This is a genomic window from Thiosulfatihalobacter marinus (assembly GCF_016019955.1).
Lineage (GTDB): Bacteria > Pseudomonadota > Alphaproteobacteria > Rhodobacterales > Rhodobacteraceae > Shimia > Shimia marinus_A.
Window position 1 is genome coordinate 1 of the sequence record NZ_JAECRZ010000005.1, and the last position, 55,610, is coordinate 55,610.

59 protein-coding genes and 2 tRNA genes (1 of these 61 running past the window's edge) are annotated in these 55,610 nt (G+C 61.6%); 35 read left to right on the forward strand and 26 right to left on the reverse strand.

All coding sequences use genetic code 11. The annotated features are described in order from the left end of the window. Positions 1-24: 24 nt before the first annotated feature. Positions 25-99: transfer RNA gene (locus I3253_RS08980), tRNA-Thr, on the reverse strand. 87 nt (positions 100-186) lie between these two features. Here I3253_RS08980 and I3253_RS08985 point away from each other — a divergent pair. From I3253_RS08985 to hisD, 4 genes are all read left to right on the forward strand, one after another. After that, on the forward strand, positions 187-363 hold the full coding sequence (locus tag I3253_RS08985; protein WP_197917331.1) for a hypothetical protein: 177 nt from the start codon (positions 187-189) through the stop codon (positions 361-363). Next, complete coding sequence (gene murA / locus I3253_RS08990; protein ID WP_197917332.1) at positions 363-1,631, forward strand: UDP-N-acetylglucosamine 1-carboxyvinyltransferase; 1,269 nt, start codon at positions 363-365, stop codon at positions 1,629-1,631. The genes I3253_RS08985 and murA overlap by 1 nt, the downstream gene beginning before the upstream one ends. Then, a complete protein-coding gene (locus I3253_RS08995; protein WP_197917333.1) occupies positions 1,631-2,107 on the forward strand; it encodes a DUF2948 family protein in 477 nt (158 codons plus the stop codon). The genes murA and I3253_RS08995 overlap by 1 nt, the downstream gene beginning before the upstream one ends. 99 nt (positions 2,108-2,206) lie before the next feature. Beyond that, entirely contained in the window at positions 2,207-3,508 is a 1,302-nt protein-coding gene (gene hisD, locus I3253_RS09000) for a histidinol dehydrogenase (protein WP_197917334.1), read from the forward strand. 84 nt (positions 3,509-3,592) lie between these two features. Here hisD and I3253_RS09005 read toward each other — a convergent pair whose 3' ends face one another. The 4 genes from I3253_RS09005 to dgcN form a co-directional block, all read right to left on the reverse strand. Then, positions 3,593-4,453 (reverse strand): D-amino-acid transaminase, encoded by an 861-nt coding sequence (locus I3253_RS09005; RefSeq protein WP_197917335.1) that lies wholly within the window; start codon positions 4,451-4,453, stop codon positions 3,593-3,595. A gap of 63 nt (positions 4,454-4,516) precedes the next feature. Beyond that, positions 4,517-5,353, reverse strand: coding sequence for a hypothetical protein (locus I3253_RS09010; protein ID WP_197917336.1), 837 nt, complete (start codon positions 5,351-5,353; stop codon positions 4,517-4,519). A 119-nt stretch (positions 5,354-5,472) separates the two neighbouring features. After that, on the reverse strand, positions 5,473-6,435 hold the full coding sequence (gene dgcA / locus I3253_RS09015) for an N-acetyl-D-Glu racemase DgcA (RefSeq protein WP_197917337.1): 963 nt from the start codon (positions 6,433-6,435) through the stop codon (positions 5,473-5,475). 93 nt (positions 6,436-6,528) lie between these two features. Beyond that, the gene (gene dgcN / locus I3253_RS09020) at positions 6,529-7,530 is read right to left on the reverse strand and encodes an N-acetyltransferase DgcN (protein WP_197917588.1); all 1,002 of its coding nucleotides are present in this window, start codon (positions 7,528-7,530) and stop codon (positions 6,529-6,531) included. 321 nt (positions 7,531-7,851) lie between these two features. Between dgcN and I3253_RS09025 the strand changes: the two genes are divergently transcribed. Then, positions 7,852-8,811: an L-malyl-CoA/beta-methylmalyl-CoA lyase gene (locus I3253_RS09025; RefSeq protein ID WP_197917338.1), complete on the forward strand. Its 960-nt coding sequence runs from the start codon at positions 7,852-7,854 to the stop codon at positions 8,809-8,811. Between the two features lie 295 nt (positions 8,812-9,106). After that, positions 9,107-9,703, forward strand: a complete 597-nt coding sequence (locus I3253_RS09030) for a LysE family translocator (RefSeq protein WP_197917339.1) — start codon at positions 9,107-9,109, stop codon at positions 9,701-9,703. On the opposite strand, the gene I3253_RS09035 is transcribed toward I3253_RS09030, so the two are convergent. Further along, the gene (locus tag I3253_RS09035) at positions 9,679-10,320 is read right to left on the reverse strand and encodes a GyrI-like domain-containing protein (RefSeq protein WP_197917340.1); all 642 of its coding nucleotides are present in this window, start codon (positions 10,318-10,320) and stop codon (positions 9,679-9,681) included. The two genes, I3253_RS09030 and I3253_RS09035, sit on opposite strands and share 25 nt — an antisense overlap. A gap of 1 nt (position 10,321) precedes the next feature. After that, positions 10,322-11,158, reverse strand: coding sequence for an AraC family transcriptional regulator (locus I3253_RS09040; protein WP_197917589.1), 837 nt, complete (start codon positions 11,156-11,158; stop codon positions 10,322-10,324). Between the two features lie 153 nt (positions 11,159-11,311). Here I3253_RS09040 and I3253_RS09045 point away from each other — a divergent pair, with 153 nt between their 5' ends. Together I3253_RS09045 and I3253_RS09050 are read left to right on the forward strand one after the other, a co-directional pair. Then, a complete protein-coding gene (locus I3253_RS09045; RefSeq protein ID WP_197917341.1) occupies positions 11,312-12,274 on the forward strand; it encodes an acetyl-CoA carboxylase carboxyltransferase subunit alpha in 963 nt (320 codons plus the stop codon). A gap of 37 nt (positions 12,275-12,311) precedes the next feature. Then, on the forward strand, positions 12,312-13,634 hold the full coding sequence (locus I3253_RS09050; RefSeq protein ID WP_197917342.1) for an MFS transporter: 1,323 nt from the start codon (positions 12,312-12,314) through the stop codon (positions 13,632-13,634). A gap of 135 nt (positions 13,635-13,769) precedes the next feature. Here the strand turns inward: I3253_RS09050 and I3253_RS09055 are convergent, their stop codons facing one another. After that, positions 13,770-14,423, reverse strand: a complete 654-nt coding sequence (locus I3253_RS09055) for a GntR family transcriptional regulator (RefSeq protein ID WP_197917343.1) — start codon at positions 14,421-14,423, stop codon at positions 13,770-13,772. A 44-nt stretch (positions 14,424-14,467) separates the two neighbouring features. Then, a complete protein-coding gene (locus I3253_RS09060; RefSeq protein WP_197917344.1) occupies positions 14,468-15,163 on the reverse strand; it encodes a M48 family metallopeptidase in 696 nt (231 codons plus the stop codon). A gap of 109 nt (positions 15,164-15,272) precedes the next feature. On the opposite strand from I3253_RS09060, the gene I3253_RS09065 reads away from it, so the two are divergent. Next, a complete protein-coding gene (locus tag I3253_RS09065; RefSeq protein WP_197917345.1) occupies positions 15,273-15,599 on the forward strand; it encodes a TIGR02300 family protein in 327 nt (108 codons plus the stop codon). Positions 15,600-15,681: 82 nt separating this feature from the next. After that, positions 15,682-15,757 (forward strand) — tRNA-Ala (locus I3253_RS09070). A 59-nt stretch (positions 15,758-15,816) separates the two neighbouring features. Here the strand turns inward: I3253_RS09070 and I3253_RS09075 are convergent. Continuing rightward, positions 15,817-16,887 (reverse strand): LacI family DNA-binding transcriptional regulator, encoded by a 1,071-nt coding sequence (locus I3253_RS09075; RefSeq protein WP_197922397.1) that lies wholly within the window; start codon positions 16,885-16,887, stop codon positions 15,817-15,819. Positions 16,888-16,914: 27 nt separating this feature from the next. Between I3253_RS09075 and I3253_RS09080 the strand changes: the two genes are divergently transcribed. The 4 genes from I3253_RS09080 to I3253_RS09095 are packed head-to-tail and all read left to right on the forward strand — an operon-like array spanning position 16,915 to position 20,888. Next, positions 16,915-17,925, forward strand: a complete 1,011-nt coding sequence (locus I3253_RS09080; RefSeq protein WP_197917346.1) for a phosphotransferase family protein — start codon at positions 16,915-16,917, stop codon at positions 17,923-17,925. Next, positions 17,922-19,232 (forward strand): phosphopyruvate hydratase, encoded by a 1,311-nt coding sequence (eno, locus tag I3253_RS09085; RefSeq protein WP_332255691.1) that lies wholly within the window; start codon positions 17,922-17,924, stop codon positions 19,230-19,232. The genes I3253_RS09080 and eno overlap by 4 nt, the downstream gene beginning before the upstream one ends. Further along, on the forward strand, positions 19,229-20,077 hold the full coding sequence (locus I3253_RS09090; protein ID WP_197917347.1) for a fumarylacetoacetate hydrolase family protein: 849 nt from the start codon (positions 19,229-19,231) through the stop codon (positions 20,075-20,077). The genes eno and I3253_RS09090 overlap by 4 nt, the downstream gene beginning before the upstream one ends. A 58-nt stretch (positions 20,078-20,135) precedes the next feature. Then, positions 20,136-20,888, forward strand: coding sequence for an SDR family NAD(P)-dependent oxidoreductase (locus I3253_RS09095; protein WP_197917348.1), 753 nt, complete (start codon positions 20,136-20,138; stop codon positions 20,886-20,888). 125 nt (positions 20,889-21,013) lie between these two features. On the opposite strand, the gene I3253_RS09100 is transcribed toward I3253_RS09095, so the two are convergent. The 5 genes from I3253_RS09100 to I3253_RS09120 form a co-directional block, all read right to left on the reverse strand. Continuing rightward, on the reverse strand, positions 21,014-21,742 hold the full coding sequence (locus tag I3253_RS09100; RefSeq protein ID WP_197917349.1) for a sulfite exporter TauE/SafE family protein: 729 nt from the start codon (positions 21,740-21,742) through the stop codon (positions 21,014-21,016). Positions 21,743-21,787: 45 nt separating this feature from the next. Next, the gene (locus I3253_RS09105; RefSeq protein WP_197917350.1) at positions 21,788-22,315 is read right to left on the reverse strand and encodes a cupin domain-containing protein; all 528 of its coding nucleotides are present in this window, start codon (positions 22,313-22,315) and stop codon (positions 21,788-21,790) included. A 1-nt stretch (position 22,316) separates the two neighbouring features. Next, entirely contained in the window at positions 22,317-24,218 is a 1,902-nt protein-coding gene (locus I3253_RS09110; protein WP_197917351.1) for a TRAP transporter permease, read from the reverse strand. Between the two features lie 66 nt (positions 24,219-24,284). Next, positions 24,285-25,217 carry a TAXI family TRAP transporter solute-binding subunit gene (locus I3253_RS09115; protein ID WP_197917352.1) on the reverse strand — a complete coding sequence of 311 codons (933 nt, stop codon included), beginning with the start codon at positions 25,215-25,217 and terminating at the stop codon, positions 24,285-24,287. A gap of 356 nt (positions 25,218-25,573) precedes the next feature. Further along, positions 25,574-26,782, reverse strand: coding sequence for a 2-isopropylmalate synthase (locus I3253_RS09120; protein WP_197917353.1), 1,209 nt, complete (start codon positions 26,780-26,782; stop codon positions 25,574-25,576). A gap of 362 nt (positions 26,783-27,144) precedes the next feature. Between I3253_RS09120 and I3253_RS09125 the strand changes: the two genes are divergently transcribed. The 3 genes from I3253_RS09125 to I3253_RS09135 all read left to right on the forward strand — a co-directional run bounded on the left by I3253_RS09125 (position 27,145) and on the right by I3253_RS09135 (position 29,457). After that, entirely contained in the window at positions 27,145-27,807 is a 663-nt protein-coding gene (locus I3253_RS09125; RefSeq protein WP_197917354.1) for a GntR family transcriptional regulator, read from the forward strand. A gap of 5 nt (positions 27,808-27,812) precedes the next feature. Continuing rightward, complete coding sequence (locus I3253_RS09130) at positions 27,813-28,649, forward strand: glutathione S-transferase family protein (protein WP_197917355.1); 837 nt, start codon at positions 27,813-27,815, stop codon at positions 28,647-28,649. 310 nt (positions 28,650-28,959) lie between these two features. Continuing rightward, the gene (locus I3253_RS09135) at positions 28,960-29,457 is read left to right on the forward strand and encodes a cupin domain-containing protein (RefSeq protein WP_197922405.1); all 498 of its coding nucleotides are present in this window, start codon (positions 28,960-28,962) and stop codon (positions 29,455-29,457) included. On the opposite strand, the gene I3253_RS09140 is transcribed toward I3253_RS09135, so the two are convergent. The 6 genes from I3253_RS09140 to I3253_RS09165 form a co-directional block, all read right to left on the reverse strand. Continuing rightward, positions 29,439-29,936: a GlcG/HbpS family heme-binding protein gene (locus tag I3253_RS09140; protein ID WP_197917357.1), complete on the reverse strand. Its 498-nt coding sequence runs from the start codon at positions 29,934-29,936 to the stop codon at positions 29,439-29,441. The two genes, I3253_RS09135 and I3253_RS09140, sit on opposite strands and share 19 nt — an antisense overlap. 14 nt (positions 29,937-29,950) lie before the next feature. Beyond that, positions 29,951-31,270: a TRAP transporter large permease gene (locus I3253_RS09145; protein WP_197917358.1), complete on the reverse strand. Its 1,320-nt coding sequence runs from the start codon at positions 31,268-31,270 to the stop codon at positions 29,951-29,953. After that, positions 31,267-31,893: a TRAP transporter small permease subunit gene (locus I3253_RS09150; protein ID WP_332262124.1), complete on the reverse strand. Its 627-nt coding sequence runs from the start codon at positions 31,891-31,893 to the stop codon at positions 31,267-31,269. The genes I3253_RS09145 and I3253_RS09150 overlap by 4 nt, the downstream gene beginning before the upstream one ends. Positions 31,894-31,958: 65 nt before the next feature. Next, positions 31,959-32,999 (reverse strand): type 2 periplasmic-binding domain-containing protein, encoded by a 1,041-nt coding sequence (locus I3253_RS09155; protein WP_197917359.1) that lies wholly within the window; start codon positions 32,997-32,999, stop codon positions 31,959-31,961. A gap of 87 nt (positions 33,000-33,086) precedes the next feature. Next, a complete protein-coding gene (locus tag I3253_RS09160) occupies positions 33,087-34,358 on the reverse strand; it encodes a malonyl-CoA decarboxylase (protein WP_232237036.1) in 1,272 nt (423 codons plus the stop codon). 12 nt (positions 34,359-34,370) lie between these two features. Further along, entirely contained in the window at positions 34,371-34,757 is a 387-nt protein-coding gene (locus tag I3253_RS09165) for a YciI family protein (protein ID WP_197917360.1), read from the reverse strand. A 186-nt stretch (positions 34,758-34,943) separates the two neighbouring features. On the opposite strand from I3253_RS09165, the gene I3253_RS09170 reads away from it, so the two are divergent. From I3253_RS09170 to I3253_RS09195, 6 genes are read left to right on the forward strand one after another with little or no spacing between them, the layout of a single operon-like run. Beyond that, the gene (locus I3253_RS09170) at positions 34,944-35,609 is read left to right on the forward strand and encodes a malonic semialdehyde reductase (protein ID WP_197917361.1); all 666 of its coding nucleotides are present in this window, start codon (positions 34,944-34,946) and stop codon (positions 35,607-35,609) included. A gap of 7 nt (positions 35,610-35,616) precedes the next feature. Beyond that, positions 35,617-36,072: an OsmC family protein gene (locus tag I3253_RS09175; RefSeq protein ID WP_197917362.1), complete on the forward strand. Its 456-nt coding sequence runs from the start codon at positions 35,617-35,619 to the stop codon at positions 36,070-36,072. 33 nt (positions 36,073-36,105) lie between these two features. Beyond that, entirely contained in the window at positions 36,106-37,188 is a 1,083-nt protein-coding gene (locus tag I3253_RS09180; protein ID WP_232237037.1) for a C4-dicarboxylate TRAP transporter substrate-binding protein, read from the forward strand. A gap of 24 nt (positions 37,189-37,212) precedes the next feature. After that, positions 37,213-37,773, forward strand: a complete 561-nt coding sequence (locus I3253_RS09185) for a TRAP transporter small permease subunit (protein ID WP_332262125.1) — start codon at positions 37,213-37,215, stop codon at positions 37,771-37,773. Then, positions 37,770-39,077, forward strand: coding sequence for a TRAP transporter large permease (locus I3253_RS09190; protein WP_197917364.1), 1,308 nt, complete (start codon positions 37,770-37,772; stop codon positions 39,075-39,077). The genes I3253_RS09185 and I3253_RS09190 overlap by 4 nt, the downstream gene beginning before the upstream one ends. Positions 39,078-39,086: 9 nt before the next feature. Continuing rightward, positions 39,087-39,956: a dioxygenase family protein gene (locus I3253_RS09195; RefSeq protein WP_197917365.1), complete on the forward strand. Its 870-nt coding sequence runs from the start codon at positions 39,087-39,089 to the stop codon at positions 39,954-39,956. A 64-nt stretch (positions 39,957-40,020) separates the two neighbouring features. Here I3253_RS09195 and I3253_RS20610 read toward each other — a convergent pair whose 3' ends face one another. Further along, positions 40,021-40,155, reverse strand: coding sequence for a hypothetical protein (locus I3253_RS20610; RefSeq protein WP_269648489.1), 135 nt, complete (start codon positions 40,153-40,155; stop codon positions 40,021-40,023). A gap of 196 nt (positions 40,156-40,351) precedes the next feature. Between I3253_RS20610 and I3253_RS09200 the strand changes: the two genes are divergently transcribed. Together I3253_RS09200 and I3253_RS09205 are read left to right on the forward strand one after the other, a co-directional pair. Further along, positions 40,352-40,798: a LacI family DNA-binding transcriptional regulator gene (locus I3253_RS09200; RefSeq protein WP_197917366.1), complete on the forward strand. Its 447-nt coding sequence runs from the start codon at positions 40,352-40,354 to the stop codon at positions 40,796-40,798. Beyond that, positions 40,795-41,595, forward strand: coding sequence for an oxidoreductase (locus I3253_RS09205; protein WP_232237039.1), 801 nt, complete (start codon positions 40,795-40,797; stop codon positions 41,593-41,595). Before I3253_RS09200 ends, I3253_RS09205 begins: the two co-directional genes overlap by 4 nt. 74 nt (positions 41,596-41,669) lie before the next feature. On the opposite strand, the gene I3253_RS09210 is transcribed toward I3253_RS09205, so the two are convergent. Next, positions 41,670-42,725, reverse strand: coding sequence for a LacI family DNA-binding transcriptional regulator (locus I3253_RS09210; protein ID WP_197917367.1), 1,056 nt, complete (start codon positions 42,723-42,725; stop codon positions 41,670-41,672). A 119-nt stretch (positions 42,726-42,844) separates the two neighbouring features. Between I3253_RS09210 and I3253_RS09215 the strand changes: the two genes are divergently transcribed. The 9 genes from I3253_RS09215 (at position 42,845) to I3253_RS09255 (ending at position 52,527) form a co-directional block, all read left to right on the forward strand. After that, positions 42,845-43,642 (forward strand): SDR family NAD(P)-dependent oxidoreductase, encoded by a 798-nt coding sequence (locus I3253_RS09215; protein ID WP_332255694.1) that lies wholly within the window; start codon positions 42,845-42,847, stop codon positions 43,640-43,642. Positions 43,643-43,652: 10 nt separating this feature from the next. Next, positions 43,653-44,807 (forward strand): Gfo/Idh/MocA family protein, encoded by a 1,155-nt coding sequence (locus tag I3253_RS09220; RefSeq protein ID WP_197917368.1) that lies wholly within the window; start codon positions 43,653-43,655, stop codon positions 44,805-44,807. A 10-nt stretch (positions 44,808-44,817) separates the two neighbouring features. After that, complete coding sequence (locus I3253_RS09225; protein WP_197917369.1) at positions 44,818-45,732, forward strand: sugar phosphate isomerase/epimerase family protein; 915 nt, start codon at positions 44,818-44,820, stop codon at positions 45,730-45,732. A gap of 59 nt (positions 45,733-45,791) precedes the next feature. Next, positions 45,792-46,820 (forward strand): ABC transporter substrate-binding protein, encoded by a 1,029-nt coding sequence (locus I3253_RS09230; RefSeq protein WP_197917370.1) that lies wholly within the window; start codon positions 45,792-45,794, stop codon positions 46,818-46,820. Positions 46,821-46,899: 79 nt separating this feature from the next. Next, positions 46,900-48,384, forward strand: a complete 1,485-nt coding sequence (locus tag I3253_RS09235) for a sugar ABC transporter ATP-binding protein (RefSeq protein WP_197917371.1) — start codon at positions 46,900-46,902, stop codon at positions 48,382-48,384. Continuing rightward, on the forward strand, positions 48,381-49,322 hold the full coding sequence (locus I3253_RS09240; protein ID WP_197917372.1) for an ABC transporter permease: 942 nt from the start codon (positions 48,381-48,383) through the stop codon (positions 49,320-49,322). The genes I3253_RS09235 and I3253_RS09240 overlap by 4 nt, the downstream gene beginning before the upstream one ends. Further along, positions 49,319-50,326 carry an ABC transporter permease gene (locus I3253_RS09245; protein WP_197917373.1) on the forward strand — a complete coding sequence of 336 codons (1,008 nt, stop codon included), beginning with the start codon at positions 49,319-49,321 and terminating at the stop codon, positions 50,324-50,326. Before I3253_RS09240 ends, I3253_RS09245 begins: the two co-directional genes overlap by 4 nt. 12 nt (positions 50,327-50,338) lie before the next feature. Then, on the forward strand, positions 50,339-51,415 hold the full coding sequence (locus I3253_RS09250; RefSeq protein ID WP_197917374.1) for a Gfo/Idh/MocA family protein: 1,077 nt from the start codon (positions 50,339-50,341) through the stop codon (positions 51,413-51,415). After that, complete coding sequence (locus I3253_RS09255) at positions 51,412-52,527, forward strand: Gfo/Idh/MocA family protein (RefSeq protein ID WP_197917375.1); 1,116 nt, start codon at positions 51,412-51,414, stop codon at positions 52,525-52,527. The genes I3253_RS09250 and I3253_RS09255 overlap by 4 nt, the downstream gene beginning before the upstream one ends. A gap of 23 nt (positions 52,528-52,550) precedes the next feature. Here I3253_RS09255 and I3253_RS09260 read toward each other — a convergent pair whose 3' ends face one another. The 3 genes from I3253_RS09260 to I3253_RS09270 are packed head-to-tail and all read right to left on the reverse strand — an operon-like array spanning position 52,551 to position 54,758. After that, entirely contained in the window at positions 52,551-53,291 is a 741-nt protein-coding gene (locus I3253_RS09260; protein ID WP_197917376.1) for a FadR/GntR family transcriptional regulator, read from the reverse strand. Positions 53,292-53,294: 3 nt separating this feature from the next. After that, entirely contained in the window at positions 53,295-53,960 is a 666-nt protein-coding gene (locus I3253_RS09265; protein ID WP_197917377.1) for an RraA family protein, read from the reverse strand. A 15-nt stretch (positions 53,961-53,975) separates the two neighbouring features. Continuing rightward, the gene (locus I3253_RS09270; RefSeq protein WP_332262126.1) at positions 53,976-54,758 is read right to left on the reverse strand and encodes an SDR family NAD(P)-dependent oxidoreductase; all 783 of its coding nucleotides are present in this window, start codon (positions 54,756-54,758) and stop codon (positions 53,976-53,978) included. Between the two features lie 225 nt (positions 54,759-54,983). Here I3253_RS09270 and I3253_RS09275 point away from each other — a divergent pair, with 225 nt between their 5' ends. Continuing rightward, a protein-coding gene (locus I3253_RS09275) for an ABC transporter substrate-binding protein (RefSeq protein WP_197917379.1) crosses the window boundary here: on the forward strand, positions 54,984-55,610 show its 5' portion. Its footprint extends 651 nt past the window's final position; only the first 627 of its 1,278 coding nucleotides appear in the window; it begins with the start codon at positions 54,984-54,986; the stop codon falls past the right edge of the window.

Here is a 55,610-nt window from a genome sequence, read left to right on the forward strand (position 1 = left end):
ACCCCTTTGAAATATAGGGATTTCTGGTGCTGCTGGGGAGGATTGAACTCCCGACCTCACCCTTACCAAGGGTGCGCTCTACCACTGAGCTACAGCAGCATTACCGTGGCGCGGGAGATAGCTGCAAAGCTTGATGCTTGCAACCCCAATCTGGACCCTTTTTTGCGGCTCATGTAAGGAATGACAATGGAACGTAAATCGCCCCCCGCAAACAAGATGAACAAGGCCCAAAGCCGCGAAGACCGCCTGAAGGCGGCGCTCAAGGCGAATATGGGCCGCCGCAAGGCACAGGCGCGCGCGCGCGCCGCCGGGGACAGCGAAACCCAGCGTTCCGAGGCAGGCAACAACAAAGGTCAGGACTGATGGATTCGATTATCGTGCGCGGCAACGGGCCGCTTAAGGGGCAGATCCCGATCGCCGGGGCCAAGAATGCCTGTCTGACGCTGATGCCGGCGACGTTGCTCAGCGAAGAGCCGCTGACACTGACCAACGCGCCCCGGTTGAGCGACATCAAGACGATGGCCGCCTTGCTGGAAAGCCTTGGGGCCGAGGTGACGAGCCTTCAGGACGGCAAGGTGCTGGCGATGTCGAGCCACGATTTGACGTCAAGCCATGCCGATTACGATATCGTGCGCAAGATGCGCGCCTCCAACCTTGTGCTGGGGCCGCTCCTGGCGCGCACGGGCCATGCCGAGGTGTCCTTGCCGGGCGGCTGTGCGATTGGCGCGCGGCCGATGGATCTGCATATTTTCGGGCTGGAGAAACTGGGCGCCGAGATTGAGCTGCGCGAGGGTTATCTGCACGCAAAGGCGCCGCGCGGGCTGAAAGGGGCCGAGATTGATCTGGCCTTTGCCTCGGTCGGGGCGACCGAGAATATCCTGATGGCGGCGACGCTGGCCAGGGGCTCCACGGTGATCCGCAACGCCGCGCGCGAGCCGGAAATCGTGGATCTGGCCACCTGTCTGCGTGCCATGGGGGCCCAGATCGAAGGTGACGGTACGTCCGAGATCGTTGTGCAGGGCGTTGACCGCTTGCACGGCGCGACACACCCCGTTGTGGCCGACCGGATCGAGCTGGGCACCTACATGCTGGCCCCGGCCTTTTGCGGGGGCGAGGTGGAATGCCTGGGTGGGCGGCTGGACCTTGTGGGCGCCTTTGTCGAAAAGTTGCACGACGCCGGGATCGACGTGGAAGAGACCAAGGCCGGTCTGAAAGTGGCGCGCCGCAACGGGCGGGTCAAAGCGGTGGACATCACCACCCAGCCGTTCCCCGGATTTCCCACCGACCTTCAGGCGCAGATGATGGCCTTGCTGAGCACCGCCGAGGGGACTTCGGTTCTGGAAGAGAAGATCTTTGAGAACCGTTTCATGCACGCGCCCGAGCTGATGCGCATGGGCGCCGAGATCGAGGTGCACGGCGGCACCGCGACGGTACGTGGTGTGGACCGGCTCAGGGGGGCGCCGGTGATGGCGACCGACCTGCGCGCCAGCGTGTCGCTGATCCTTGCCGGTTTGGCGGCAGAGGGCGAAACCGTGGTCAGCCGGGTCTATCACCTGGATCGTGGCTATGAGCGGGTCGAGGAAAAGCTGGGCAATGTGGGTGCCCATATCGAGAGGGTTCGGGAAACGTGATGCAGGACGCAAGTTTCGAAGACGGGCGCGAGGCGCCGCTGCACCTTGGCGCGCTGGATGCAGAGGATCTGAAAATCCTGTCCACCCTGGCACAGGATGCGGTATTTCCGGCCGGTGAAATGAAATGGCTCCCGCGCGAGCGGCGCTTCGCGCTGTTGCTCAACCGGTTCCGCTGGGAAGATCTGAAGGCGGCGGAAACGCGGGGGCGCGCGGTGGAACGGGTGCAGGCGCTGCTGGTGATCGACAACGTGCTGCATGTGGCCAGCCAGGGGGTGGCGCGCGACGACAGTGACATGATCCTGTCGCTGCTGACGGTCACGTTCGAACCGGGGGAAGACGGGGCCGGGCATGTGGTGCTGACGCTGGCCGGGGATGGCGGTATCCGTCTGACGGTCGAGGCGCTGGAAGTGACCCTCAAGGATGTGACGCGCCCCTACGTGGCACCCTCCCGTCACGTGCCGAAACACGAAGTCTGAACCAGGCCGCTCGTCAAGCCCGCGCGGGCTTTCCTCGCGGTGCCGTGGCGCTTGAGGCTGGCGCGTCGGGGCGGTATGAGCGCCCCAAAGGAGAGTCAGATGCCCCAGTTCCTGAACGCCGCCGACACCGATTTCGAACCCCGGTTCACCGCCCTTCTGGGCGCCAAGCGCGAAGACAGCCCGGATGTGGACGCGGTGGTGGCCGACATCATCGCCGATGTGCGCGCGCGCGGTGACGCGGCGGTGATCGAGCTGACGGCGAAATTCGACCGGCTGGATCTGACACCGCAGACGCTGCGCTTTTCGGAAGCGGAGATAGAAACCCACTGCGCTCTGGTGAACGCCGCCGACCGCGCCGCGCTGGAGCTGGCGGCGGAGAGAATCCGCGCCTATCACGCACGCCAGATGCCAGAGGATGCCAGCTGGACCGACGAGACCGGTGCCATGCTGGGCTGGCGCTGGAGCGCGGTTTCGGCGGCGGGGCTTTATGTGCCGGGCGGGCTGGCATCTTACCCGTCCTCGGTGCTGATGAATGCCATTCCCGCCAAGGTCGCCGGTGTCGAGCGGCTGGCCATCGTGGTGCCCACGCCTGACGGGGTGGCCAATCCGCTCGTGTTGCTGGCCGCGCGGCTGGCCGGGGTGGACGAGGTCTACCGGATCGGCGGGGCTCAGGCGGTGGCGGCGCTGGCCTATGGCACCCAAACCATCGCCCCGGTGGACAAGATCACCGGGCCGGGCAATGCCTTTGTGGCCGCCGCCAAGCGGCGGGTGTTCGGCAAGGTCGGCATAGACATGATCGCGGGGCCCTCCGAAATCCTCGTGATCGCCGACAAGGACAACAACCCCGACTGGATCGCACTCGACCTGCTCAGCCAGGCCGAACATGACGAAAGCGCCCAGTCGATCCTGATCACCGACGATGCCGCCTTTGGGCAAGCTGTGGCCAGGGCCGTGGACGCGCGTCTGGAAACGCTGACGCGCCGCGCCATTGCCGGGGTCAGCTGGCGCGATTTCGGCGCGGTGATCACTGTGCCCGATCTGAAAACCGCCGCTGCCCTGTCCAACCGTATCGCTCCCGAACACCTGGAACTTTGCGTGGCCGATCCAGATACACTCAGCACGCAGATTACCCACGCCGGAGCAATCTTCCTGGGCCAGTACACGCCCGAGGCGATCGGAGACTATGTCGGCGGCCCCAACCACGTGCTGCCCACGGCCCGTTCGGCCCGGTTTTCCTCGGGCCTCAGTGTGATGGACTTCCTCAAGCGCACCACCCTGTCTAAAATGACACCTCAGGCCCTGCGCGCCATCGGCCCCGCCGCCGAAACCCTGGCCATCTCGGAAAGCCTTGAGGCCCACGGTCTGAGCGTGCGCGCCCGGCTCGACGCGCTGAACGACTGACCCCCCGCTCTTCTTTTGGCCGAAAATATCCCGGGGGAATCGCGGCTTGCCGCGATGGGGGCAGCGCCCCCCAACCCGCCCGCCTCAGATCGCGGCCTTGCGGCTTTCTTCCAGGTAGATCTCGCGCAGACGGCGGGCAATCGGGCCCGGCGTGCCATCGCCCAGCCTGACGCCGTCAATCTCGACGACCGGCATGACAAAGGCGCTGGCCGAGGTGGTAAAGGCCTCGTCCGCCGCCTGCGCCTCCTGAATGGTGAACAGCCGCTCCTCGACCTTCAGCTGCGCCTCCTGCGCCATGCGCAGCACCGCCTTGCGGGTGATGCCGTGCAGAATGTCGGAGGACAGGGGGCGGGTCACGATGGTGTTGCCCTTGACGAAATAGGCATTGTTCGACGTCCCTTCGGTGACATAGCCGTCCTCCACCATCCACGCATCGTCACACCCGGCCTTCTTGGCCATCATCTTGCCCATGGACGGGTACAGCAACTGCACCGTCTTGATATCGCGCCGTCCCCAGCGGATATCGTCTATGGAAATGATCCTGGCACCCTTTTGCGCCGCCGGGCTGTCGGCCAGGCCGGGCTTGTTTTGCGTAAAGAGCACGATGCCGGGCGGTGTACCCTCCGCGGGAAACACAAAATCCCGATCACCATCCGAGCCGCGCGTGACCTGAAGATAGATCAGGCCCTCGTCGATGCCATTCAGCTCAACCAGCTTGCGGCAAATATCGAGAAGCTCTTTAGTCGAGCAAGGCTCTGCCATGTCCAGCGCGTCCAGCGAGCGTTTCAGGCGCATGGCGTGGCCGTCAAAATCGATCAGCTTGCCGTCCAGCACCGACGTGACTTCGTAAACCGCGTCCGCCATCAGGAAGCCCCGGTCAAAGATCGAGATCGTCGCCTCGGTTTCGGGAAGGTAGGTGCCATTGACGTAAACGGTGCGGGTCATGTGTGTCTTCTCTGCTAGGTTTGGTGGCGATGCCGGTTTCTTTTGGTGGATTCTGCGCACTTGTCAACGCACGGCGCCCCTGCGCGCATCCCCCGCGATGATCTGTCCCTTGCGAAAACTCGGTTTGCCGTATTCGGCATTCAGCCACGCGAACCGGACGATTCCGTTCTTGATCGTGTCGATCAACAGGCAACGGGTGCCCACCTTTTTGCCGGTGCTGGCCCAGGCGCCATCGAACATACAGACCAGCCCGTCGGGCGTGGCGATCCAGCGGCCAAAGTTCAGTTGCAGCCTGCCACTGTTGCCGACCATGTGCTGTTCACCGCGCCCCTTTTCAAACCAGATGGCAAAGCCGCGCTTTTCCATGTTCATGAAGCTGCGCTGCATCAGGGCCTGTTCCAGGCCCGGATCGCGCTTGAGGCGGCTGGCATGGGCCGGGTCTGCCCTCATGGCTTTCGTATCGGCCATGGCGGCGGGCGCGTTGCCGCTAAAGTTGACCGGCGCACGGCCAAAGACGGACGGCGCGGTCTTGCCGTTGACCGGCGTATAGACGGCCGAGACCTTGCGGGTTGGCTCGACCGGCCTGGCCACGACCTGCCCGTTCACCGCATACAGGATACAGTCGCGCCGCCCTTTCTTCAGGAAAGCCCGGCAGTTTGCCAGCGCCTCGTCGCCGGCTGCCTTGGCCGAGCTGGCTCCCCAGCGCGTGCCCCAGGCACCATCCGGTGACAGGGCGAAACCGGTGTTGGACGGTTTGCCTTTCAACTCCTGCAACTCTCCGGCCTGTTTTCGGGTCAGTGTGACGGTCCAGCTTTCCTGGGCCTGGGCCTGAGCCTGGGCCGAAACAGCGGCCGCGCCAAGCTGGGCGAGGGCCAGCAGCACAAGAGTGACAAATTTCATCGGACAATGCCTTTCACAATATCAAATGCGGTAAACGCTAAAGCGGCGGTCAGGCACCTGCAAGGCCGACCCGCGTCAGGCGAGAAACGCACAGTCATGACCGGTGGCTGCGCCCATTCTCATCCCCACAAGGCCGGGGATGGCGGATGCACGCCCGCTGCGTCAAACCGCAGCGGTGTGTCGCGGTCTTCGGCCAGCAGGAGCGGGCCGTCAAGATCCGTGACCATCGCGCCCTGCGCCACCAGCGTGGCCGGCGCCATGGCAAGGCTTGATCCGACCATGCAGCCCACCATGATCCTATAGCCTTCGGTCCGCGCCGCGTCGCGCAGAGCCAGCGCCTCGGTCAACCCTCCGGTCTTGTCGAGTTTGATGTTCACAACGTCATATTTACCCTGCAACGCCGGAAGGCTGGCCCGGTCATGGCAGCTTTCGTCGGCACAGACGGGCACCGGGCGTTCCATGCCGATCAGCGCGTCATCGTCACCCGCCGGCAAAGGCTGCTCCACCAACGCCACGCCCAGACGCTGCATGTGCGGCGCGAAATCGGCGTAAATCTCGGCGCTCCAGCCTTCATTGGCATCCACGATGATGGTGGCATCGGGTGCGCCCGCGCGCACAGCCTCCAGCCGGGGCATGTCGTTATCCGTTCCCAGCTTGATCTTTAGAAGCGGGCGGAAGGCGTTGGCCGCTGCCTGTTCGCGCATCTTTTCCGGGGTGTCGAGCGACAGGGTATAGGCGGTGATTTCCGGCCCCGGTGCGGGCAGTCCGGCAAGCTCCCAGACAGGTTTGCCGGTCGTTTTCGCTTCGAGATCCCACAACGCACAGTCCAGCGCGTTGCGCGCCGCCCCGGCGGGCAGCGTGTAAAGCCCGGCGCGATTGACCGGGGCATTTACGCTGTTGATCAGGTCGGTCACGTTTTCCAGCGACTCGCCATAACGCGCATAGGGCACGCATTCGCCCCAACCCGTAACGCCGTTTTCACTGACGCGCACGGTCAGCACCCTGGCCTCGGTGCGCGATCCGCGCGAAATGGTGAACGCCTGCGCCAGCTTGAACACGTCGCGAGTGACGGAGATTTGCATGACTGTCCTTTCTGCCCGCCCGGCGCACCGCCCGGGCTCTTGTCCTATCTGTGACCGGGGTGCGCCCCCGGCGCAAGACCGGGGCAGGCGGCTTTAGATCGCGGCCAGCGCGTCCACCAGCTTGCCCGCACCAAAGCGGAACGGATCGGTGGCTGGCAGATCCATGTCGGCTTCGAGCCCGGCAAGATACGCGAGGGCCTCGTCCTCGGCCATGTGCTGTGTATTGACCGAAAGCCCGACGACCTGGCAGGCGGGATTGGCCACGCGCGCAAGGCTCAGCGCCTGATCGCGCAGGGCGTCCAGCGAGGGCAGGGCATAGGAGGGCAGGCCGCGCATATGGGTGCGGGTGGGTTCGTGGCACAGGATCAGCGCGTCGGGCTGACCGCCATGGATCAGCGCCATGGTCACACCGGAATAGGACACATGAAACAGAGAGCCCTGCCCCTCGATATGGTCCCAGTGGTCGGGCTCATTGTCGGGGGTCAGCCATTCCACGGAACCTGCCATGAAATCCGCGATCACCGCGTCCAGCGGCACCCCGTCGCCAGTGATGAGAATCCCGGTCTGGCCCGTGGCGCGGAAGGTCGATTTCATGCCCCGCCCGCGCATTTCGGCGTCCATGCACAGCGCGGTATACATCTTGCCCACGGAACAATCGGTGCCCACGGCCAGGCACCGCTTGCCGCTGCGTTTGACACCATTGGCGATGGGATAATCCACTTCCGGAACCCGCACGTCATGCAGCGTGCGCCCGGTTGCATTGGCCACGGCCACAAGATCGGGTTCGTCACGCAGCAGGTTATGCAGACCCGAGGCCAGGTCGAACCCTTCTTCCAGAGCCATGACCAGCACTTTTTTCCACTCGGGCGAGATCACGCCGCCACGGTTGGCCACGCCGATCACCAGCGTCCTGGCCCCGGCTTCGCGGGCCTCGGTCAATGTCATGTCAGAAAGGCCCAGATCAGCCTTGCAGCCCTCCATGCGGAACTGGCCCACGGCGTTTTGTGGGCGCCAGTCCCGGATGCCGATAGCCACCTTTGCGGCCAGCATGTCGGGCGCGTCGCCCAGAAAAAGCAGGTACGGGGTTTCGATCATCGACATGGCGCGGTTTCCTTGAACTACGTATCTTGGGCGGCAGTTTCCACTATTTCGAACGAAATTTTCTTGTGAAGCGGCGTGGGAATGCAATTCCTGGTGAAGAAACTTCGATAAATTTGAGCGTTCGCGACATTTTATCCTGTTACCCTGGGTCTAATCCAGCAAAGTTGCCAATAGCACAGAAAGGCTGCCCTTTTTCTTCCGCGGCGCAGCGCGACCATGCCGCAGTTGCACAGAAACCGCTTGCAGAGATGTGCGCAATTTAATACCGCTGTGCGCAACCCTGACGCAATTTCGTTACCGAAAGGCCAGACAGATATGAGCTTCCGCATCCAGCCCGCCGCCCCGGCCCGCCCCAACCGCTGCCAGCTTTTTGGCCCGGCCAGCAACACCAAGCTGTTTGCCAAGATGGCCGCTTCGGCTGCCGACGTGATCAATATCGATCTCGAAGATTCCGTGGCGCCCAGCGACAAGGAAATGGCCCGCGCCAACGCGATCGACGCAATCAACTCGGTGGATTGGGGCAAGAAGACCCTGTCGGTGCGTATCAACGGGCTGGATACGCCGTATTGGTATCGCGACGTGGTGGACCTGCTGGAACAGGCTGGCGACAGGCTTGACCAGATCATGATCCCCAAGGTGGGCTGCGCCGAAGATATCTATGCCGTGGATGCGTTGGTCACGGCCATTGAACGGGCCAAGGGACGCGTAAAACCCATCGCTTTCGAGGTGATCATCGAATCGGCTGCCGGGATCGCCCATGTCGAAGCCATCGCCGCAGCCTCACCCCGGCTGGAAGCGATGAGCCTTGGCGCCGCGGATTTCGCCGCCTCGATGGGAATGCAGACCACCGGCATAGGTGGCACGCAGGAAAACTACTACATGATCCGCGAGGGCACCAAACACTGGTCCGACCCGTGGCACTGGGCGCAGGCCGCCATCGTCGCCGCCTGCCGCACCCATGGTGTACTGCCGGTGGACGGACCGTTTGGCGATTTTTCCGACGACGAGGGATACGTCGCCCAGGCCAAACGCTCGGCCACCCTGGGTATGGTGGGTAAATGGGCCATCCACCCCAAACAGATCGCACTGGCCAACGACGTGTTTACCCCGTCCGTGGAGGCTGTGACCGAAGCCCGCGAGATTCTTGCCGCGATGGAACAGGCCAAGGCCAACGGCGAAGGCGCGACAGTTTACAAAGGGCGCCTTGTTGACATCGCTTCGATCAAGCAGGCCGAAGTGGTCGTGGCCCAGGCCGAGCTGATCGCGGCGGGTTGAATGCATGCGCGCAAGACCTGCCGGGCGGGGCTGTTTTCGGCCCCGTCTTGGCGCGCCTGTCGCGCGGAGCCTCCGGCGGGAGTATTTTTGGCAAAATGAAGAGCGGGTCCATCCTTCATTTTGCCCCAAATACTCAAACAGGCTCAGCTTGCTGAGCCACGCCCAACCAGAGGAAGGGCCGCAGGCCACGACGATGGGCGGGAGCGATCCGGTGCCGGCAAATCATCAGGGTTCGTGGGGGCAGGCGCACGAATTTTGATTCCCTTGTGCGGCGGATTTGCGACAGGTTGAAGCCATGACACCTGAAACTCTCGTGGCTCTCAGCCTTTACGCCTTTGTGTCTTCGGTCACGCCGGGACCGAATAACCTGATGCTGATGGCCTCGGGTGCCAATTTCGGTTTTCTGCGCACCGTGCCTCACATGCTGGGGATCGGGGTGGGGTTTGTGGTAATGATCCTGCTGGTCGGGATCGGATTGATGCAGCTTTTTGATGCCATGCCGCTTGCTCATGACGTGTTGCGCGGCATTTCTGTGGCCTATCTTTTGTGGCTGGCTTGGAAAGTGGCCCATGCCGGGGCGCCTGAAAGGAGAGTGGGCGCGGGGCGTCCGATGACATTTTTGCAAGCGGCACTGTTCCAGTGGGTCAATCCCAAGGCCTGGAGCATGGCACTGACCGCGATTGCGCTTTACGCGCCTGATCGGTCCATCTGGGCGATCGGCCTTGTGGGGGCGGTTTTCGGCGCGATCAATTTGCCCAGCGTCAGCTTGTGGACAGTGTTGGGAAAGCAGATACGGCGGCTACTGACTTCGCGCGTGCGATTGGCGGTGTTCAACTGGACGATGGCGGCGCTGTTGGTGGCTTCGCTTTATCCGGTTGTTTTCGAAGGCTGAATTGGTTGTCGCAGAAGGGTGCGTTGTTTTTCTGGCGCGACGCGGCGCGGGTCTCCGAGATAGATCTCGTGATGTGGTCCGTTGAAGGTGCCGCCCAGTTCGGACATCAGTACGTCGTGCAAATGCGCGAGTGTCGGTGCCTCGTTCGCATAGGGGCCGACATGCAGGGTTTGCAGGCAGTCACCTTTTTGTCGCCGCTCCAGCCGCAGCGCACTCAATACCGCGATGTCCGCGCCCTTGCGGGTCAGCTTGCCGCGCATCAAGGCGCGCGCGGTTTCAAGCTCTGAAGCGGTCGTGTGATCGGGCTGGCGAATCAGGGTTGCCCATTGCCACGCCGCGCGTTCGCCGGTGAGGAACACGGCGGGATCCTCGGCCCACCAGAGCGCCTCGAGCGGAGGCACGACGAAATCGGCGCCTTTGGCCTTGTGGGCAAACTTTAGGGCATAGGCCACCGGGTACAGCACCGCGAGCGCGTTCGCATAGGTGGGGCCAGAGGGATCGCCCTGGCCGTCGATGGCAAGGAATGTCATCTCTGGTACGGTGATCCGATCCCAGCGGCCCGGTTTGCCGGTGTAAAACGGTTTGTCCGCTGTCTTGAAGTCGTGCTTGTCGTGCATGTCATGCGCCTTTCAGCGGCAGGCAGATTTCGGTGAGCAGGCTTTCGGGTGGGGTTTCCAGAGGAGAGTTGAGAGACAGTTCATAGCAGGGGGCGTCATCGGGCAGTTCCCCTGATTGCGAAAGCCACGTGCCGTAGAGCATATCGTAGCCCTTTTGCAGCTGGGCATAGGGCCCCTTGAAGGTCAGCACCGCGACACGCCCGCCGGCCAGCATTGCTGATTCAAGCCCCTCGGGCAGGGAGTTTTCGCGCCATTCGGCCCCGGCAAAGCTGCGCAGGTCGGATTCGGGAGTGGCGGTGGGATCGTCGTAGTAGATCCCGACCATGAGGCCAAGCTTTGGCCAAAGGCCTCGTGTCTGGGCGAAGGCCGAGACCGCATCAAAGCTGCGCCCGATCCGGGCATAGGCGCCGCGATGAGGCAGTCCGGCAATGGTGCGGGGCGGATCGGTGCGGATGGTGACGGGATACATGGCAAGAACCTGTGGCTGGTTGGACGGCAAGGGTGGCAGGACACCGCCCTTTTGGCGGAAAGCCAGTGGGCTGAGGCCATACTGGCCGGTAAAGGCGCGGGAAAAGCTGCGTGTATTTTCATACCCGACCTTGGCGGCGATCGTAGACACGGGGGCGGTGTGGTCCAATAGCAGGTTGGCCGCACGGTGAAGGCGCACACGGCGCACGGCCTGGGCACAGGTTTCACCGGTCATGGTGTGAAACACGCGATGCCAGTGAAACCGAGACAGCGCCGCCACATCCGCCAGTCGGTCCAGCGACAGATCGCCTGCCGGGTTGTCATGGATGTAGCGCAGCACGCGCATCAGCCTGTCTTCGTAGCTTTGCATCCGGTCCTCGTATCTGGTGCCTTTCAGCTGTGCCACGCGGGTGGGGCACAAGTCTTGCTGAACTTCGGGTATCAGAATCGCCGGGATTGCGCCCCGTTGCAATTACGCGCCGTCAGCGTCATATAGCGAAAACGTGACATCCCGGAGTGATCCATGACCAATTATCTCGACTTCGAAAAACCGCTGGCCGAAATCGAAGGCAAGGCCGAGGAGTTGCGGGCGATGGCCCGGCAGAACGCGGAAATGGATGTGAGCGATGAGGCCGCGGCACTGGATCGCAAGGCCGCAGAACTGTTGGGCGATCTTTACAAGGATTTGACACCCTGGCGTAAATGCCAGGTGGCGCGGCATCCCGCGCGCCCCCATTGCAAGGACTACATAGACGCGCTGTTTTCCGAGTACACGCCGCTGGCCGGGGACCGGAACTTTGCTGACGACCATGCGGTCATGGGCGGGCTGGCGCGGTTCAATGACAAACCGGTTATGGTGATCGGCCATGAAAAGGGCAATGACACCAAATCGCGCATCGAACGCAACTTTGGCATGGCGCGCCCGGAAGGCTATCGCAAGGCGATTCGCCTGATGGAGATGGCTGACAAGTTCGGCCTGCCGGTGGTGACGCTAGTGGACACGCCCGGCGCCTATCCGGGCAAGGGTGCCGAAGAACGGGGCCAGTCGGAGGCGATTGCGCGCGCCACCGAGAAATGCCTGCAAATCGGAGTTCCGCTGGTTTCGGTGGTGATCGGCGAAGGCGGATCGGGTGGGGCGGTGGCCTTTGCCACGGCCAACCGTGTCGCGATGCTGGAGCATTCGGTCTATTCGGTAATCTCGCCAGAGGGCTGCGCGTCGATCCTGTGGAAGGATGCGGACAAAATGCGCGAAGCCGCCGAAGCGCTGCGGCTGACGGCACAGGATCTCAGGAAACTGGGGGTGGCGGACCGGATCATCGACGAACCTTTGGGTGGCGCACATCGCGACCGCGCCAGGACCATCGAGGCCGTGGGCGCGGCGATTGCCGAGATGCTCGACGAGATGGGCAACCAAAAGCCGAAAGACCTTGTCAAGGCACGACGCGAAAAGTTTCTGGGGTTGGGCGCCAAGGGTCTTGCCGCCTGAACCTTGCACGCGACCCGGCCCTTGGTAGGGTGGCGTCGTGTGGAACGTTCTGAAAAACCGTGAATTCGCACGCCTGTTCGGCGCGCAGGTGGTGGCGCTGACGGGCACCGGCCTGCTGACCGTGGCGCTGGGCCTGCTGGCGTTCGATCTGGCCGGCCCGGCTGCGGGTGCAGTTCTGGGCACGGCTTATGCCATCAAGATGATTGCCTATGTGGGTCTGTCGCCGATTGCCGGCGCTTTGGTGGCACGGCTGCCCCGGCGGGCGGTTCTGGTGGCGATGGACGCGGTTCGCTTCGTTGTGGCGCTGAGTCTACCGTTCGTGGAAACGATCGGGCAGGTCTATGCGTTGGTATTCCTGCTTCAGGCCGCCTCGGCCACGTTTACGCCGACGTTCCAGGCCATGATCCCCGATATACTGACCGAGGAAGCGGCATATACGCGCGGGCTGTCGCTCTCGCGGCTGGCCTATGACCTCGAAAATCTCCTCTCGCCGGCTTTGGCGGGGATGCTGTTGCTGGTCATGAGTTATCACGGGTTGTTTGCGGGGACGGCGGTCGGGTTTCTCGGATCCGGCCTTCTGATCCTGCGCACGAAACCGCCGGTGCGTATGCCCGAGGTGGCCCGCCCGTTTTTCCAGCGCATGACGCGGGGAAGCTGGATCTACCTGAATACGCCTCGCCTGCGGGGGCTGCTGGTCTTCAACCTGGGCGCCGCGGCCGTGGGGGCGTTCGTACTGGTCAATACGGTGGTACTGGTACGGGAAACATACGGGTTGGGCGAAGCGGCGCTCGCGCTTGCGATGGGCGCGTTCGGAGCAGGCAGCATGGCCGCGGCGCTGGCCCTGCCGTACTTGCTGGACCGGGTTGCGGATCGGCGGGTCATGGGCGTGGCGTCGGGGCTTCTGGCAGGGCTGACGCTGGCGCATGGCGCATGGATGGGGCTGTTTGGGCCGGTTGCGTGGGGCGGGTTCCTGGGGCTATGGACGCTGACGGGATTGTTCTATTCTGCGGTGTTGACACCGGCGGGAAGGCTTCTGCGCCGGTCCTCCCACGTAGAGGACCGCTCGGCAGTATTTACAGCGCAATTCGCGCTGAGCCATGCGTGTTGGCTGATCACCTATCCTCTGGCCGGGTATGTGGCCACTTGGGGCGCGATGTGGGCGTCGCTGACATTGATGGGAGCCGTGGCCGCCCTGGCCACCGGACTGGCGCTGTTGTTTTGGCGATCCGATGCGGCGGTGAAGCACAGCCACCCCGAACTGGCAGCGGACCACCCGCATGTGGTGGCGCATGGCATCGGGCCGCACCGGCATGTGATCGTGATCGACGATGAACACCGGGTATGGCCTTCTCAAGGGTAAGCGGGGGCGCTGCCCCCCGTTGAAAATCAAAGATTTTCAACGCCCCCCGGAGTATTTCCGGAACAATGAAAGCGGGTGGTGGTACTGTCTTTCAATGTTCCGAAAATACTCATTGCGCAGGAATTGCCGCGCGCGTCACCGTGCGAGAAGGCGCAGGCCCTGAGTGACATCGGTGCGCACGGCAAGGCGCAGGCCTGGCTCGTCTCCAGCGCGCAGAGCCGCGATGATCAGTCGGTGATAATGTGGCGGTTCTGTCTTGCGCAGGCGACCGTAGAGCGCGCGCATGGTAGGGCCGAGTTGCAGCCAGACGGTTTCTGCCATGGCAAGCATCGCGGGCGCCTGCGCGCGCAGGTACAGCGTACGGTGGAATTCGAGATTCGATTGGATATAGCCCACCGCGTCGCGGCGCGCGACGGCCTCGGACACGTTGGAATTTATGGCCGTCAGGCGTTCGATCAGCGCCATGTGGGCGCGGGGTAAGGCGCGGCTGGCCAGTTCGACCTCGATCAGGGCTCGAAGGGCCGCAAGTTCTTCGAGGCGTTCGGAGGTAAGCTCGGGGGTGGAGACCCGCCCCGAGCTGGACAGGAACAGCGCCCCTTCGGCGACAAGGCGGCGCACGGCCTCTCGGGCCGGGGTCATCGAGACGCCGAATTCCTTGCCGATGCCGCGCAGGGTGAGTGCCTCGCCCGGGGCAAGGCGGCCATACATGATGCGCGTGCGCAGAGCTCGATAGACGCGGTCATGGGCGGACGTGGACGCGTCTTGCTGGGGGCGGGGTGGGTTTATCATCCCATGAATGTGATCACATATTCCCCCGGGGTCAATCGGACACTTCAGCCGGTGACAAAACGGTACTTGTGCAGGTGATGCCCGTGGTCGCGCAGCCAGCGGCGCGGGCTTTCGTATGGGCCGTGGATGCGTTCGACCGTGGTCCAGAATGCCGGAGCATGGTTCATTTCGGCCAGGTGGGCGACCTCGTGCGCGGCGACGTAATCGAGCACTTCGGGCGGGGCCATGACCAGCCGCCATGAGAACATCAGTGCGCCTCGGGAAGAACACGACCCCCATCGCGAACGCGTGTCGCGCAGGGTCAGCCGCGTATGGCTGCGACCCAGGCAGGCGGAGTAGTGGGTGACGGCCTCGCTCAGGAGATGGCGGGCGAGTTCCTTGAGATAGCCTTGAAGGCGGGCGCCGGTGCGGGCCGAATCGCCAGGCACGGCAATGCTGTCATGACCGAGCACGATGCTGCGCCCGGAGCCAGCCACCACGTGGCGCATCTGCCCGGCAATGGGCAGTGTCGTGCCGAGGGTGACGGGCCGTTGCGCCGGGCTATGGGCCAGTTGTCGGGACAGCCAGTCGCGTTTGTCGCGGGCGAAGGCCAGCGCCTCGGCATCCCGCACACCCTTGGGCAGGGTCAGCGTGATGCGACCGTCCAGCCGCGAGACCCGCAAGCTGATACGCCGCGCGCGCGCCGAACGGCGCAGCGTGACCGTCAACGGCGGCGTTCCGGGGAGGATATGTTGCGTCATGCGCGTTCCTTGGCCGGTTTGAGCGTGTTACCCTTTGACACGCCTCTTTTGATATGGCAGGTGGCGCGAACCGTCGAGTAGACTCACACCGAATTAAAGGGGATTACCCATGCCCAAGGAAGAATGGGGCGTCAAGCGCGTGTGCCCGACCACCGGCAAACGCTTTTATGACCTGAACAAGAACCCGATCGTCAGCCCGTATACTGGCGAGGTTGTGGAAGTGGAAGCCGGCAAGAGCCGGATGATCGCGGCTGATGCCGAGGATGCAGTTACGGCCAAGGCCAAGGCTGCGGCTACGGATGATTCCGATGCGGTTCTGGACGACGATGATTCCGTCGATCTGGAGCTTGAGGACGATGTTCTGGACGATGATGAAGACGACAATGTGTCGTTGGACGAAATCGCCGACGTGCCCAGTAACGAAGACGATGAATAAATTTTTCGGGGCGGGATTTTCCACTTGATCCCGCCCCGGCGAGCGCCTAAATAGCGCGCACAAGCCGATGGCTTGGAAATTTGGGGCCTTAGCTCAGCTGGGAGAGCGCTACAATGGCATTGTAGAGGTCAGGAGTTCGATCCTCCTAGGCTCCACCAAATCCTTCTGATTTACGTTCTGATGACTGCGCCGTTGGCTGCTGAATGTCATTTGTCCCTCACTGATCACGCAGTCTCAGGGTGGCCGTGAAGCGATGCGTTTTTTGGTTTGATGGTTGGTCCGGATCGGCAAGAAGACCGACCGCCCGTCGCGCCAAAGGCTCGACCGGGACCGCCACGGTTGTCAGGCCGTTGCCGATCCAACTATAGAATGACGGATCACCATAGCCGACAAACCCGAATCCCTTGCCGCGCAGGGCGTCCCCTTCCATCAGCGCCTTGAGGGCGCCGCTGGACAGTTCGAACCCGCCACAGACAAGCGCCGTAGCCGCCCCCGTTTCCAGGAGCCGCGACACCTGGCTGTAGGCTCCGTCCAGCGTGGCGTCGCCGGTGAAAATCAGTTCCGGCGTGTCGGGCAGATTGGCCGCGCGTATGCCTTTCTGGAAAGCCGTCGCGCGGGCGCGGCCCGACGACAGGGCCTGATCGGCGCCGACATAGGCAATTCTGCTGTGGCCCTTCGCGACGAGATGGGCCACCGCGCCGGCGATGGCTTTGTCATCCTCGATTTGTACGGAAAAGTCGGGCGGGGGTGTGTCGCGGGTTCGGATCAGGTGCACGACTGTCATGTTGGCCGTTGCCGGCTGGCCCGGCAGCGGCGCGCCCGGCGCCGGGACCATTACCACGCCATCTGCCTGGATTTCCGACAGCCGCGCAAGCGCCATGGTCTCGGTCTCGGGATCGTCGCCGGTCAGATGAATGATCAGTTGCAGCGACGCGTCTTCGCAGGCCAGCGCCATGGCATTGGCAAAGCGGGCGTAGAATTCATTGACGATATTGGGCAGCAACAGGCCGACGATCCGGGTGCGACCGCCACGCATGGTGCGCGCGGCGGCATTGCGCACATAGCCAAGTTCGTGCGCGCGGCGCAGAACCGCGTCGCGAGTTGCCTTTTGCACATTGGGGTGCCCGGTAAGCGCGCGCGACACCGTCATGTGTGAAATCCCGAGGTCACGGGCTATGGACTTTATGGTTACGCGGCCCGACACGATGCGCCCCTTCTTTTCCGCAGGAATAGCATTCCTGGCCGTCAGTGTCTTGACAGAAGTCCCGTGAAAACTGTAGATGTTCACGTGAACATTGCAAGGAGTTTTGCCGCTGTGTCCGATTTTGGCGACAAATGCGCGGGGTTGCTGGGGGAGCTTGGCATCGCGCGGGCCGATGAAATCCGCAAGGTCACGCCCCTGACAGGGGGTGTTGCCTCTGACATTGCGCGGGTCGATCTGGCGGATCGCGCGATTTGTGTGAAATTCGCGTTGCCCAAGTTGAAGGTGGCTGCTGACTGGCGCGCGCCGGTGCATCGAAACGCAGCGGAATACGCCTGGCTGCAAGTGGCGGCAAAGGTCTGCCCCGCGGCGTCGGTGGCATTATTTGGCCGGTCCGAGGCGCTGCATGGGTTTGCCATGGAATACGTGGCCGGCGCGGATGTGTACCTGTGGAAACAGGCGTTGCTGGAGGAGGCCCCGGACCGGGGCGAAGCCGGAGCGGTGGGCGACATGCTGGGCCGGATTCACCGGGCTTCGGCGGCGCGCGGATTTGATCGGACGGCCTTTGACAACCGGGATGATTTCCGGGCGCTGCGGATCGAACCGTACCTGACCTATACCACAGGGACGCACCCGGATCTGGCCGACAGGTTCGCCGCTCTGGAGGACATGCTTTTCCAGGCCGATGCCGTTTTGGTGCATGGCGATGTCAGCCCCAAGAATATCCTGATGCGTGGCGCTGGTCCGGTAATGCTGGATGCGGAATGCGCCACCATGGGGGATGCCAGCTTTGATCTGGCGTTCTGCCTGAACCACCTTGTGCTGAAGGCGGTGCATTTGCCGGGCTCGCGCGATGGCCTGCTGGCGCGCGCCGGTCGGTTCTGGGCGGCCTATGCGGCTCATGTGGACTGGGAGGATGCCGCGGCGCTGGAGGCGCGGGTCTGTGCGCTGTTGCCGGGGCTGATGCTGGGGCGGGTCGATGGCAAATCGCCGGTCGAGTACCTGCGGGAGGACGAACGGGAATTTGTGCGCGCGGCGGGGCGGGATCTTATGGGCGATCCGGCACCGACACTTGCGCGTTTTGCAGACAGATTGAAAGACCGGATGAAGGGAATGACACAGTGACGGCAATTGCATCGGTAAAAGGTCGGCGGGTCTGGGATTCGCGCGGCAATCCGACAGTCGAGGTGGACGTTGTACTGGAAAACGGCGTGCTGGGCCGCGCGATTGCGCCCGCCGGCGCGTCGCGCGGGACACGCGAGGCGATTGACCTGCGCGATGGCGGCGCGGCGCTGCGCGGCATGGATGTAAAGCGGGCGCTGGCCAGCGTGAACGGCCCGATTGCACATGCCTTGATCGGGCGCGACGTGGCGGATCAGGCGCGGGTGGACGCAGCCATTCTGGCGCTGGATGCCTCGCCGCTGAAAGAGAGCCTGGGGGGCAATGCCACGGTGGCGGTCTCGCTGGCGGTTCTGCACGCGGCGGCGGCGGATGCCCGAAGGCCGCTGTGGCGGCATGTGGCCGATCATTACGGCACGGACGCGTCGTTGCCCCTGCCGGAAATCCAGATATTCGGCGGCGGCGCCCATGCCGGGCGGCGTGTGGATATTCAGGATTTCATGATCATGGTGCCCGGCGCGCGGAATTTCGACGAGGTGATGGAAATTACCAGCGAGGTCTATTTCGCCGCCGGGGATATCATGGCGCAAAAGGGCCGTATGGCCGGTGTGGCCGACGAAGGCGGCTGGTGGCCGGTGTTTGACAGCAACGAAGAGGCGCTGGAAACGCTGGTGGCCGCGATTGAAAAGGCCGGGGAAAAACCGGGCGACCGGGTGGTGATCTCGTTGGATATTGCCGCGTCGGAATTTGGCAGCAAAGGCGCCTACCGGCTGGCGCTGGAAGATCGCTCCATGGACAGCGCCGCGCTGATCGACATGCTGGGGGGGTGGCTGGACGCCTATCCGATTGCCTCGATCGAAGACCCGGTGGGCGAAGACGACGTGGCCGGCATGATCGAATTCACCCGCCGTTTTGGCGACCGGGTCCAGATCATCGGGGATGATTACCTTGTCACCAATGCCGCCCTGGTGGACGAGGCGGCGGAGGCCGGGGCGTGTAACGCGGTGCTGGTCAAGGTGAACCAGGCAGGAACCGTGACCGAAAGCGTCGAAACCTTCCTTGCCGCCCGTGCCAGGGGATGGGGGGCCATCGTATCGGCCCGGTCAGGTGAAACCGAGGATGTATCGATCAGCCACCTGTCCACCGGGCTGGGCGGCGGTCAGCTCAAGGTCGGGTCGTTTACCCGGTCCGAACGCATGGTGAAATGGAACGAATGCCTGCGCATTCAGGACGACCTGGGGCAGGCCAGCTTTGTTGGCGGTGCACCCTTGGCCGCAACCTGGTGGGGCGCGAAACAGAAGGAAACAACATGAAACTGATGCGATACGGCGACCGGTACGGCGCCAAGACTCCCTGTTTGCTGGATAACGACGGCGTGGCGCGCGATGCCTCGTCGCTGGTGGGTGATTTTGGCCCGCGCAGCCTGGCCGGAGGGGCGCTTGACAAGCTGCGCGATGTGGACCCGGCCAGCCTGCCCAGGGCCGATATCGCGGGCAAGCGGCTGGCCCCGCCAGTGGCGCAGCCCTTCAATATCTGGTGTGTCGGTCTGAACTATTCGGATCATGCCGACGAGGCCGGTTTGCCGGTTCCGGACGAGCCGATCCTGTTCAACAAGTCCTCATCCACCTATTGCGGCCCGAATGACGATCTTCTTTACAGTCCGAAGATGACCAAGCTGGATTGGGAAGTGGAACTGGGCATCGTGATCGGCAAGCCCGCGCTGAACATCGATCGCGCCGGGGCGATGGACCATATCGCGGGGTTCGTGCTGGTCAACGATGTGTCGGAACGCGCCTGGCAGATGGAACGGTCGGGTCAGTGGGTCAAGGGCAAGTCCTTTCCCAATTTCTGCCCCACCGGCCCCGTGCTGGTCACGCCCGACGAGATCGGCGACGTGAACAGCCTGGGCATGTGGCTGGACGTGAACGGCACCCGGATGCAGACGGGCAATACGGGTACGATGATCTTTGATGTGGAAACCATCGTGTCCTACATGTCGGAATTCACCCGGCTGGAACCGGGCGATCTGATCTGCACCGGTACGCCGCCGGGCGTGGGGGCCGGGATGGATCCGCAGGTCTGGCTGAAACCCGGCGACAGCGTGCGCCTTGGGATCGACGGGTTGGGTGAGCAGGTCCAGACCGTGGTGCATCTGTAGGGCAGGGGCAAGCCGGGGGCCGTACCAAGGGGCCTGGTGGGAAAGCAAAGGAAAACCGATGAACTCTTACGATTTGAATGATCAGCGCGCCGTCATTACCGGCGGGGCGCGGGGAATGGGGCTGGGCATTGCCGAACTGTTCCTTGCTTCGGGGGCGAGCGTGTCTCTGTGGGATCTGAGCGGCGAGGCGCTGGCTACGGCCGCGCGCCACCTGAACGCCGCCGACCGGGTGGACACGCAAACCGTCGACGTGTCGGACTATGGGGCGGTCGAAACGGCCACGGCACGGGCAAGGGCCGCGATGGGTGGGATCGACATTCTGGTCAATGCGGCCGGAATCGCCGGAGGGAATATGCCGCTGGATAAGTATGATCTCGACCTGTGGAACCTGACTCAGAAAGTCAATGTGAATGGTATTTTCCACACGTGTCGTGCGATCGTGCCGATCATGAAAGAGGGCGATTATGGCCGTATCGTCAATGTTTCGTCCATGGCCGGCAAGGACGGCAACCCCAACGCCAGCGCCTATTCGGTTTCCAAGGCGGCGGTGATTGCCATGACCAAGAGCCTGGGCAAGGAGCTTGCCACCACCGGGATTCGGGCCAATGTCATCACGCCGGCCGTGATCGAGACGCCGATGGTCAAGGATGTCACGGATGAGCAGTTGACATATATGCTGTCGAAAATCCCGATGGGGCGGATGGGCACGGTTGAAGAGATCGCGCGTCTGTCCGCTTGGTTGTGCAGCCGGGACTGCTCGTATTCCACCGGCGCCGTGTTCGATATTTCCGGCGGGCGGGCGACGTATTAGGATCTGTGTTTCGCAGGCGGGTATGTCTGGCCATCCCGCCGCGATGCACAAGGATCGTTGACGACGGCGAAGGCAGAAATGGCCGGCGCGTGTGGCGCGCGCACGGAGGGAGATTCCGCCGTTGTTCAGAATAGCAGCCGCACTGCCAGCAACACGAGGATCGCCATGATGACACGATCAAAGGCCTGTCTGGAAATCCGTCGCCCGAGAAGATCGCCGATCGGCATTCCGAGAACCAGGGGCAGGATGGCAATCAGACCATAGAGCACCCGTTCCGGTGTCAAGATTCCGAGGGCCAGCTGGGTTGGCAGCTGAACCACGGCCATGGCCAGGAAATAGAGAGACATTACGGCTATGAATTGTCTGCGGTCGAATCCCACGGCATTCATGAAAGAGACGGATATTGGCGCCGACAGCCCAACGGCGCCCTGAAAAATGCCGCCCAGCGCGCCGATCGGGATCACGATTTTGCGCGCGGTGGCCTGGGCAAGGTGCCAGCGCGGATTCCGCAGCCGAAAGAAAACATAGCCCAGGACAACAATCGCCAGTGTCTTGGTCAGGATCGCGCTGTCCAGACGGGCCAGCATTACAGTCCCGAATCCGGCCCCGGCCATTGCGGCCAAGGCAAAGGACAGGGCGAAGCCCCGGCCAGGAAAGTCACGTCGGTAGCGAAAAACCTGCCAGCCGTTGGAGGCGAGGTTGGGCAGCAGGAATACGGCCACCGCGAATGGCACGTCTACAAGGATCGACATGATCGGTACCGCCAGAAAAGGGGCGCCAGCCCCTGTGGCGCCCTTCAGAACCCCGCCCAAACCGAATGCCAGGAAGACCAGCAGCAGGGTTTCAGGCGACATCTGCCGCCCCAACCAGGGTGCGCTGTGGCCTGTTGCCCAAGCCCTTCATTTGGCATCGTTGAGCACGAACATGATCGTGCAGGGCTCTGTTCCCCGGTTGGACCAGGCGTGATTGGTGCCTTGCTGAATGACGACATCGCCGGCTTTCAGAAGAACGTCGTCCTCATCCATCAACATGTAGATCTCGCCGCTCAGGATGATGGAATAGTCCAGGCTGTCGGTCCTGTGCATGAAAGGGTGACGCGCGCCCTGCACGACATTGGCGCCTGCGCCCATTTCGGCAAAGGCGGTCGCGCCGTCGAGGGTGGCAAGGACCTCGGGGTTTTCGGGATCGAACTGGACAATCCGAAACACCGCCCCGTTTGCGGGAGGGTGCAATATCAGGGGGCCGGTCACCGGGTCTTCGTGTGTTTCCATCGGGGCGGGCGTTTGCGAGTGTTGCCAAAGATTGGTCAATGTCACGCCCGGTCGGTTCGGGCGTTGCAAGATGCAGGTCGCCTCTGAATCCATGATGACCCTGGCAATGCCGTTTTCGTCGTGACCGGTTACAACCCGTCTGAATTTCTGCGCCATTTCACGCCTCCTTCTTTTTCGGGGTGGCTGCGCCACCGGCCTGTTCCGTGGGTCTGGTCGTGACCCAGATGACACCCAATCCCGCAAGTCCGGCCACATCGGATAACCACCCTTGATACAAGAGAGCCATTCCCGAAGCTCCGGCCAGAAGCCGCATGATCGGCGACAGCGGTGCTCGGGCATAGCCAACGACAGCCATGGCAATTCCGACAACGCCAATCCCGCCCGACAAGATCGCGCCCGCGATGCCGGGCAGGGAACCTGACAGCATCAGACCCGGCCCAAAGACAAACATGAACGGCAGGATGAACGACGTGATGCCATAGGCGAAAGCGGTCCAGCCCACGCGATTGATGTCTGCCCCGGCAATGCCTGCGGCGACGTAGGATGCAAGCGCGACAGGCGGGGTAATCGTGGACACGCAGCCATAAAAGAAGACGAACAAATGGGCCGTCAGCAGCGGGATACCCATTTTGGCCAGGGCCGGTGCCACCACCGTGGCAAGCACCAGATAGGCCGCCGTTGTTGGCAGGCCCATCCCGAGGATGATGGCGGTCAGCATCGTCAACAGAAGAGCGATAAAGACAACCCCTCCGGAGGCTGAAACGATCAGACCTGATATCTTGGATCCCAACCCGGTAATCCCCAGCGTTCCGGCGATGATACCCGCCGCGGCGCAGGCGATGGCAATCGGCACCACGGCCTTGGCGCCCTCCGTGACAGCCTTTGCCGATTTTGCGACCAGACTGCGATCTATCCTGCGGGTCCAGACGATATGGCATCCAAGAAGGATGAGGATGGAATAGAACGATGCCTTGAAGGGTGAAAAGCCGTTCAGCATCATGGCGATCAGCGTTGCAAACGGAATTATGAACTGTCCGCCCTTTACCAGAACCAGCCACAACGGTTCGTCATCTTCCCTGGCAGGGGGCGCTGGAACCAGCCCGCTTTTGCCCGCTTGCAGGTGGACAACGAACAGCAGGCTTGCAAAGAACAGCAATGCCGGCACCAAGGCCGCCTTCATGATATTGGCGTAGGGGGTGCCCACCACTTCGGCCATGATAAAGGCCGCCGCCCCCATTACCGGCGGCATGATCTGTCCCCCGGTTGACACGACCGCCTCGATCGCGCCTGCCTGATGCGGTTGGTAGCCTTCCCGTTTCATCATCGGGATGGTGAGCGTACCGGTCACGGCAACGTTGCCGGCGGCAGAGCCAGAGATCATGCCCAACAGGGTGCTGAACAAAACGGCCGTCTTGGCGCCCGCAGCCCGCATGTTTTTCGTGGCGCGATTTGCCAGTTTGAAGAAAAAGTCTCCGGCTCCGAAATTGCTCAGGAAAGCGCCATAGATGGAAAACAGGATAATATAGGTTGATGATACCCCCAGCGGAATTCCAAAAACCCCCTGGCTGGTGGTGGTCAGAAACTCGGACATCCGGGTCAGGCTGTAGCCGCGCCCCTGAAGAATGCCGGGCAGGTATGGTGAATAGAACGGATAGGTAAAGAATACCACGCAGATGATCGCAAGAACCAGCCCGACGCCGCGCCGGGCGGCCTCCAGCACCAGGGCAATGACGACGACGCCTACCCATGCGTCCATGGGTACCGTTTCGCCACCGCTGAAGGCGATGTCCTTCCAGCGCGACATCAAATAGACAGAACTGGCAATGCTGATTGCGATCAGCGCAACGCGGGAAAGCTTGTCCACCGCTGAATCTGCGTATCGCTTTGCCGAGGGGCTCGCCAGAAACAGCAGGACCAGCATCATCATCAAATGAAAGATTCGGATGTCGCGTGTCGATAGTACAAACAGGCCGGAAACATTCAAAAGGTGAAATGTACCAACCGCAAAGGCCACGACAAGTATGGCACGGTCAAAAGCCTTATCCATGGTTGCGAGCATGTTGTCTCCGATCCGGGACGCCTGGCAAGCGGCGCCCCGAAATGTCTGTTGCGGCATCGGCCAGATCTATTTTGTGAAATAGGCGGCTGCGCCAGGGTGCAGCGGGATTTTCAATTCCAGGGACCGTTGAGGATCAATCTGGCGCGCATGGGCGTTTTCCGCCCGGAAGGCATCCAGATTGTCATAAATGGCTGCCGTGATCTTCATCGCCGTTTCGTCGCTCATGCTGGCGTCCACGATCAGCATGTTGTTGACACCCAGAAGCGCCCCGTCCGTGTCTGTGTTGTACACGTCAGCCGGGATGATCACCTTGTTGTAATTGGGGTATTTGGCCAGCGCGGCCTCGATATCGGCGTCTGACATCGGGATATACTTGAGCTTTGTGTTGGTTTGTGCCTGCATCACGGCACCCGCGGGATAGCCGCTGAGGGCAAAGGCAGCATCCACATTGCCGTCGGCAAGCTGGCTGAATCCGTCCGAGTAGCTCAGGAAGCTCGGCGTGATGTCGTCCATGGTCAGGCCCTGAAGGTCCAGAACCTGAGTCAGGAACGGAATTGTGCCGCCGCCTGCCGGGCCAACCGCCACGCGTTTGCCTTTCAGATCGGCAATGGAATTGATGCCGGACCCGTCCAGAGTCATCATGTGCAAGACACTGAAGTGCAGAGATCCGATCGCCCGCAGATTCATCGGCCCGGCCTTTTTGTATGGGCCGACTCCCTTGTTGGCGAGAACCGCCAGATTGTTGTTGGTAATCGCGATGTCCACCTCGCCCGAGTTTACAAGGCGGGGGTTCTGCACCGACCCCTGTGTGACAACCGGAACCATGGTAAGGCCTTCGGCATGTTCATTCACCAGTGTCGAGATCGCCTGGCCCACCGGGTAAAATGCGCCGCCCTGGCTTGCCGTTCCGATTCTCAACTCTTCCGCCACCGTGCTGGTAGCTGCCAAAGCGGCAACCCCCAATGTCGCAACGCGCAAACCGTTTAGAATACTTTTCATGTCGTCCTCCCTAATGACCGCCGTCGGCGCGGTATCTCTCTGGGCGAAGACGTTGAAGGCTGTCCTCGCCGAGAGCAGAGTACTATGGGCAATTTGGTCAAATCAAGAATAATATCGATTTTTCAGGATTACCGAAATTTTTATCGATCTGCTGCCGCCGCCAACGCCTTGCACAACTGCCTGCGCGGACAGGGCCGGAAGTGACCGGGCAGGTCAGTTGTGGGCGACCACCTGAGTGATCGCCCTGGAACCTGGACAAGCTGCCCGGGGTTCATCAATTCCGGAGACGCAGCCCGATTTGCGCATGGCTGTCGTGTGCGGCAGTGCCCGCGCACCGCCGCCCTACATGCCCCGGTTCAAGGGCGGACCGAATTCAGAAGCGAGACGAATTCATCGTTTGTAAGGATGTCGCGTTTCTGAATGCCAAAGGCCTTGACCTTGTCCAAAAGCTCGGCGCTTTGTGCGTCGTTCAGTGCGGGCAGACCCAGTTCTTCGACCTTGTAGGTGATCGACGCCTTGCCGCTTTTCTTGCCCAGTACAACCTCGCCGGTGCGCCCGGTCAGGGCGGGGTGGGTACCGAACATCACCATCGGATCGTGCATCACGTATTGGATGCCGATACCGGATTCGCGGATGAAATTGCCATGGCCCAGCACCGGCTTGTTGCGGGCGATCGGGATATTGGACAACTCTGAAATCAGGGCTCCCAGTTCGGGCAGTTTGTCGAGCTTGTAATGCGTGTCGTACCCGTAAAGCAGGTGCAGCCCCAGCATCAGTTCTTCGAGTGCCGCGTTGCCCGTGCGCTCTCCCAATCCATTGGCGCAGCTGTGAACCACCTCGGCGCCGGCGGCCACGGCAGCGAGCTCAGTGGCAACGCCCATGCCGAAATCGTTGTGTGTGTGGATTTCGATCGGCAGGCCGGTCATGCCCTTGACCCAACCCACCATGTATTTGATCGCTTCCGGCGTGGCACAGCCCATCGTGTCGACGATCCCAATCGAATCCGGCGGGCTTTCGTTCATAATGCCCTTGCACAGGTTTTCCAGATCGTCGCGCCGCGCCCGTGTCGTGTCATAAGGGAAAAACACGGCATACAGGCCCTGTTCGCGCGCATAGTTGATCACGTCGCGGCTTTTCTTGAACACATCCTCCCAGGTCCAGCCAAACTGGGTCACAAGCTTCGGGTAGCCGATGGGCACCTCGATGATCACACCGTCCGCCCCGCATTCGAGCGCCATGTCGATGTCCTGTTTCATCGCCCGTGCAAAGGTGAATATCTTGGATTTCAGCCCGAGGGCGGAGATTTCCTTGATGGCTTGCGCGTCCTGTGGCGATACGGCGGGCATACCTGCCTCGATCCGGTCGACGCCCACCTCATCCATCTTCGTGGCGATACGGACCTTGTCATCGATGGAAAAAACCACGCCCGGTGTCTGCTCGCCGTCGCGCAGGGTGGCGTCATGGATTTGAACTTGTGGCGGGAGAAGCAAAGACTCGCGGACTTCGGGCTGGAAATTATAGGGGCTGACCCACCATTTCCCCTCCTCGTAATGGTTTTCACGCATGGGTTTTCCTTCGATTGGTTGCGATCCTAGCTGCTGAAGATTTATCGCACATTCATACCGCTCGCAAGAAAAAACGATATTTTAGCCTTGTGAGGACGTTTCTAGTATTTTCGCCGCTTCCACTGGATTCCGGGCGGGATTCACGGGCGATGCGCCAACGGGGTTGGCGACAAAAACACGTGCCCGAATAGGAGGGATGACCAGGCAGGTCGTAAGAAATCAAGAGGATTAAAGACGTTAGCCGGCCTGCCCAGAGCCTGTGGCTGGGGTGAGTGGCCCGCGAGCCATGGGCCAATACCAAAAACAAGCGGGAAATATCGATATAAATTGAACTGTCGTTTATTTTTTGCTTTAGTCACTTCATGAATATTTCCATAGACGCATCGCAAGCAAACCAATCGTCCACCCAGCGCACCTATCTGACGCTGCGCAATGAGATCATCACCGGACGCCTGGCGCCGGGTGAGCGTCTGAAAGTGGAAACGCTCAAGGAAAACTATGGCACTGGGGCCTCTCCTATCCGGGAGGCGCTTAGCTTGCTGACTTCGGATCAGCTGGTCGAGCGTCTGGATCAGCGCGGTTTTCGTGTTGCCGATACCAGCCGACAGCAGTTCCAGGAAATTCTGAACCTGCGCTGCACCCTGGAAGACATGGCGCTGCGCCAGAGCATCGACAAAGGCGGACAGCAATGGGAAGAGCAACTGGTGCTGGTCCATCACTACATGGGGCGCACCGATCGGGCCGATCTGGAGCTGTTCGAGGAGCGCCACAAAAGTTTCCATATGGCACTGCTTTCGGCCTGCGACTCTCCGATTCTGATGAGATTCTGCGGGCAGCTTTACGATCTGAACGTGCGTTACAGATTTCTTGCCGGGCGATCCAAGACCTATAGCCGCCGAAATGTCGAGGACGAACATCAGGCAATTCTTGACGCGGCCGTGAGCCGGGACATCGAGCAGGCTTCGGCGCTTCTGATGGATCACTACCGAAGCACGGGCGCCTTTCTGGCTGACCTGATCGATTAGGTCCGGTGGAGCCGAGCGCGCATAAATCTGGCGCCGAGCTGCACCTTTACCATGGGGCGACGAGCGTCTGCTCTGCCAAAGTACGTCTTGGCCTGGCGGAACTGGGCCTTGGGTGGACCGGCCAGATACTTGACCTGGGCGCGGGTGAACAGAATGCGCAATGGTATGTCAGGTTGAATCCGAAGGGTGTTGTGCCGACATTGCTGGATGGCGATCTGGTGGTTGCCGACTCCAGTGTCATCCTTGAACATCTTGCAGAAAAGCTGCCCGATTCGACGTTCGTGCCCAAGGATACGGGCTTGCGTGTCAGGTCCAGAATGTGGCTTGCCGATTGTATCGACATCCACGCCGCGATCAATACGTTGACCTATTCGACCGCAAAGCGCCGGCAGATACTGGCGAGCAAGTCTCCCGAAGAAATCGAAGCGGCCCTGGCGGGGATGACCCATCCGGCCAACGCGGCAAAGCGGCGGGACATTCTGGCCAATGGAATGGAGTCCGTGCATGTCATGGCGGCGTTCTTTGCGCTTAGGCTGATGTTTGATCGAATGCAGGCGGATTTGGAAACATCGCGGTGGCTGGCGGGAGACAGTTTCAGTATCGCGGATGCCGCGATTGTCGCCTACGTGGATCGGCTGGATCGTCTTGGGCTGGGCGGATTGTGGAACGGGCGTACGCCAAAGGTTGGCGACTGGTTGGACGCCGCGCGGGCCCGCAAGAGCTATGGCGCGGCGATTGAAGCCTTTGCCGGTCCTTGCGAGGCCGACCGCGAAAAGAGCCTTCGGGATGACAACTGGGCGATGGTTTCCCAAAAGTGGACTGCCTATCTGGGAGGGGCCTAGATCGGGCAGGCTGATCTTGTTCACCGCTTCGCACCCACCGCGTGGGCAACCCGGAGGCGTTGCAAAAGTGCCAACACGGGCGAAAATCCGCAACCTAACGGTGATGAAGGCAGTTTTATCGATTTTATAATGTACTGAGAGATTAAATGGATTTTATGGAGTCGATATGTCCAGCATCATGATGTCCGTCAGTTCAGGCCGAGCCCTGCCCAATGAAACGCGCGCATGCACAGCCCTGTTCAGCGCCTATTGGCTTTCGCGGGGAAGTGCGGAAACGCAGGGTTCACGGATAGGTCGCGGTGAAGGCGCCTTGCTGAAACAGGGCGAGGCAATCGCCTTTCGGGGGCAGACCGAATGCGACTGGGTCCGGTTTGATCTGAGTATTGCGACAGCGCCAGAAGACGCGATCCTTGCCGCGCCCATATCCTTGCCGACCCAACCCACTGACGCGGCCTGTCTGTTGCGCCTGGATCAGGTTACTTTTCCGCCGGGCGGGATTGCCTGGCGCCATGTTCACCCGGGGGATGGCATCCGTTTTCTGATCCGTGGCGGGCTGCGTATCATTGGCGATACCCACCAGGAGACGGCGGGACCTGGCCATGCCTGGTTCGAACACGCCAATTCGCCGGTTCGGGCGGAAGCGGATCAACAGGCCGCAACAACCAGTTTCGTGCGCTTCATGGTGTTGCCGTCTGCGTTTGTCGGCAAGCCAACCATTCAGATACTGGACAAGCATGAGGCGGAACAACCGCGCGTGCAGGTCACGCAGCGCCATGTCGACAAGCTGGCTTATGTGGTGCCCGGATAAGTGTCCGACAGGGACGAGTCGCGCCATCCCTGGGCAGGGGTGTCGGGCTCTGAAAACAGACCGACATGCTGAATGGCCTGAATGGCGCAATACTCGTCCTTGTCCGATGTGTCGCCGCTGATCCCGACGGCACCGATTGTAACGGCGGCCTTGTCGCGCACCAGAACGCCACCGGGTACTGGGATCAACCGTCCGTCGGAAGCAGTGGCCAGCGAGGCCTGAAAGGTGGGTCGATTGGCCAGCCGGTCCCGGATCAGGCGGCTGGAAATCCCCATGCCCAAGGCGCCCCACGCTTTGCCGAAGGCCACATCGAACCGCATGAGCCCGGAGCCGTCCTCGCTTTTGACCACGATTGGTTTGCCGCCAACGTCCAGAACTACGACCGTCAGGGGCAAGAGCTTCTCAACCCGGCCCAGCCGGAGGGCCTCGTCCGCGATGGCGGCGCCATGTGCAAGGGAAAGGCTGGTTTGCAAACGCATTCGCGCGCTCCTTGTCAGGACATCAGATCGGGCAACCATGTTACCACTTGGGGGAAAGCCAGCAAGACGCCGATGGTAATGACATCCGCTACGAAGAACAGGGTTATGCCGCGGAACACCTGCCCCAGCGAGATGTCGGGGCGCACCCCATTCACGACAAAACAGTTCAGCCCGATCGGTGGCGTGATCAAGCAGACTTCGGCCATTTTCACCACGATGATGCCGAACCAGATCGAATCAAACCCAAGAGCGATGACGGCCGGGTAGACCACGGGGAGGGTAAGCAGCAGCATTCCGATGGCGTCCATGAACATGCCCAGAACAGCATAGGCCAGGAGAATGAAGATCATGATGACCATTGGCGGCATGTCCAATTGTATGATCCAGGCCGTAAATGCCTCGGGCAGGCCAGAAAACCCGAGAAACCGGACAAAGATCAGCACGCCCCAGATCAGCGAGAAAATCATGACGGTCAGGCGGGCGGACTCCATCAATGATCCCCGGATGTCCTTGAAGGACGTGCCGCGCAGCAATGCCACGACAAACACAACCGCCGCGCCAAGCGCACCTGCCTCTGTCGGGGTTGCCCAGCCGCCATAAATGGCCGAGATGATAATGAGCACGACGACGAAGATGGGCGACACGCCAGGCAGGGACTGTACCCTTTCTTTCCATGTGTGGCCGGACACCGAGGGTGCCTCGTGCGGCCGGATCAATGCCCAGACGATAATGATGCCCGCATAGATCAAGGCCGACACCGCTCCGGGCAGAAAGCCGGCCAGGAGCAGCTTGCCGACGGACTCTTCGACAATGATGGCATAGATCACAATAATCGCCGATGGAGGGATCAACGTTGCCAGTGTACCGCCGGCGGCAACCACGCCAGCGGCGAGTTTCTTGTCATAGCCGTATTTGAGCATCTCCGGGATTGCGACCCGGGAAAACACAGCGGCGGTTGCCGTGGATGCACCGGACACAGCGGCAAACCCCGCCGTTGCAAACACGGTTGCAACCGCCAGACCGCCGGGCACCCAGCCGAACCATTTGCGTGCGGCGTCGAACAATTGTTGAGTCATCCCCGCGTGAAACGCCAAGAAGCCTATGAAGATAAACATGGGCAGGACGCTCAGGGCGTAGGTTGAGGACTTGGCGTGGGGAATCGTGCCGACAATCCCGGCAGCCGGTCCCCAGCCCAACAATTCGACCAGGCCCAATAGCCCCACAACCGAGGCGGCGAACACCACCCGCACACCCGAAAACGTGAGCACGAGAAGCAAACCCAGGGCCAGAAGGCCGACCAGAAACGGATCAGAAAAACCAATACCCAGGATCATGCCGCATCCTCCGGCTTTTCGGCGTCTTCGCCCATGATTTCGTGGATTTCGTCTTGGGCCTGCTCGGCAACGTCCTTGGCAATGACAACCGAGATCGGGGTGCGATCGGGGTTTAGGAACAATCGGACCGATCCCCAGAGCTGCGTCAGAAGCCGCAGGAACCAGAGTGAAAAAGCAACCGGAACCAGGAGCTTTGACGGCCAGACCGGGAATTCGGCATCGATGGTTGTGTCCCCCAACGTGTAAGACCGCAGGAAATGGCCCGCGCTGAACCAGATCAGCACAGCAACGATGAAAAGCGCGACAAGCGTGCCAAAGATCTCGGCAGCCCAGAGCGCCCGACCGTGCAGGCGCCCGACAAGCAATTCCATGCGGATATGTGCGCCCATCCTCTGGCAATAGGCTGCACCGAGAAAGGCCATGCTGGCCATGGAAAGCTCGACAAGATCGATATACCCGGTGATTGGCGTGTTGAACAAAGAGCGCAGAACGATCTGGAACACACCCAGTACCATCAGCAGGAAAATCGCCAGGGCCGCGAACATGTTCGCGGCGTTTTCAAAGGGCATGAGAAACCTGTCAACGCGCTGCAACAGCGGTTTGCGGAACGTGGTATCTGTCACGGGATAATCCAGTCAGTCATTTGTGGCTGGCCCGGAAAAGGGCCAGCGCGTTGCTTTGTACCGGCCTATTTGGCGGCTTCGGCCTCTTGTGCATATTGCCAGACCGCGTCAAACAGCCCTTGGGCGTCGAATTTGTCCTGGTTGTCGGCGATCCAGGCATCCCAGACGGGTTTGCCGGCGACTTCCCTGAAGGCTTTGAGTTGTTCATCGGAATAGGTGATCTTGGTCAATGTTTCTTCGAACATCGGCAGGTTCTTCTTGTCCTGCTCGGCATAGGCCGCCTGTTCGACTTCCATGATCAACTCGCGCTGGCTCATCAGGAAATCCTGATATTGCGGCGGCAGGGCCTCGTAGGCGGTCTTGTTGAACACCCAGCCGCATTCGGACGTGCCGGGCGCCAGGTTGGAGGTGAACCAATCGGCCTCTTCATTGATCTTGAACGACACATGCGCATAGGTGTACGGGAATGCTGCGGCATCAAGTGCGCCGCGCTGGAAGGCGGTAGAGGTTTCGCCGGCAGGCAGGGTTTGCTTGACCGCACCAAGTTTCTCCATCGCCGTACCAAGGCCGCCTCCGGCCCTTACCCGCAGGCCAGACCAGTCAGACAGATCCTGTGGGGGGGTGCCCTTGCCCAGAATCTCGTACTGCGGCAGCAGGCCGGAAACATAGGGAATGGCATTCCAGCGTTCCATGTCGGCGACGATTGCAGGATGCTCGAACAGCTTGGAGCGCACGTATCGATCCACATCCGGATCGCCCAGCGGCAGGAATGGTAGCGAGAATACCATCCATGCCGGGTTTTTGCCCGGATGGTAGAAATTGCAGATCGCCGCGCCTTCGAAGGCGTTCAATTTCAGCCCGTCCAGGTTTTCGCGCGCGCCGGACAGCTGGCCGCCATAGAAAATCTTGATCTGGAAGTTGCCATCGGTGGCTTCCGAGGCGCGTTTGGCCATCTCTTCCATACCGGCCGAAAGGGCCCGAGGGTTGCCCCACATCGAAATCTTCCAAAAGACTTTGGGCCCCTCGATTTCCGCAGCGCCAACACCGCCTGCCGCCAATGTCGAGGCGAGAAGCAGCGATTTCATCAGAGAATGTCGTAGTTTCATGGTGTCCTCCCGTGGTCGCCGCAGTCAGTGGGGATATTTTCCACTGTGCGGCATTAAAATCGATATTATTGGAAAAATTTCACAAGTCTACTTATTTATCTCCTGAGCGGATCGCTGGAGCCGCGCCGCTTGTTTTGCGAGGTTGCGCACCGGCCCGGATGCGGCCACGCCGTGGTTGTCCGCGAAATTCTCAATGTTCTGTGTGATTTTGGCCTGGTCGTACAGATAGTTCACCATGGCTCCGCCCGATTGGGCGAGGCCCTTCTCGGAAATGTCGGCCTCAGCGTGAATTGCGTGAACCAACGCTCCGTTGGCCAGGTGAAAGCGTGCGACCGGATCGAGCGGCTTGCCATCCGGCTTCTTGATGTCCAGCAAGTAGTGCGCCGCCAATTTTTTCAGCCGCGCCGAATCGTCGGCAAGGTCCACGATGCCCTGGCTGTTGGCCCAGCGGGCCAATCCGGGGATGGGCGAAAGCGTCACGAACCGCTTCAGATTGGGCACCTCAAGCGACAGATCGCGCACCACCTGCTTGATCAGCGAGTTGCCAAAGGAGATGCCTGACAATCCGTCCTGGCAGTTTGATATCGAATAGAAAACGGCGGTATCGGCGTCCTCGGCCCGTTGCTCCTTGCGTTCTACGGACAGCAAATCCTGGATCGATCCGGGAACCCCCTTGGTAAGCGCGACCTCAACGAAGATCAGCGGGTCATCGGGCATCGCGGGATGAAAGAACGCGAAACATCGCCTGTCTGCGGGTTGCAGGCGCCGCCTCAGATCATTCCAGTTGCGGATTTCATGCACCGCTTCATAGGCAATGATCCGCTCGAGAATCGATGCGGGCGTGTCCCATGTGATCTGACGCAGGACCAGAAATCCGCGATTGAACCAGCTTTTGAACAGGTGAATCAAATCGTGATCCGTGCGGCCGAGCGTCTGTTCCTCGCCAATCCGCTTCAGCAAATCCGCGCGCATGTTCACCAGGTCCGCCGTTGCGCCGGGCGCCCTGTTCAGACGGCGGAACAAATCCTGGCGCCGGGCTTCGCTGGCCTGTGCCAGAGCCTGGAAAGTCTGGGTTGATGCGTTCTCCCGATAGGCCTGCGCAAGGGTTATGATTTGGTCCGGGTCGATATCCAGCTGTGTGTTCAAGAACCGATAGAATTCCAGTCGTGCGTCCTTTGGGTGTTGTTTGATCGCCTCAAGAATATCCGCTGCAAGCTGAAGCCCGGAGGCCTCTGACTGTTCTTCCAGCAACGCGATGCACATCTGCGAAAGCGTGCCCGGCGCCCCGGCCTTGCGCTGGAACGGTTGTCGTTCGAGGAGGGTGGTCAGGATGTCGCCAAGGGGGCCAGTCGTTGCCATTTCGGGTTCCGTTCATGCGAGATTTGTTTTGCCGGTCGACAGGCCGACACTCAGTGACAGGCTGCCTTCGTTCACCAACCATTTTCGCAGCGTGTAGCTGCGCGCGCCGGTGCTGTGCATCGGGTCAGCCTGTGCGATTTCATGGGCCTGCGCCATGGACGCGGCCCGCAGCACGATAAGACCAGCCCCCAGCATTTCGTCGCCGCTGGAATCAGACAGCGGACCGGCAAGAACCAGAACGGAGCCTTCCTCGAGCCTGCGCTGGTAGTCGAGATGATCCGGAAGCGTCTCCTTGACAGCCTCCGGTGTGCCAACCGGCGTTGATTCCACAACGAACAGTTCTAAAGCCAAAGCGCCACGCTCTTTCGCATGTGCCTTGTAATCGTTCCATGCCACCATAGTTCACCTCCATTTTCCTGAACGATCCTAAAATATCGATTTTATTTGACAAGTCAAAATATCGTAGTCAAAATGAAGGGAAGAGAGGCAGGGCGTTCCACGCCAACCTTTGATGCAGAAAAATGGCCGAGGCGGTGCCGCCGGCCCGGGAAACAAGTGCCTTCACCGAAGGCCGGAGACTGAGATATGGCCGGACTGACTGGCGAGGCATTGGAAATTGCCCGCAGCGAAGCGCAAGAGGCTGTGCGAGACTTGCGCAGCCGCAAGACGAAGCTGGATCAGGATGCGCTTGATCTGATCCTGACGGATGCACGCAGCCACTATGCCTGGCAGGACCGGAGTGTTCCGGTCGAGTTGCTGCACCGCTTGCATGAAATCACGGCGGCTGGCCCGACCAGCATGAATACCTGTCCGGCCCGTTTTGTGTTTGTTACCTCGGCGGAAGGCAAGAAGCGGCTGGCCAAGTCGTTGAAGGCAAAGAATATCGACAAGATGATGGCGGCGCCGGTGACGGCGATCATCGCCCACGATCTTGAATTCTGGCGCCACCTGCCGTTCCTGTTCCCGCACGAGGACCGGCGTCCGCATTTCGACGGCAAGCCGGAGCATTCCGAGGTCACAGCGTTTCGAAACGGCACCCTGCAAGGCGCCTATTTCATGATCGCCGCCCGCGCTCTTGGGCTGGATGTCGGTGCAATGAGCGGATTTTCGAATGAAGTTGTCGACGACGAGTTCTTCGCCGGGACGACGCTGCGTTCCAATTTCCTGTGTAATCTTGGCTATGCGGATGAGAGCGCGCTGTTCCAGAAACTGCCGCGTTTTGCGTTCGACCAAGTCTGTTCTTTCGCGTGAGGATGCCATGGCCATTCGACAGAAAACAGTGATCAGCATCAGAATGTCGGGTCACGCCACCAGTCATTCGCATTGCGTGGTTTCGGCGCGGGATCTGCGCCTGACAATCGACGAACCGATCGAGCGTGGCGGGACAAATCTTGGATTTTCGCCCACGGAAACGGCCTTTGCCTCACTTGTCGGGTGTACAAACACGATCGGCCACAAATGCGCGCACAAGCTGGGCATCGATATCGGCAATCTGGAATTTGACATGGAAGTCGATTTCGACAGGCGTGGTGTATTGTTGCAGGAAGAAATCGAGGTGCCGTTCAAGGCAATCAGGCTGGTTGTGACGGCCAGCGGGCCGGCCGGTCAGTCCGAACTGGACCAGGTGGCGGCGGAAACCGAGAAATACTGTGCTGTTTCGAAAATGTACAAAAACGCCGGCACAGAAGTGGAAGTCAGTTGGATCACAAAATGACTTCTTAAATGCAAACCATCAAGGGAGGAGATGATGGGTATGTTGAACAAGGGATTGGCGCTGGGCGCGCTGATGGCCGGACTGGCCGCGGCCCCGGCTTTTGCCGCGGAAACGATCAAGGCCGTCGTCATTGACGGATATCCGGCGCGTGCGCTTTGGGTAAAGGAGTTCACCGAATTCTTTATCCCCGAAGTGGACAAGAAACTTGCCAAGACCGGCAATTACAAAATGGACTGGCAGGAAAGCTATGGCGGCGCCATCGTGAAGCCAAAGGGCGTGCTTGAAGGTGTCAAGCTTGGCTTGGGTGATATCGGTATCGTCACGACGATCTTCCACAGTTCCAAGCTGCCGTCGCAGGCGATTTCGGCGGTAACGCCGTTCGTGTCTGCAGATGCGCGCGTAGTGGCCAAGGCGGTGGATGAGATCGCAAAGGAATTCCCCACCATGCAAAGCGAGTTCGCCAAGCAGAACCAGGTTTATCTGGCCACGGGCGTTGTGCTTGACACCTATCAGGTGTTCTCCAAGGAGCCGATCAACTCGCTCAAGGACCTTGAGGGGCAGAAAGTGGCCGGGGCTGGCATGAATTTGCGCTATCTTGAAGGCATTGACGGCGCCGCCGGCGTGCGCGGCGGGCTGACGGATTTCTACAACATGCTGGATACCGGTCTGGTGGACAAAGCCATGCTTTGGCCCGAAGCGGCGAAGACGTTCAAGATCGCGGAAGTCGCTCCGTACATGTACAAGGCGGATCTTGGCGCTGTGAACTCCAAGACCGTTACCGTGAACGCGGATTACTGGGAAAAGCTGCCTGATGAAGTGAAGCAGGCGCTTCAGGAAGTGGCAGTGATGTATCGCGATCACGTGGCCGGCATTGCCATGGACCGCGCGGCGGCCAGCCGTGAAGCCTATGTCGCCGCCGGAGGCACGATCACGGACGCTTCGGAAGCGGATCGGGCAGCCTGGGCAAATGCGATGCCCAATATCGCGGCCGAATGGGCCAAGACTCTGGACGACAAGGGAGAACCCGGGAGCGAGATGCTCAAGGCGTATCTCGGCAAGCTTGCGGCCGAAGGCTATACCGGCGTGCGTGACTGGTCGGCAGGCGCCGGCGGCTGATCTGAAGAACCAAAGGGCCCGGCTGTGAAAACCTTGATATTTGGCAAATTCCTTCGGGCCCTTTCCGCTTTGACGGACAGGTTCGCGATCGGAACAAACGCTGCTGGCACGCTGGTCGTTCTGGGGCTGGTCGCAATCGTCAACTTTGACGTTGTCGCGCGCGGTGTATTCAACGCACCGTTTCTTGGCGCCGTCGAAGTCGTACAGTTTTCGATGGTGTTGATTGTATTCCTGCAATTGCCGGACGTTGTGCGAGTCAACCGGTTAACCCGGTCTGACGGCTTTCTGGTGGTGATCGGCGCACGTCATCCGCGCTTTGCCGCCGCATTGCGCCACGTCATCGACAGTGTATCGGCCGTCTTCATGGCGCTGATCGCCATCGCAATCTGGCCAGAGTTCACCGATATGTTTGAAACAAAGGACTATTTCGGTGTGCCCGGTGTATTCACGGCGCCCTGGTGGCCGATCAAGCTTGTCATCTTTCTCAGCGCTGCTCTTTGCACCCTGATCTTCGTGATCAAGGTTCTGCGCCCTGCTGTCCGGCCGGAACTGGTCCGTGCCCCCGAACACGAGGACAACCAATGAGTCCGCTTGAAATTGGCATGGCATCCGTCGCGGCCATTGTCGTCCTGATTTACCTGGGAATGTATATTCCGATCGCGCTTGGCGTGGTCAGCTTTGTCTCGATCTGGCTGATGCGCGACAATTTCGACCTGGCGATGAACCTGCTCAAGATCGCGGTGGGTGACAGTGTCATGGAATACACCTTTGCCACGGTGCCGCTGTTTACTTTTATGGGGCTGGTGGTGTCGAAGGCGGGGCTTGGCGCGGATGTCTATGACGTGATGAGCACCGGGTTTCGCCGGGTCAAAGGCGGAATCGGCATGGCTACGGTCGGGGCAAACGCGGTGTTTGCGGCGGTAACGGGCTCCTCGATCGCCTCGGCGTCGGTGTTTTCAAAAGTGTCCGTGCCTCAAATGCTCAAGTACGACTACAATCCGCGCTTTGCCGTTGGTGTCGTGGCGGGATCGTCAGTGCTTGGGATGATCATTCCTCCGTCGGCCATGCTGATCATCTACAGCTTCGTTGCGGAACAATCGGTTGGCGAAATGTTTCTGGCGGGCGTGGTGCCGGGCCTGATGCTGGCCGCCGCCTATATCGGTGCGATATTTGTCATGGGCCGGTTCTTTCCCAAATTTGTCGGCGGCCGACCGGCCGAAGATTTCGAACCGATGCCCTGGGGCGAGATCATGTCGAAAACGCTGCCGACGCTTGGGTTGATCGTGGTTGTTCTGGGGGGCATCTATACAGGCTGGCTGACCCCGGTCGAGGCTGGCGCGACCGGTTCTTTGGTGGCGCTGGTGATCGCCCTGGTACGCCGCCGCATTTCCGCGCGCGGGTTTTGGGAAGCGCTACTGGAAACCGGGCATATCACGGCCTCCATTCTGTTCCTGATCACCGCCGCGTCGATCTATTCCCGAATGTTGGGTCTTGCCGGGTTGCCCAACGAACTGGGTGACATGCTGGCCAACAGCCAGGCGAGCTTTTTCATCGTGATGTTGCTGTACGTGCTTCTGATGCTGTTTCTGGGCACTTTGCTGGATACGGCGTCCATCATCCTGATCGTCGTGCCGCTGTTCCTGCCATTGGTCGAGCCGATGGGACTCAGCCTTGTATGGTTTGGTATCATTACCGTCGTGGGGGCCGAAATCGGATTGCTGACACCGCCGCTGGGCATCTCGTGTTTCGTGATCAAGGCGACACTCAATGACGATCGTATCACTCTGAAGGACGTATTTTTGGGGGCGCTGCCTTTTGCGGGCGTCATGCTCGTCGTCCTGATCCTGCTGATCCGCTATCCGGTGCTCAGCCTTGCAATTCTGAACTAGGAGGCGACCATGCGTTCGGTCACCAAAGACAACATCACCGAAGTTTTCACATCCTATCTTGGCGAGAACACCGATCCGCGCGTGCGCGAGGTTCTGAGTGCGATGGCCAGGCACCTGCACGACTTTGCCCGCGAGGTGAACCTCACTCACGAGGAGTGGCGGACCGGCATCGCGTTTCTGACACGGGCAGGTGAAATCACCACGCCGGAACGCCAGGAATTCGTGCTGTTGTCAGATGTTCTGGGATTGTCTTCGCTGGTGGACATGCTGCATTCCACACCTGAGGCCACAAGCTCTTCCGTGCTTGGACCGTTTCACGTTTCCAACCCGCCGCCGCTGGCGTTTGGTGGCGACATGAAGCGGCAGTATGAGGGAAAGGTGGTGTTGGTCGAGGGAACCGTGCGCGGCACGGATGGCAACCCGATCCCGGGCGCCCAGATCGATATCTGGCAGACCGCCCCCAACGGGATGTATTCCAGCCAGGACCCGGATCAGGATATACACAGCTTTCACGGATTGATGACAGCCAATGACAAGGGGCGCTATGCCTTTACCACGGTGCGCCCCGTGGAGTACACCGTGCCGTCTGACGGCCCGGTCGGCGATATTCTGAACGCCGCCGGACGGCATCCGTGGCGACCAAGCCACCTGCATTATATTGTCACCGCCGATGGCTACAGATCGCTGGTTACCGAAGTGTTCCCCGAAGATGACCCGTATCTGGATCAAGACACGGTATTCGGTGTGCGTGACGATCTGGTGATGAAATATGTCGAACAACCCGCCGACAGCTTTCCGGACGGGTACGAACTGTCAGGCACAGTGAAAGGCACCTATCTGCGGGTCGATTTCGATCTAGTTCTCGCTCCATCGATCTGACCCGCGAAATCCGCGCGGCGGCAAGGCCGCCTTCGGGCAGCACGACATTGGCATGATCGGCCACCTATTCGCGGAACGCCGCGACGCGTTCCCGCCGCAGGCGGCCATGGGCGGCGGCCTCGTCCAGCGAGTAGTCGCGCAGCATGATCAGCTGTTTCCTGCCCCTTGAGAGCACGCAGATCGGTGATGGTGGGCGCATGTGCGGTGTCGTTCATGAAATTCGGCTCTCGTATGTCTCAGGCGGGGCGCGACTCTTGCAATTTCCGCGTGTCGAGCGCGTGGGGCCGGGTGGAATGACGGGGGGGTGATGTGATCTGATGTATCGGGTCAAGACAACCGGCGCCTGACACGACACAATGGCGGCGGGGCAGGACGAATCACAGGGGTGCCGTGCAATGTCACACACAACCATTGCTGAAATTGCCGCGCGCGCGGGCGCGTCGACGGCCACGGCGGACCGGGTGCTGAACGCGCGCGCGGGTGTCCGCCCGGCCAATCGGCATCGCGTTCTCCGGGCGGCGCGGATCCTGGGTTATCTGCCGCTGGAGGGGGCGGTGGCCCTGCCGTCCAGGCCGGCGCGGCTGAAATATCTAATTCCTTACGGAGCCAACCCGTTCATGCACGAGGTGGCCGACACGATCCGGCGTTTTGCCCGCGAGCAGCCGCTTGTGGCGCGTTGCGACATCATTGTTCTGGAAGGGATCGGGCCGGAGCCTCAGGAAGCGGGGCTGGAAAGGCTGTCGCGCGACACTGACGGGGTGGGGGTGATCACCACGGACCATCCGCGCAGCCGCGAGGCGCTTGGCCGGTTATGTGCGGCGGGTGTGCGGGTGGCGACATGACGGAGACTATGAAGGACATGGTGCTTCTGGTGACGGGGGCAGCGAGTGGGATCGGCCGCGCCGTGGCGCGCGAAGCGGTGGCGCAAGGGGTGCGGCGGCTGTTTGTGACGGATCGGAATCAGGCCGGGCTTGCGGCACTGGCACGGGATCTGGACGCGGGCGTGCAGGTGGAACAGGGTGTCGCCGACCTTGCGAACCCGGCGGCGCCGTCGCGCGTGGTGGCTGCCGCGAGGGCTGCGTTCGGGCGGGTTGACAGCTTGGTAAACGCGGCCGGGGTGACGACACGGGCCAGTTTTGCCGATGGTACGTCCGAGGTGTTTGATTCCGTGTTCGCGGTGAATGCACGCGCGCCGTTCCTGTTGATGCAGGAGGTAATCGCGGACATGAAGGCGCGCGGCGCGGGCGGAACGATCGTGAATATCCAGTCGATCAACGCGCATTGTGGCGCGCCGGACCTGGCGATCTATTCCGCGTCGAAGGGCGCGTTGCAGACCCTGACCAAGAACGCAGCCCATGCCCATTTGCGCGATGGTATCCGGGTGAACGGCGTTAATCTGGGCTGGGTGCTGACCGAGGTCGAGCACGATATGCAGGCCAATATCCTTGGCGGCGGCGAAGATTGGGCTGCGCGCGCGGGCGCGCGGCTGCCGTTGGGGCGGCTGGTGTCCGCACAAGAGGCGGCACGGGTGACGGTACACCTGTTGTCACCCGCCTCTTTCCCGATGACGGGGGTGAATGTCGATCTGGAGCAATCGGTTACGGGTGCGCCATGCGAAAGCGTTCCGCCAGGAACCTGACCCGTCGAATTTTGGCGGAGCGCGCGAAATGCCGATAGCTTGCGCGGCGTCCCGTCGTGTCCCTGCCTCAGGGATCAAGCGGGTCGCCTTGGCGACCGTATTTGTCTGGCGGGCGGCGGTGCGGTGCTGTTGCGCAGGATCAGTTCCACCGGGATCGGCGCCTCGGGGGTATGGGCGGCCGGTTTGCGCGACAGGCGATCCAGCAGAACCCGCGCCGCGCGCCGGCCCATCCGGTGGCGATCCTGACGGATCGTGGTCAGGGCGGGCACGAAGTATTCCGACATCTCGATATCGTCAAAGCCAACGACCGATATATCTTCGGGCACGCGCAGCCCGCCGGCTGTCAGCCCCGCAATCAGGCCGAATGCGACCATGTCGGCCGAACAGAACACCGCCGTGGGGCGGTCTTTCATGGCCAGGATGCGGGCCGCGGCCTCGTGTCCGGATTCCAGCGAGAAATCGCCGCGAATGATCCAGTCGGGTGGTGCGGGCAGGCCCAGGCGCGCCCGCTCTGCCACCATGCCCTCGCGCCGCGCATTGGTGAGCACATTGCCGTCCGGACCGGTGACATGTGCAATCTTGCGATGGCCGAGTTCGTAAAGGTGGCGGATCGCAAGACGGGCACCATGGGCGTTGTCGCTGGAGATCACCGGGAACGGCTGATCCGCGACCCATTCGCAGAGAAACACGATCCGGTCGCCCACGCCCAGATCGACACATTCCTGGAGGGTGGCGGCCGACAATTGCCCGTCCAGAGACACCGCGCCGTCGATCCGGCCGTCCAGAAAATAGCCTGCCAGCGCGGAATCCTGCATCGGATTGCTTTCCGTATCGGCGATCAGCACCGCGTATTCGGTGCCGGAAAATCCCTCGCTGAGGCCGGCAAGGATGCCAGAGTAGAATGGCTTGCCCAGGTTGGGGACCAGTACCAGCACAGCGTTTGCGCGCTGCATCCGCAGGTTCCGCGCCGCCTGGTTGACGCGGTAGCCGGTGCTTTGAATGGCCTGAAGCACGGCTTCCTTGGTGCGGTCGCTGACCAGGTCTGGGTTCGACAATACCCGGCTGACCGTGGCCGCGGACACGTTTGCGGCGCGGGCGACATCCTGGATTGTGGGCGGTTTGGTAATCATGAGGTCCGGGCGGTGAGGTCAATTTTGCGGTTGACACGAATCTGTCGTGATGTCGATTATGTAATCGTTTTCATCATGTGAAAAGAGACAAAGTCTCGAGCTGAAAACGATTACATAGGGTGCAGGATGATAATGACGAAGAACCCAATGATGTCCTGGAGCGCAATTTCCAGGACGGGGAGATGCCGGTGAGGGCGGTGGCGCAATATGATTTTGCGGGCGCTCGTGCTGTGGTGATCGGCGCTAGCCGAGGCGGCATTGGCGCGGCGATCGCGCGGGCGTTTCAGGATGCGGGCGCGGAGGTCGAGATCACCGGCGCGGAACCAACCTGTATTCCCGAGGATGCGGCGCGCTTGGCTTATACGCAGTTGGACGTGACGGATGGTGCCGCGGTTGCGGCATTCGGCGCGGCGCGCGGGGTTGTGGACGTTCTGGTGAATTGTGCCGCTATTACCCGGCGTGGCGAAGAGATGGACCCGGAATTCTTTAATCACGTGCTGGATGTGAACCTGACCGGATCGCTGCGCTGTGCGCAGGCGCTTCATCCGGGATTGGCTGCCGGCAAGGGGTGCGTGATCAATATCGCGTCGATGTATGCGCGCTTTGGCGCGCCCCGCAATCCGGCCTATGGCGCGTCCAAGGCAGGGGTGGAGCAGCTGACGAAATCGCTGGCGATTGCCTGGGCGGGGGACGGGATTCGCGTGAATGCCATTGCGCCGGGATTTATCGTGACCGAGCAATCGGCGCGCGCCCGGCAAGATCCCGCCTTTGTCCGGGGCATCGAGGCGCGTACGCCGCTGGCGCGCTGGGGCCGTCCGGAAGACATCGTTGGCGCGGCGTTGTTCCTGGCGTCGGATGCGGCGGGCTTTGTCACCGGCATGTCGATGCCGGTGGACGGCGGTTATTCGGTTATGTGAGGGCGACGGAATGACGGAGATTTCCCGGATACGTGCGGCGGTGATCGGCACGGGTTTCATTGGAACGGTGCATGTGCAGGCCCTGCGTCGTCTTGGTGTTCAGGTTGTCGGCGTCCTGGGTTCGTCCGCTGAACGCGGCGCGGCGCGCGCGGCCGAGATCGGCGTGGACCATGCTTATCCATCGCTGGAGGCGGTGCTGGCGGACAAGAGTGTTGACGTGGTGCATGTGACCTCGCCCAATCATGCGCATTATCCGCAGGTGAAGGCGATCATCGCGGCGGGCAAGCATGTGGTGTGCGAAAAGCCGCTGGCCATGACCAGCGCGCAATCGGCGGAAATGGCAGAGCTTGCCCGGGCATCGGGGCGAATTTGCGCGGTGTGTTACAACATTCGGTTCTATCCGTTGAACCAGCAGGCGCAGGGCATGGTGAAGGCGGGTGAGCTTGGGGATGTGCGCTTTGTCACCGGCCATTACCATCAGGACTGGCTTGCCAAGGAAACCGACTGGAACTGGCGGCTTGAGGCCGAGATCGGCGGCACCCTGCGGTCGGTCGGCGACATTGGCACGCATTGGGTTGATCTGACCAGCTTTATCACCGGCCTGAAGGCAAAGGCGGTCTTTGCTGATCTCTCGACATTCCTGCCCGAACGCCAGCGCCCTGCCGGTCCGGTCGAGACTTTCTCGAGCGCCGCCGGTGCGACCGAGGCCGTGACCGTCGATACCGACGACGCCGCCGCGATCATGATCCGGTACGAGGGCGGCGCGAAGGGGGTGATGACCACGTCGCAGATCAACTTGGGCCGCAAGAACTCGCTGCAATGGGACATTGCCGGAAGCGCCGCCAGCGCGGCCTGGGACAGCGAAATGCCGGATCACCTGTTCGTCGGGCACCGCGACGCGCCCAACCAGGTATTGGCGCGCGATTTCACCCTGATGAACCCGACGGGCACGCGGGCGGCTTCGCTGCCGCCGGGCCATGTCGAGGGCTTTGCTGACAGCTTTTTCGCTTTTTTCAGAGCGGTTTACGCGGACATCGCCACCGGGGCGCGCGGTGCCGACAGCACCTGGGCCAGCTTTGATGACGGGCATTACGAGATGAAATTCTGCGACGCCGTGATCCAGTCGGCGCGCGAAGGCCGCTGGATCGAACTGGACGAGATTTGAGGGAGAAGACATGAAACTTGGACTTCTGACCGCGCCGTTTGAGGGGACCGACCTGTCGGACGTGGCCGCGTGGACCGGCGCGAACGGGTTTTCCGCGCTGGAAATCGCCTGCTGGCCGGCCTCGGGCGGCGAGAAGCGCCGTTATGCCGGCACCAGCCACATCAATGTCGACGGGCTGAGCGCCGCTGAAGGCAATGAGGTCAAGGACATGCTGACGGGGCACGGGATCGAGATCTCGGGACTAGGCTATTACCCTAACCCTCTGCACGCCGATGCCGACCACAGGGATGAGGTGATCGGCCATCTGAAGAAGGTCATCACCGCGGCTGGCGTGATGGGCGTGCCGGTGGTCAACACGTTTATCGGCGGTGACCGCACGCTGAACGTCGACGACAACTGGACCCGCGCGCAGAAGATATTCGCGCCCATCGTGACCCATGCGCGGGACGCCGGTGTGCGCCTGTGTTTCGAGAACTGCCCGATGATTTTCAGCCAGGATGAATGGCCGGGCGGGCACAACATAGCCTATTCGCCCCGGATCTGGCGCCGCGTTTTCGACGAATGGGGCGGCGATGTGGGCATGAATTTCGACCCGTCTCATCTGATTTGGCAGTTTATCGATCAGACCCGGTTCATTAAGGAGTTCGGCCCGCAGATTGCCCATGTCCACGCCAAGGATCTGATGGTGGATCACGATGGGTTGTATGAAAACGGCATCCTGTCGGCGGGCATGGGCTGGCAGGTGCCGCGGCTGTGCGGGCTGGGCGATGTGGATTGGCCGGATTTCTTTTCGGGTCTCTACCGCACAGGCTATGACGGTCCGGTGATCATCGAGCACGAGGACAGGTTGTTTGAAGGGTCGGTCGAGAAGATCAGGCGCGGCTTTCTTCTGGCCCGTGACGTGCTGCAACCATTCATCAAATAGAAGGGCGCGAAAGCCCCGCAAACTCAATCACACAAGTCTTCAAATGGGAGGAACCTGACATGAAGAAGTTTCTGACAAGTGCCGCGGCCATCGCCGTTGCGGCGACACTGGCCCCGGCCACGTTCGCCGCGGAATACACGATCGGTGTGTCCAACACCGTGCAGGGCAACGGCTGGCGCGAAGAGATGATCTGTGCCATGCGCGCGCAGGCGCTGGTGGAGGAGGATGTCACCAACCTGATCGTGGCCCATCGCAACACCGATTCGGCCGGGCAGCTTGAAGATCTCAACAACCTGATCGAGGCTGGCGTGGACGCCATTGTGCTGAACCCGTCCAACCCGGATGCGCTCAACTCGGCGCTGGAAATGGCAATGGCAAAGGGCATCGTCGTCGTCGCGGTTGACGCGGGGGTTTCGGCGGAAGGCGCCTATATCCTGTCCAACAACCAGGAAGAATATGCCTATCTGGGCGCCAAATGGCTGTTCGAACAGGTCGGTGGCAAGGGTGACATCGTGTATATGCGCGGGATCGCGGGCGTTTCGGCCGATACCGACAGGGACAACGGGTTCAAGCGCGCCCTGGCGGAGTATCCCGGCATAAAGGTTGTGCATGAGGTGTTCACCGGCTGGCAGCAGGACCAGGGCAAGCAGCAGATGTTCGATTTCCTGGCCACCGGTATTCCATTCGATGGCGTATGGACCTCGGGCATCGACAATGTGATCGTGGACGCGTTTGTTGAATCCGGTGCGCCGCTGGTGCCGATCGTGGGCGCGGACAATGCCGGTTTCGTTCAATACCTTACCGAAGTTGACGGTCTGACCGGTGCCGCCGTGACCAACCCCGGTTCGGTAGGCGGTGCGGGAATTGCGCTGGCGGTGGATGTGTTGAACGGCAAGGCGCCGGGCAGCAAGACCGTTCTGGTGGACCCGGTGTTGTGGGAGAACGCCAGCGAGGAGGGCCGCGCCACGATCATGGCGGCGCAAAACCCGAACCTTGATCCCGAATGGCCGGTTTCGGTGACGGTGCCGGGATGGACCGACTACACGATGGAACAGATCATCGCCTGCAAAGGCCCAGGCGACAGCTGATACCAAAGGACTGCCCCTGTCCGGTCGCGGGCGGGGGCAAACCGACGACAAACTCCTCAACGAGAGACGACAGGCGCCCATGAGCGGAACGCAGTTACTGGATGCAACCGGAATCGCCAAGAGTTTTGGCGCTGTTCGGGCATTGACCGAGGCAAGCCTGCATGTGTCGGAAGGTGAAATCGTTGCGCTGATGGGCGCAAACGGGGCCGGAAAATCGACCTTTGTGAAAATCATTACCGGCGCCTTGCGCCCGGACAGCGGCACGGTGTTGATCCGGGGGCGCGAGGCGCGGGTGGGTAGCCCGGCGCAGGCGCGCCGTTCGGGGCTGGTACCGGTTTATCAGGAGCCATCGCTGATCCCGGATCTGGACGTGGCCGACAATCTGCGCCTGACCGACACGCCTGTCGAGCCGTTCCGGCGCTGGGTGGAAGAGCTGGGAATCCGGCGACTGGCCCTGTCGGACATGATCGGGGATCTGCCGCTCGCGACCTTGCGCATACTTGATCTTGCGCGGGCTTTGGCCAGCGCGCCCGATGTGCTTTTGCTGGACGAGATGACGGCGGCACTGCCGACCGATCTGGTAGAGCGGGTGTTGAAGGTGATGCGCCAGAAGGCGGACGAGGGCATGGGTGTGATCTATGTGTCGCACCGGTTCGGCGAGATTTCCGAGTTGTGCGACCGCGCCACCGTGCTGCGGGACGGCATGTCGGTGGGCGATCTGAAGATTGAACCGGGGGTCGAGGACCGTGCCGTCGAATTGATGCTGGGCCAGAAACTGGACCTGGCGGCGCGCGATATTCACAAGACGCGCGGCACGACAGGCGACAGGCCGCGGATGCGCGTGAAGGGTGTGGCGATTGCGCCAAAGGTGTCGGACATCTCGTTCGATCTATTCCCGGGCGAGGTGTTGGGGGTGGTGGCGCTGGAAGGGCAAGGGCAGGACGAGCTGTTCGAGTGCATGGCCGGGTTCATGCCGCCCAGGGCGGGCAGTATCGAGGTGAATGGCGTTGCGGCGGATTTCCGGCACCCGGCCGATGCCATTGCGGCGGGGGTGAAATTTGTCCCCGGAGACCGGGCCGACGCGCTGTTGGCGCAGCGCTCGGTACGTGAGAATATCGCGTTGCCGTTTTCGGCGCGGATCCGCGCCTGGGGCGGGCTGAAGCTGCGCCATGAGCGTGCGCGGGTGGCGCATGCCATCGCACGTTTGCAGATCGACACCCGGGCGCAAGGCGAGGTGCAGCGCCTGTCGGGCGGCAACCAGCAGAAGGTGACGATCGGGCGCTGGTTGGCCACAGGGGTGGACACGTTGCTTTTGTTCGATCCGACACGCGGTATTGACGTGCGCACCAAGCGGCAGATCTATCCGCTGGTGCGCGAACTGGCTGAACAGGGCGCTTCGGTGCTTTTCTATACATCCGAGTTGGAGGAGATTCCGCTGGCCTGTGACCGGGCGGTTGTCATCTTCAATGGTCGCGTCGTCGACATCATCGACGCGGAAGTCGCCGACGAGCAGACCTTGTTGCGCGCGGCTTATGGGCTTGTGGCACAAGAGGGCGCGGCGTGAGCGGGATTATCAGGAAGAATGCCTGGGTGGCCGGGTTGCTGGCGCTTCTGGTTGTGCTGCTGGTCGCGACCAGGATGATCCAACCCGGTTTCGGAGTTTCCGGTCTGGAAAGCATTGCGCGCGCGGCGTTGCCGTTCGTTTTTGCCACGACCGGCATGGCGGTGGTGGTCATCGTCGGGGGGATCGATCTTTCTGTGGCTTCGATGATGGCGGTCTGTGCCGTGACGGCGGCGGTGCTGATGGAACGGATGGCCGGGGTGCCGGCGATCCTGATCGTATTGGCGTTGGGCCTGGCGATGGGGGTGATCAATGGCGGGCTGATCGTGGCAACGCGGGTCCCCGATATCGTGGTGACGTTGGCGATGCTGTTCGTCTGGGAAGGGGTGGCATTGCTGATCCTGGAATCCCCGGGAGGATCGACCGCGGACTGGCTTCAGAAAAGCATTCGCGGCAGTTTCCTGATCCCGGGCCTGCCCAATGCGCTGGTGATCGCGACGGTCTGCATTGCGGTGGTCTGGTTGCCGATCCGGCGTGCGCGGCTGGGCATTGCCATTTATGCAACCGGATCGGATGAGCGGGCCGCGTTTCGTTCGGGCGTGGCGGTGGGGCGCACAAGGATCGCGGCCTATGGAATATGCGGGCTGTTCAGCGCCTTTGGCGGGCTGAGCCTGGCGGCGCTGACCGGTATCGGCGAGCCGGTGCCCGGCCCCTACCTGCTGGCCTCGGTCGCGGCGGTTGTGTTGGGGGGGGTGGTCCTGGGTGGCGGACGGGGCGGGTTGCTGGGCCCGATCATCGCGGTTTTCATCTTGAGGATCGTGCGAACGATCCTGACACTTTTGGCTGTGGACCCGAATGTCACGACCATCATTGAAGGCACGATCATGGTCGGTGTCGTGATGCTGGGCACCGCCGCCACGATGCGGGGAGCAAGAACATGAGCATGGTTGTTACCGATCCCCCCCTGGTCCGGTTCGGGCGGTTCCTGCGGGACAATCCGGTCATTCCGCTTGTGGTGTTCCTGTTTGTGTTGGTGGCGGTTCTGGAGATCATGCGGCCCGGCATCGTCACGCCCTTCCGCGCCGGGCGCGACGGGGTGATCTCGACCTTCTGGCTGGGCAATCTGATCAAGTTCGCCATACCTCTGGCGATGCTCGCGGCCTGCCAGGTGCTGACGATGCTGACGGCGGGAATCGATCTGTCCGCCGGCATCGTGGCGACGGTGGCGGCGTTTGTCTGCGCGACGCTGAGTTCGATCTGGGGGGTCGGGCCGGCGGTGGCGACCGCACTTCTCGCCGGGTTGGTCGTGGGGGTTGTCAACGGGATCGGTGTGGGGCTGGTGCGGGTGCATCCGCTGATCATGACGCTGGGCACCGGGCTGATTGCGACCGGCGTTCTCCAGGTTTACCAGCGCCTTGTCATCAATGCCGGGTCGGAAATCCCCGGTTTCCTGACATGGCTGGGTACCGGGCGGACGCTGGCCATGCCGAACGGGTTGTTCCTGTTCGTGCCCTTTGCTTTGTTCATCTTCTGGCTGATGCGGTTTACCGGGTTCGGGCGTCTTCTGTTCGCGCTGGGCTCGAACGAGAATGCGGCCAAGCTGTCAGGGGTACGGGCATGGCAGGTCTATGTCGCGCTTTATGCGTTGTCGGGGGTTATCGCGGCGCTGGCCGGGCTGTTGTATCTGGGGATCATCCGGCAAACATCGCTGAGTCTTGCCAACCCGCTGATGCTGCCGTCGGTGGCGGCGGCGGTGATCGGCGGCACGTCTATTTTTGGCGGACGGGGCAGCTATGCCGGGGCCATAGTGGGCGCGCTGATCATCCGGGTGCTGGATACGATGCTGACACTGATGCAGATGCCCGAAGGCGCGCGCACGGTTCTGTTCGGGCTGATCATTCTTGCGGTGACCGCGATTTACGTGCGGATCACGGGCAGCCGATAGAAGGAGAGCGCCATGGCGAAATTTCGCGTTGCCGGAATAAGTTTTGACCACATGCACATGGGCGATTTGCTGCGCATGGTGCACGCGCATCCTGAGGCCGAGATCGCTGGCTTGTATGACCCGGACCGCGCCCGGATGCAGGCGGCAATTGACGCTTTTTCAGTTCCCGAGGACCGCGTTTTCACGGATTTCGACGCCTGCATGGCGGCGGGTCCATACGACATGGCATTGCTGTGCGCGGCCACGGCCGACCATGCCGCATATACAGAGAAATTGGCGCCGCATGGCGTGCACGTGTTTGTGGAAAAACCGTTCGCGGCTTCTGCGGAGGACGCGCGGCGCATGATCGCGGCAATGGAGGGGACGGGCAGGCAGCTGGTGATCAACTGGCCTCTGCGCTGGGTGGAAAGCCACGTCACCGCCAAGCGTCTGATCGACGATGGCCTGATCGGCGAACTGCGCGAGGTGCATTTCTATGACGGCAATCGTGGGCCCTTGTACCATCTTGCCGACAAGATCGAGGTCAGTGCGGAAGATGTAGAGCGCCAGAAGCAGTCAAGCTGGTGGTACAAGAAAGCATCGGGCGGTGGCGCCCTGCTGGACTATATGGGGTATGGCGCGACGTTGGGCACGTGGTACATGAATGGACAGGCCCCGCTGGAAGTCACATGTTGCGTGGATGAAACGCCGGGCATAGAAGTGGATCAGCACGCCATTGCCGTGTGTCGCTATGCTCGCGGCCTGTCCAAGATGGAAACGCGTTGGGGCACCTTCACCGATCCGTGGACAATACAACCGCAGCCGACCTGCGGGTTTGTCTTCGTCGGTACGGACGGCACGATCTCGTCCCCGGATTACGCGACCCATGTGACCGTGCAGACCCGCGTCCGCCCCGAGCGACATGAGATCCCCGCTGACCCGCTGCCCGAAGGTGCGCGCAATGCCATCGAGTATGTCCTGGGCTGTCTGCGACGTGGCGACCGTGTCAAGGGGCCGCTGGATCCGGCGCTGTGCCTGATCGCGCAGAGGATTGTCGATACCGCCGTGCGGTCCGCCGCGGAAAAACGCACGTTGAAGCTTTTGCCATGAGCGACGATTCCGCCGATACCGATACCTACGCGCTAAAGGCGGATGATCTCCAGGAGATGGCCGTTCCCAAGTTGGCATATGAACCGCCTGCGCCCAAAAGCTACCGCCCCAGGATCGGCATGATCGGTACTGGCGGGATCGCCAACAGTCATCTGGACGCTTATCGCGCTGCCGGGTGGGATGTCGCGGCGCTGTGGAATCGCAGCCGGAACAAGGCCGAGGAAAAGGCGGCGGCGTATTGTCCCGGCGCGCGGGTTGCGGATGACATGCAGAGCCTGCTGGACGACAGCGGCATTGATGTTGTCGACATCACTCTGCCGACCGAGATTCGCGCGCCGGTGATCGAGGCGGCGTTGATGGCGGGCAAGCACGTGCTGAGCCAGAAGCCCTTTGTCAGCGATCTGGACACCGGCGAGGCACTGGTCAGGCTGGCGGAGGATCGGGGTGTGAAGCTGGCGGTGAATCAGAACGGGCGGTGGTCGCCGCATTTGGGATGGATGCGCGAAGCTTGCCGGGCCGGGCTGATTGGCGACGTGGTTTCGATTCATGCCGCGTTGCACTGGAACCACGGCTGGACGGCCGGTACGCCGTTTGACGATATCGTGGACCTGATCCTGTATGATTTCGGCATCCACTGGTTTGATTTTGTCGCGTCGATCGCCGGTGATCGCGTGGAAAGCGTGTTTGCCATGGCGGCACATGCGCGTGGCCAGGCCAACAGGGTGCCGCTGATGGCGCAGGCGCTGATCCGCATGGAAGGCGGGCAGGCAAGCCTGATTTTCGACGGTGGCGCGGCGCATGGTGCGCGCGACACCACCTATGTGGCCGGGCGTGACGGCAGCCTTGTTTCGGATGGCCCGGACCTGGGCAACCAGCGCGTGACCCTGACGACGGCGAGTGGCATTGCGCGCCCCGAGTTGCGGGGAAGCTGGTTCAATGACGGGTTTGCCGGAGCCATGGGCGAATTGCTGTGCGCAATCGAGGCGGACAGGATGCCGCTGAACTCGGCACGAGACAACCTTGGGTCGCTGGCGTTGACCTTTGCCGCGCTGCGCGCGCGCGCAACTGGGCGCGAGGTAGCCGTGGGCTCGGTGCGTCGGCTGGACGGCTAGCGATCGGATTTACCGGATACGGATCACGTCTCGGGCAGGGCGACTTCGTCGAGTGTTCGTTGCAGTTCCTCGATGTCACGCTCGTTCTTGGTCAGCAGGTCCCTGGCCCGCTGCCGCGCCAGTTCGGGATCCCGGTCGCGGATGGCTTCGGCGATCCAGAGGTGATCGGGGATGTTGCGGATGTAGCCCTGGTTGGCCCCGGTGAAGAGGGCGAAATTGCTGCGCAGCAATTTTTCGACCGCCTTGGCCAGCGACCGCAAAAGCGGATTGCCCGATGCCTCCAGCAGGACGGAGTGGAATTCGGCGTCCCAGTGCACGGATTTCTCCATGTTTCGGGTATTGCCCGCCATCTGCTCGTAGCATTCAAAGAGGCGCAGTATCTGGGTGGAGGTGGCGCGTTGTGCCGCCAGGGCGGCGGCCTCGGGTTCGATGATCTGGCGCAGTTCGGACAGCGCCTTGATCAGCCCCTTGTTGGTGGACTTGTCCGCGATCATCCAATCGATCATCTGCGGATCCAGCAGGTTCCAGTCCTCGGGAGGACGCACGCTGGTGCCTTTCTTGCGCGCCGAGACAACCAGGTTCTTGCCCGCCAGTGTCTTGACCGCCTCGCGCACTGCGTTGCGGCTGGCGCCGAATTCGTCGATCAGATCCTGTTCGAACAGAAAGGTCTTTCCCGGCGCCATTTCGCCGGCCACGATGCGCCGTCCCAGCACATCCACGATATGCTGGGTGATGTTATGTCCCGGTTTTGGCGCATTGGTCATTGATCAGAACTTTCCGTGCTCCAGATAGGCGTCCACCGGATCGGTGCCCGACAGAATCGCGGCGCGCACCTTGTCTTCGGCGGTCATCACGTTTTCCACCTCGGTCACGACCGCCTGGGCAATCTCGGCGGGGATGATGACGACCCCGTCGAAATCGGCAAGCACATAATCGCCGTTGCGGATCAGAACGTCGCCGATGGTGATCGGTTCGCCGGTGGCGTCGGGCACCCATTTGCCGACGATATCGCGGGGGGTGCGAAACTTGCAGAAGACCGGGAAGCCGATCTTGCGGATAAAGGCATTGTCACGGCTGCCACCATCCACGACATAGCCGCGAATGCCCCGGTACTTGAGCGTTTCGGCCGAAAGCTCTCCCATCAGGGCCAGGCTTGGCGAGTTGGGTTGGCAGATCACGACATGGCCGGCGGGCGCGTCGGACAGGAATTGCACCCAGGGCAGCAGATAGTCGGTTTCGGGGTTGGCGCGCTCGGTATCAAAGGCAACGCCACGCAGGGTGAAGACAGGGCCGCAACAGCGGGTTTCCGCGTCCAGCCCGACAATGTCGTGCGGCAACACGCAATTCTGGCGGCCCATGGCGCGCATGACATCGTAGATGGCGCCGGAATAGCAGTTTTCGAGCCGGTCGGTGAGGGTGGTTGCGTTTGTCATCGGGTCCATGTTCCTTCAGATCCAGCCGCCATTGACGGGAAAGACGCCCGAGGTGCACATGCGCGAATCGTCGGCCAGCAGGAAGGCGACGAGATTGGCCACGTCTTCGGGTTCGATCAGGTCGGGCAGGCATTGCCCGGCATGGATCTCGCGCTCCAGCTCGGGGGTGAGCCACAGCTTGACCTGGCGTTCGGTGCGCACGAATCCCGGCGTGACACAGTTGACGCGGATACGGTCTGGCCCCAGTTCGCGGGCCAGCCCGTTTGTCAGCCCCTCGATGCCGGATTTTGCGGTGACATAGGCCGACAGGTTGTCCAGCCCGACGCGCCAGCTCATCGAGCCCATGTTGACGATGGCGCCACCGCCGGCGGATTTCATTGCGTCGGCAACGGCCTGAGCGGCGAAAAACTGGTGATCCAGGTTGACTTGCAGCGCGGCGCGCCAGCTTTGCGGCGTCACCTCGCCGATTGCATGGCGGGTGTCGTTCGCGGCGTTGTTCACCAGGCCGCGTATCGGGCCGGTCTGTTCCATGACCCCGGCCACACCGGCTTTCAGAGCGCCAAGATCGGTGATGTCCAGCGCGCGGAACACGGGCAGGTGGCGCGGGGCGGTTTGTGCAATCGCCGCGACCAGCGCCGCGCCGGCCGCGGCGTCGATATCGACAAATCCGACCCGTGCGCCCAGCCCGGTCAACCGCTGTACGATCGCTGCGCCGATACCGCTGCCACCGCCGGTGATGAGAACCGCGCGATCCACTAGGCTGGGAAATGAAGCAAATTCAGTTGTTTGCGCTGACACGCTGGCCTCCCTGAGATGTGTCTCATGAGACGGTCTCATTTCAGGTACTACTTGTCAAATGTAAAATACTACTTGAAATGAAAACAAATCCCACTTAACGATTCTGGCGTGGCGCCGGGAATCACCGAAATCCGGTGGTGCAACAAGAGCTGAACAGCCGCCGCCGGGGGGATAGCGCCCATGGGGCGCGACGGTTTGGCGAAATCGAAACGGGAGGAAAACCAGATGAACATACCCTTCAAGACAACGTTGCGGACGACCTGCGTGGCCGCTGCCGTACTTGGGATCGGCGCGGTTGCCGCATCGGCCGAGCCGAAGACCAACATGATGCACCAATGGGCGCAGGGGTCTGAAGCGGCCGCCATTGCCAAGCTGGGCGAAATGTACGAAGCCGCCGGAGGCAAGTGGGAGCAAACCGCGATTGCGGGGCATACCTCGAACACCCTGGCCAAGCTGCGCTCGGATGTGGTGTCGGGGAACGCGCCTGCGGCGGTTCAGCTCAAGGGCCCCGAGATTGCGGAGTGGAATGCCACCGGCGCCACGGCCAATCTTGACGAAACCGCCGCTGCACAGGGCTGGGACGATGTCGTGGCCCCTGAATTGCTGACGGTGATGAAGCCGACAGGCAGTTGGGTGGCGGCGCCGATGAACATCCACCGCGTGAACTGGATGTATTCGTCCAAGGCGATCCTGGACGATCTGGGCATCGACGTGCCCAAAACCTGGGACGAGTTCAACGCCGCCTGCGACAAGGTTCAGGCCGCGGGCAAGACCTGCATCGCCCATGGCGCCGCGGACTGGTCCGACACCACGACCTTTGACAGCGTCGTTTACGGCATGGACGCCGAATTG

Excerpts from the sequence above, each read along its gene's own strand:
- I3253_RS08985 (WP_197917331.1), top strand. The coding sequence starts at position 187 with ATGGAACGTAAATCGCCCCCCGCAAACAAGATGAACAAGGCCCAAAGC.
- murA (WP_197917332.1), top strand. The coding sequence starts at position 363 with ATGGATTCGATTATCGTGCGCGGCAACGGGCCGCTTAAGGGGCAGATC.
- I3253_RS08995 (WP_197917333.1), top strand. The coding sequence starts at position 1,631 with ATGCAGGACGCAAGTTTCGAAGACGGGCGCGAGGCGCCGCTGCACCTT.
- hisD (WP_197917334.1), top strand. The coding sequence starts at position 2,207 with ATGCCCCAGTTCCTGAACGCCGCCGACACCGATTTCGAACCCCGGTTC.
- I3253_RS09005 (WP_197917335.1), bottom strand. The coding sequence starts at position 4,453 with ATGACCCGCACCGTTTACGTCAATGGCACCTACCTTCCCGAAACCGAG.
- I3253_RS09010 (WP_197917336.1), bottom strand. The coding sequence starts at position 5,353 with ATGAAATTTGTCACTCTTGTGCTGCTGGCCCTCGCCCAGCTTGGCGCG.
- dgcA (WP_197917337.1), bottom strand. The coding sequence starts at position 6,435 with ATGCAAATCTCCGTCACTCGCGACGTGTTCAAGCTGGCGCAGGCGTTC.
- dgcN (WP_197917588.1), bottom strand. The coding sequence starts at position 7,530 with ATGATCGAAACCCCGTACCTGCTTTTTCTGGGCGACGCGCCCGACATG.
- I3253_RS09025 (WP_197917338.1), top strand. The coding sequence starts at position 7,852 with ATGAGCTTCCGCATCCAGCCCGCCGCCCCGGCCCGCCCCAACCGCTGC.
- I3253_RS09030 (WP_197917339.1), top strand. The coding sequence starts at position 9,107 with ATGACACCTGAAACTCTCGTGGCTCTCAGCCTTTACGCCTTTGTGTCT.
- I3253_RS09035 (WP_197917340.1), bottom strand. The coding sequence starts at position 10,320 with ATGCACGACAAGCACGACTTCAAGACAGCGGACAAACCGTTTTACACC.
- I3253_RS09040 (WP_197917589.1), bottom strand. The coding sequence starts at position 11,158 with ATGCAAAGCTACGAAGACAGGCTGATGCGCGTGCTGCGCTACATCCAT.
- I3253_RS09045 (WP_197917341.1), top strand. The coding sequence starts at position 11,312 with ATGACCAATTATCTCGACTTCGAAAAACCGCTGGCCGAAATCGAAGGC.
- I3253_RS09055 (WP_197917343.1), bottom strand. The coding sequence starts at position 14,423 with ATGATAAACCCACCCCGCCCCCAGCAAGACGCGTCCACGTCCGCCCAT.
- I3253_RS09060 (WP_197917344.1), bottom strand. The coding sequence starts at position 15,163 with ATGACGCAACATATCCTCCCCGGAACGCCGCCGTTGACGGTCACGCTG.
- I3253_RS09065 (WP_197917345.1), top strand. The coding sequence starts at position 15,273 with ATGCCCAAGGAAGAATGGGGCGTCAAGCGCGTGTGCCCGACCACCGGC.
- I3253_RS09090 (WP_197917347.1), top strand. The coding sequence starts at position 19,229 with ATGAAACTGATGCGATACGGCGACCGGTACGGCGCCAAGACTCCCTGT.
- I3253_RS09095 (WP_197917348.1), top strand. The coding sequence starts at position 20,136 with ATGAACTCTTACGATTTGAATGATCAGCGCGCCGTCATTACCGGCGGG.
- I3253_RS09100 (WP_197917349.1), bottom strand. The coding sequence starts at position 21,742 with ATGTCGCCTGAAACCCTGCTGCTGGTCTTCCTGGCATTCGGTTTGGGC.
- I3253_RS09105 (WP_197917350.1), bottom strand. The coding sequence starts at position 22,315 with ATGGCGCAGAAATTCAGACGGGTTGTAACCGGTCACGACGAAAACGGC.
- I3253_RS09110 (WP_197917351.1), bottom strand. The coding sequence starts at position 24,218 with ATGCTCGCAACCATGGATAAGGCTTTTGACCGTGCCATACTTGTCGTG.
- I3253_RS09115 (WP_197917352.1), bottom strand. The coding sequence starts at position 25,217 with ATGAAAAGTATTCTAAACGGTTTGCGCGTTGCGACATTGGGGGTTGCC.
- I3253_RS09120 (WP_197917353.1), bottom strand. The coding sequence starts at position 26,782 with ATGCGTGAAAACCATTACGAGGAGGGGAAATGGTGGGTCAGCCCCTAT.
- I3253_RS09125 (WP_197917354.1), top strand. The coding sequence starts at position 27,145 with ATGAATATTTCCATAGACGCATCGCAAGCAAACCAATCGTCCACCCAG.
- I3253_RS09140 (WP_197917357.1), bottom strand. The coding sequence starts at position 29,936 with ATGCGTTTGCAAACCAGCCTTTCCCTTGCACATGGCGCCGCCATCGCG.
- I3253_RS09145 (WP_197917358.1), bottom strand. The coding sequence starts at position 31,270 with ATGATCCTGGGTATTGGTTTTTCTGATCCGTTTCTGGTCGGCCTTCTG.
- I3253_RS09155 (WP_197917359.1), bottom strand. The coding sequence starts at position 32,999 with ATGAAACTACGACATTCTCTGATGAAATCGCTGCTTCTCGCCTCGACA.
- I3253_RS09160 (WP_232237036.1), bottom strand. The coding sequence starts at position 34,358 with ATGGCAACGACTGGCCCCCTTGGCGACATCCTGACCACCCTCCTCGAA.
- I3253_RS09165 (WP_197917360.1), bottom strand. The coding sequence starts at position 34,757 with ATGGTGGCATGGAACGATTACAAGGCACATGCGAAAGAGCGTGGCGCT.
- I3253_RS09170 (WP_197917361.1), top strand. The coding sequence starts at position 34,944 with ATGGCCGGACTGACTGGCGAGGCATTGGAAATTGCCCGCAGCGAAGCG.
- I3253_RS09175 (WP_197917362.1), top strand. The coding sequence starts at position 35,617 with ATGGCCATTCGACAGAAAACAGTGATCAGCATCAGAATGTCGGGTCAC.
- I3253_RS09180 (WP_232237037.1), top strand. The coding sequence starts at position 36,106 with ATGGGTATGTTGAACAAGGGATTGGCGCTGGGCGCGCTGATGGCCGGA.
- I3253_RS09190 (WP_197917364.1), top strand. The coding sequence starts at position 37,770 with ATGAGTCCGCTTGAAATTGGCATGGCATCCGTCGCGGCCATTGTCGTC.
- I3253_RS09195 (WP_197917365.1), top strand. The coding sequence starts at position 39,087 with ATGCGTTCGGTCACCAAAGACAACATCACCGAAGTTTTCACATCCTAT.
- I3253_RS20610 (WP_269648489.1), bottom strand. The coding sequence starts at position 40,155 with ATGCGCCCACCATCACCGATCTGCGTGCTCTCAAGGGGCAGGAAACAG.
- I3253_RS09200 (WP_197917366.1), top strand. The coding sequence starts at position 40,352 with ATGTCACACACAACCATTGCTGAAATTGCCGCGCGCGCGGGCGCGTCG.
- I3253_RS09205 (WP_232237039.1), top strand. The coding sequence starts at position 40,795 with ATGACGGAGACTATGAAGGACATGGTGCTTCTGGTGACGGGGGCAGCG.
- I3253_RS09210 (WP_197917367.1), bottom strand. The coding sequence starts at position 42,725 with ATGATTACCAAACCGCCCACAATCCAGGATGTCGCCCGCGCCGCAAAC.
- I3253_RS09220 (WP_197917368.1), top strand. The coding sequence starts at position 43,653 with ATGACGGAGATTTCCCGGATACGTGCGGCGGTGATCGGCACGGGTTTC.
- I3253_RS09225 (WP_197917369.1), top strand. The coding sequence starts at position 44,818 with ATGAAACTTGGACTTCTGACCGCGCCGTTTGAGGGGACCGACCTGTCG.
- I3253_RS09230 (WP_197917370.1), top strand. The coding sequence starts at position 45,792 with ATGAAGAAGTTTCTGACAAGTGCCGCGGCCATCGCCGTTGCGGCGACA.
- I3253_RS09235 (WP_197917371.1), top strand. The coding sequence starts at position 46,900 with ATGAGCGGAACGCAGTTACTGGATGCAACCGGAATCGCCAAGAGTTTT.
- I3253_RS09245 (WP_197917373.1), top strand. The coding sequence starts at position 49,319 with ATGAGCATGGTTGTTACCGATCCCCCCCTGGTCCGGTTCGGGCGGTTC.
- I3253_RS09250 (WP_197917374.1), top strand. The coding sequence starts at position 50,339 with ATGGCGAAATTTCGCGTTGCCGGAATAAGTTTTGACCACATGCACATG.
- I3253_RS09255 (WP_197917375.1), top strand. The coding sequence starts at position 51,412 with ATGAGCGACGATTCCGCCGATACCGATACCTACGCGCTAAAGGCGGAT.
- I3253_RS09260 (WP_197917376.1), bottom strand. The coding sequence starts at position 53,291 with ATGACCAATGCGCCAAAACCGGGACATAACATCACCCAGCATATCGTG.
- I3253_RS09265 (WP_197917377.1), bottom strand. The coding sequence starts at position 53,960 with ATGACAAACGCAACCACCCTCACCGACCGGCTCGAAAACTGCTATTCC.